The sequence below is a fragment of the Marinovum sp. PR37 genome (genome assembly GCF_028807375.1).
GTDB classification, from domain to species: domain Bacteria; phylum Pseudomonadota; class Alphaproteobacteria; order Rhodobacterales; family Rhodobacteraceae; genus Marinovum; species Marinovum algicola.
In genome coordinates, this window is the sequence record NZ_JARAML010000001.1 from 1 (window position 1) to 54,933 (window position 54,933).

Sequence of the window (54,933 nt, forward strand, 5' to 3'; positions counted from 1 at the left end):
ATTCAAAATTACCCTCAAAAAACTCGCAAAATCATGAGCCGAGCACGAGGGACCCCAACGACACGGAGATGAGACATGACAGTAAAGAACTACTTCCCGGGGAGCGAAAACCAGCTCTTCGACGCCGGTGGCGGGCTGACCCGGAAGGTCGGCGCCTATAATGACAATGCGATGGTGGTCGAGGTGCATTTCGACACCGGCACGGTGGCAGCGCGCCACCACCATCCACACGAGCAGATCACCTATGTGATCTCGGGCAAATTCGAATTCACGGTGGGCGACGAGACCTACATCGTTGCCGCCGGCGACTCGCTCTACAAGCAGCCCAATATCGAACACGGCGCCACCTGTCTCGAGGCCGGTACGCTGCTGGATATCTTCACGCCGCATCGGGAAGATTTCCTATGAAAGACAATCCTCAAGACCAACTTAACGGAGTACATGGCATGACCAAACCTGTCATCGGGTTCATCGGCCTCGGCCTCATGGGCGGCAATATGGTGGAGAACCTTCAGAAGCGGGGCTACGAGCTCATCGTGATGGATCTCAATACCGAGGCCGTGGCAAAATGCCTCGCGCGTGGCAAGGCGCGCGAGGCGGCCTCGGCCAGGGAACTGGCGGAGGCCAGCGACATCGTGATGCTCTGTCTGACCAAGTCGGACGTGGTCGAAAAGATCGTCTATGCCGAGGACGGCATCCTTGCCGGCATTCGCGAAGGCGCGGTGCTGATCGATTTCGGCACTTCGATCCCGGCCTCGACCCGCAAGATCGGCGCCGACCTGGCCAAAAAGGGCGCCGGCATGATCGACGCGCCGCTGGGCCGCACCCCGGCCCATGCCACCGACGGGCTGCTCAATATCATGGCCGCCGGCGAGAAGGCGACCTTTGACAAGGTCAAGCCGGTGCTGGAAGAGCAGGGCGAGAATGTCTTCTACCTCGGCGCGCTCGGGGCCGGTCACACCACCAAGCTGATCAACAATTTCATGGGCATGACCACGGTCTGCACCATGAGCCAGGCCTTTGCCGTGGCCGACAGGGCCGGTGTCGATCGCCAGCAGCTCTACCACATCATGTCGACCGGCCCGTCGAATTCGCCGTTCATGGGCTTCTGCAAGAACTATGCCGTGGATGGCGTCAGCGACCTGGGCTTTTCGATCAACAATGCCAACAAGGATCTGGGCTATTTCCTCGAGATGGCCAAGGATCTGGGCACGCGGGCCGAGATTGCCGAGGGCACCTCGCACAATCTTCAGGCTGCGGTCGACGCCGGCCTGGGCGAGGGCAATGTTCCGGAGATCTTCGATTATTTCATGACCCTCGAGCGATGAGGCCTCCGGCGGGAAGGCTTGCCTTTCCGCCGCTCGCCGGCGCGCGCAGGCCGGCGGCAACGGCGGCGCCCGCTGGCGCGGGCCAACCGCCACGTTTGAATTGATTCCGCCGCACAAGTCATTATTTAACGGCATGACAAGGTGAGACTGGTCTATAATGGCAGAATTCCGCGCGTTTCCGACGTGAAACGCGACATTCCGAGGCGCCGGCTTAGCAGCAGCGCTTTCGTAAGGGAATTTGACATATAGACGACGGGGAGCGACGGCATGCTGAAAACTCTGGATACGCCGGTGGCACGGACATCGACCGACATGGTCTTCAATGCGCTCTACGAAGAGATCTCGACGTTGAAGCTCCTGCCGGGGACCAAAATGTCCGAGGCCGAGGTGGCGAACCGCATGGGCGTGTCGCGGCAGCCGGTGCGCGATGCCTTCAACCGGCTGGGCAACATGGGGCTGCTGCTGATCCGGCCGCAGCGCGCCACGGTGGTACGCGGTTTCTCGATGGACGAGATCCAGAATTCGCGGTTCATCCGGCTGGCGGTCGAGCTCGAGGTCATCCGGGAGGCCTGCGCGGTCTGGGACGCCGAAAAGGCCGGGCTGCTCGAGGCCAGCCTGGCCGAGCAGCGGGCGGTGATCGACGCTGGCCAGAATGACCGATTTCACGCGATGGACTATGATTTCCACCGACTGATCTGCGAACTCGGCGGCCGGCCGCTGGCCTTCGAGACGATCGAACGCTGCAAGCAGACGGTCGATCGGCTCTGCGTGCTGAGCTTTGGCCAGGAACGGGCCCTGAGCGATGTTTTTGGCGATCATTGCGATATCGCGCAGGCGCTGGCGGCGCGCGACGAACAGGCGGTGCGCGATGTCATGCGGCGCCATCTGCGACGGTTGGACGAGACCGTCACCCAGATCCATTCGGCGCATGCGGATTACTTTGAATAACCGGCCCCGAAAGCAGGCGGGCAGGGGCCGCGCCGCCCCGGCTCACGCAATCGTGGGCGCAATGTGTTTGGTGCAGGCGGCTCCGGTTCTTGGGGGCTGCGCCCAAAGACGGTAAACTCGGTCAGGTAATTGTAACGGTTGCCGACAGCGCCCGGCTGCGGGCCTGTCCGACAGGAGAGTTTCCATGCCTCAACTTCCAATCCGACGCCGACACCTGATTGCCGCCGGTGGCGCGGCTCTGGCTCTGGGACTGATATCACCCCTGGTCGCGCAGTCGGTCACGCCGACGCGCACGATGCGGGGCGGTGCCAACAATTACCGCCCCGGCGCGCCGATCGTCGACCGCATCGGCGGCGGCGGCTTCTGGATGAGCGGCACGGTGCGCCGCGCCGGTGACGGCGCGCCGCTTGCCGGCCAGCGCATCCAGATCTGGGCGCATACCACCGAAGGCCACGAACGCGACCCGCAGAGCCACGGCGCGACGCTGACCGACGAGAACGGCATGTTCCGGCTGGAGATGCCGCAGATCGTGCCGGCCTTTGGCCAGCCGCATGGCCATTTGGCCTATGACAGCGGCGATTATGAGACGGTGTTTCTGCGCCCGGTGATGGGCAGCGCGCGCGACACCAGCCTGGAGGCGCATTTCGTCCTGCAACCGGCGTGAGGGGGCCGGGCCGGCTGCCTGCGGCGCTGATCTGGGCGGGGCTCGGGCTGGCGCTGGGCCTTCCCTTGGTCGCGGCGGCGGACAGCCCCTTGCTGGCCTATCGCCGACCGGTCTATATCGCGGCCGGCTTTGCCGGGGTGGTCGGGCTGATGCTGCTGGCGGTGCAGCCCCTGCTGGCGGCAGGCCTGCTCCCGGGGCTGTCGCCGAGGCAGAGCCGGCGGCTGCACCGGTTTGCGGGTGCGGCGTTGGTGCTGGCGGTGATCGGACATGTGGTGGGGCTCTGGATCACCAGCCCGCCGGATGTGATCGACGTGCTGCTCCTGCGGTCGCCGACGCCGTTTTCGATCTGGGGCGTGCTGGCGATGTGGGCGCTGTTTGCCAGCGCCACGCTGGCCGTGCTGCGCCGCCGCCTGGCCTCTCGGCTCTGGCGCCGGGCGCATCGCGGGCTGGCGCTGGTGATCGTTGCCGGGACGGTGGCGCATGCGCTTCTGATTCAGGGCACGATGGAGCCGGTGAGCAAGGCCGGTCTCAGCATTCTGGCCGGGCTTGCGGTGCTCTGGGCCGTGGCGGGGCGAAACTCTGCCCGGTAGCCGCCCGGACGTGCAGATCCGCCTTGCACGCTTGGGCGGGGGCGCTTAGAAGACCCCAGATTTGAAATAGGCGGGCTGGGACTCGCCCTCGAACTTATGGGGAATGGGATGCAGGTCACCGAGACTCTGAACGAAGGTCTGAAGCGCGAATACGCGATCACCGTCAGCGCCGCCGAGCTGGAAGAAAAGGTCAACGAAAAGCTGGCCGAAGCCCAGCCCGAGATCGAGATGAAGGGCTTTCGCAAGGGCAAGGTGCCGATGCCGCTGCTGAAGAAGCAGTTCGGCCAGCGTCTGCTGGGCGAAGCGATGCAGGAAACCATCGACGGCGCGATGAACCAGCATTTCGAAGCCAGCGGCGACAAGCCGGCGCTTCAGCCCGAGGTCAAGATGACCAACGAGGACTGGAAAGAGGGCGACGACGTCAATGTCGAGATGTCCTATGAAAAGCTGCCCGAAATCCCCGAGGTCGATCTGAAATCCATCTCGCTCGAGAAGATGACCGCCAAGGCCGGTGACGACGAGGTGGACGAGGCGCTGAAGAACCTCGCCGAGACCGCGCAGGACTTCAAGGCCCGCGACGAAGGTGCGGCCGCCGAAGACGGTGATCAGGTGGTCTTTGATTTCGTCGGCAAGGTCGACGGCGAAGCCTTCGAAGGTGGCTCGGCCGAGGATTACCCGCTGGTGCTGGGCTCCGGTTCGTTCATCCCGGGTTTCGAGGAACAGCTGGTCGGCGCCAAGGCCGGCGAGGAAAAGGACGTCACCGTCACTTTCCCCGAGGAATACCAGGCCGAGCATCTGGCCGGCAAGGAAGCGGTTTTCTCTTGCACCATCAAAGAGGTGAAGGAGCCGGTTGCGGCGGAGCTCGATGACGAACTGGCAAAGAAATTCGGCGCCGAGTCGCTGGATGCGCTGAAAGAGCAGATCCGGGAGCGTCTGGAAGCAGAATACGCCGGTGCCGCCCGCCAGGTGACCAAGCGGGCGCTGCTCGACAAGCTGGACGAGATGGTGAAATTCGACCTGCCGCCGACGCTGGTGGAGGCCGAGGCCAAACAGATCGCGCACCAACTGTGGCACGAGGAAAACCCGGACGTGGAAGGCCACGATCACCCCGAGATCGAGCCCACGGACGAGCACAACAAGCTGGCCGAGCGCCGCGTGCGCCTGGGGCTTCTGCTGGCCGAACTGGGCCAGAAGGCCGAAGTGCAGGTGTCGGACGCCGAGATGACCCAGGCGATCATGAACCAGGCGCGCCAGTACCCCGGTCAGGAACGTCAGTTCTTTGAGTTCGTGCAGCAGAACCAGCAGATGCAGCAGCAGATGCGCGCGCCGATCTTTGAAGACAAGGTCGTCGACTACATTCTCGAGCTGGCCGAGGTGACCGAGAAAGAGGTCTCCAAGGAAGAGCTTCAGAAGGCTGTCGAAGAGCTCGACGAAGAATAATCAGCACACCTCATGTGCTGAATTCGGGCCGTTCCCCCTCGGGGGGCGGCCTTTTTTCTTGGGTACTATCAGATCTTTTGCGCGATGGCGGTGGCAATGGCCTGATATCCGTAGAGCCGGCCATCGGCGGCGCGCTGAGCATGTTCGGCGATCAGCGCATCGGCCAGCCCCTGACCGATCAGCCCCCGGGTCACCATGTCGCGGGTGGTGATCTCTACCCAGGGCAGCATCTGGGCTTCAGTGATGATGACGCGGCTTTGCACATCGAAATGGTCGAGTCTCAGGCCGGCGTCGGCAATCAGCCCGCGCAGCCGGCCGACGAGGTGCGGGTCGGTCACATAGGTGCGGACGAATTCCTTGGCACAGCAATCAAGCGGATCATTGGCGGCGCTGGCAAGCGCGGCCTTGGAAAAATCGACATCTGCCACGACCAGCCAGCCGCCGGTGCGGAGCGCGCGCGCGGCTTCGGCCAAGAGGGTCTCCGGCGCAACGACGTGGGTCAGCACGGTGTGCAGGATGGCATTGTCGACGCTGTTGTCGGCGACAGGCAGGGTGGCGCCGTCGGCCTGTTCAAATCTCAGATTGTCGAAGTTGGGCGCGCGGGCCCTTGCCTCTTTGACAAAGCCTGCCGAGGGTTCGTAGCCGATCACCTGCGCCGGCGCGGCATGTTTGGCGATACGGCGGGTCACCGCGCCGGCCCCGGCGCCGATTTCGACGGTCAGGCTGTCCTTGGCGAAATCCAGCCGCGAGAGATAGCCGGCAACGAGCGCCTCCATTGTCGGGTCGCTTTGACGGATTTCCATGGTATCGGCAAAGATCTTGATGAATTCGGGCCCCGCGGCATCGACGTTCTGAAACGGATCGGTCATGTCAGTCGCTCCCTGTCACACGCAAGGGCAGTCTACACCGTTTCGGGATTTCTCGCGCCGCCGTGTCAGACTTGAAAAGGCCGCCTCGGGAGGGAGAGGCGACCTTTCCATAGGCCGGAGGCATCCGGGGACAAGGAATTTACCGGCCGTCGTTTCCGAACCGCGTTTTCATGCGCGCGATCGCTTCCGCCACGCGGCGGGTGGTGCTGGCCTCCGCCAGCGCGGCGTTGCGGGCAGCCAGAATGTCTGCGTGGCTGCGCTCTGCCGCGGAGAGCGGGGCGTCGATCAATCGAAGGACACGGGCCGATGCAAGCGAATAGAAGACCGCGTCGGGTGCCGGGGCGACGTTCTGGACCAGTCCTTTCTGTGCCATGGCTGCAATCTTCCGTAATCGTTACTGTATACTTTTACCGGTACTCTTTATGTCGAAGCATCGGCCCGTTTGCCTTCCTTGGTGTTGTACCTCGTCTGGGCGATACACGGCAAAGCTGCTGGCGGATACGCGGGCTATCCTTTCAGGTATGCCAAATGACAAAAGGCCGTGCGTCGGGGACGCACGGCCTTCGAAAGTATAGGGATGGACCGGGAAATCAGCCGCGGTCTTCTTCCGGTTGTTCTTCGCCGGAGTCGTCCTGGACCACTTCGGCCAGGTCGTCGTCGTCCGAAGCGGCCGAGCCGATATCGTCGAACAGTTCCGCGATCTCGAATTCGGCGGCGGCTTCTTCTTCCGCGGCCAGTTCCTGGATCGACTTGCCCGAGGCTTGCAGTTCGGCCTCTTCAGGCGAACGTGCGACGTTGAGGTTGACGGTGGCCATCACCTCGGGGTGCAGGTGCACCTCGATCTCGTGCAGGCCCAGTTCCTTGATCGGCTGACGGATCAGGATCTGCTTGCGGTCGATCGAGAAGCCCTCTTCGGTGGCCACGTTGGCCGCGTCACGGGTGGTGACCGAGCCATAGAGCGAACCGCCGTCGGAGGCCTGGCGAATCACGACGAACTGCTGGCCGTCGAGACGCGATGCCAGAGCTTCGGCTTCTTTCTTGGTTTCCAGGTTGCGCGCTTCGAGCTGGGCTTTCTGCGCCTCGAATGCCTCGATGTTGGCTTTCGACGCGGTCAGCGCCTTGCCTTGCAGCAGCAGGTAGTTGCGGGCGAAGCCGGGCTTGACGTCGACGACGTCGCCCATCTGGCCGAGCTTGGCCACGCGTTCGAGAAGGATGACTTGCATGTGCTTAACTCCTTACTTCACAGCGTAGGGCAGCAGCGCGAGGAAGCGGGCGCGTTTGATGGCGCGGGCCAGTTCACGTTGCTTCTTGGCCGAGACGGCGGTGATCCGGGACGGCACGATCTTGCCGCGCTCGGAAATGTAGCGCTGAAGAAGGCGGGTGTCCTTGTAGTCGATCTTGGGTGCATTGTCGCCCGAGAAGGGGCAGACCTTGCGGCGGCGGAAAAACGGTTTTGCGGCCATGGGTTAGCTCTCCTTCGACTTAGCGGCGTTCACGACGGCGGTCTTCGCGCTCGTCACGTTTCTGCATCTGGATCGACGGACCTTCCTGGTGCTCGTCGACCTTGATGGTCAGCACGCGCATCACGTCGTCATGCAGGCGCATCAGGCGTTCCATTTCCTGCACGGCGTCCGACGGGGCGTCGGTGCGCATGTAGGCATAGTGGCCCTTGCGGTTCTTGTTGATCTTGTAGGCCATGGTCTTGACACCCCAGTACTCGGTGTCGACGACCTTGCCGCCGTTGTCGGACAGGACAGTGCCGAAATGCTCGACGAGGCTTTCGGCCTGCGCGCCGGAGAGATCCTGGCGCGAGATAAAGACATGCTCATAAAGGGGCATGTGCACTCCATTTATATCAAGGCGCATTTCAAAGGGCGGGGCCATGTCCTTTCGCCCCCAACCCACGAGAGACTGCGCGGTTCATACGTCTTGCGAAAGGATGGCCCGATATACAGCCTCGGGCACAAATGGCAAGGGGGCTGGGGGCGGCTGCGGCCCGTTGACGGCCCGTTGACGCCCCGGGGGCGGATCGTTCCGCCTCTTTTCCCTGTTTGTGCCGCATTCCTGCCGGAATTCGCGCGGAACCTCTCCAATATGCCAATGGGAGAAGCCAGATGACCGTAGCCAGCCTCTTGATGCGCGCCGACCCCGAGAGAGAGACCGAAATGAACGCGGACATGATTGCACGGTGGTTTGTCCGACTGGTTGGCCTGTCGCTGGTGGTCGCAAGCCTGGGCATGTGGGTCGCGCCCAATGCCGCGACGCTGCCGGAACTGATGATGATAAAGCTCTGCGCCTCCTTCTTCTTTGCGTTGACTGGTGGCTATCTGCTGTATTTCGCCCGAACGCCAAAGTCTTCGCGCGGCTGAGCGGGGCGGCTGGGTCGCACCGCCGAACCGATTCGACCGGCTGTCCGCCTGACTGGCGCGGCCGGTTTTTCTTTTGAATTTCTCCGCACTGCGGCGTGGCATAGACATTGCAGTCGGGTTTCGTGGCGCGTATCCATGGCAAAACGACGCTGCAACAGAGGGATGGTATGGGCCGCGCATTTGTTTTTCCGGGACAGGGGGCACAGGCGATCGGTATGGGCAAGGCCCTCGCTGATGCCTATCCGGCGGCGAAAGCCGTTTTTGAAGAGGTCGACGAGGCGCTCGGCGAAAAGCTCTCTGACCTGATCTGGGAAGGCGATGCGGCCGATCTGACCCTGACGCAGAATGCCCAGCCGGCGCTTATGGCGACCTCGCTGGCGGCGATGCGCGCGCTCGAGGCCGAGGGCATCGATGTGACGGCGGCCAACTATGTCGCAGGGCATTCGCTGGGGGAATATTCGGCGCTGGCCGCCGCGGGTTCTTTGAGCATCGGCGATTGTGCACGTCTTCTGCGCACCCGGGGCAAGGCAATGCAGGCGGCGGTGCCGGTCGGCGAGGGCGCGATGGCGGCGCTGCTGGGGCTTGACCTCGAACGCGCGCGCAAGGTCGCGGCCGAGGCAGCACAGGGCGAGATCTGTGCGGCGGCAAATGACAATGACCCCGGTCAGGTGGTCGTCTCAGGCCACAAGGCGGCGGTGGAACGCGCGGTCGAGCTGGCCAAGGCGGCCGGCGCGCGGCGCGCGGTGCTGCTGCCGGTGAGCGCGCCGTTCCATTGCAAGCTGATGGAGCCGGCCTCGCATGTGATGGCCGACGCGTTGGACGATGTGCAGATCCACCGGCCCAAGGTGCCGCTGGTGGCCAATGTGGTGGCCGAGGCGGTGAGCGATCCGGCGACAATCCGCTCGCTTCTGGTCAATCAGATCACCGGTGCCGTGCGCTGGCGCGAGAGCGTGCAGTGGATGGCCCGTCACGGCGTCACCGATCTTTGGGAAATCGGCGCCGGCAAGGCGCTGATCGGCATGGTGCGGCGGATCGATCGGGATATCGCCACCCGCAACATCGGCACGCCCGAAGACGTGGCGGCGGCAAAGGATGCGCTGGCCTGAGCGCCGGCGCCACAAGCAAGACAAGAGGAAGAGCGGATGTTTGATCTGAGCGGGAAATCTGCGCTGGTGACCGGGGCATCGGGCGGCATCGGCGGCGCGATCGCCAAGGCGCTGCACGGGGCGGGGGCGACCGTCGGCCTGAGCGGCACGCGCGAGGCGCCTTTGCAGGAACTGGCGGCGGAACTGGGCGAGCGGGCGCATGTGCTGCCCTGCAACCTGAGCGATCTGGAAGCCGTCGAAGCGCTGCCGAAACAGGCCGCCGAGGCGATGGGCGCGGTCGATATCCTGGTGAACAATGCCGGCATCACCCGGGACAACCTGTTCATGCGGATGTCGGATGACGAATGGAATTCGGTGCTTTCCGTCAATCTCACCTCGTCAATGAAGCTCTGCAAGGGGGTGATGCGCGGAATGATGAAGGCGCGTTGGGGGCGGATCGTGAATATCTCGTCGATTGTTGGCGCCACCGGCAACCCCGGGCAGGCGAACTATGCCGCGTCGAAGGCCGGGATGATCGGCATGGGCAAATCGCTGGCCTATGAGGTGGCGAGCCGCGGCATCACGGTGAACGCCATTGCGCCCGGTTTCATTGCCACCGCGATGACCGACAAGCTGACCGACGACCAGAAGGAAAAGATCAACGTGCAGATTCCCGCCGCGCGCATGGGAACGCCCGAGGAAATCGCCGCCGCAGTCCTCTATCTGTCGAGCCCGGAAGCCGGGTATGTGACGGGTGCGACGCTGCATGTGAACGGCGGAATGGCCATGATCTGACGCCATGACCGGTTCTCCCGGAAAGCGTTTGCCAATCGCTGCTCTTATGCTATAGGCGCGTGGAAATCCGGGGGGGCTCGTGCTGGCCTGGATCGACCTGCTTATGCGGGGAACAGGCCAAAGGCCAACCGCCGCCTCGGGAGGGGCAAGTAAAGTTCGAACCCCTCGGGGCACGGGCAAAACAGGGCCAAAGGCCCAAGACGATGAGGATTAAAGATATGAGCGACGTCGCAGATCGCGTGAAGAAAATCGTTGTGGAACACCTCGGTGTCGAAGAAGGCAAAGTTGTCGAAGGCGCGTCGTTCATCGACGACCTCGGCGCAGACAGCCTTGACACCGTGGAACTGGTGATGGCGTTCGAAGAAGAATTCGGCATCGAGATCCCCGATGACGCCGCCGAGAACATCCAGACCTTCGGCGATGCGGTCAAATTCATCAACGACGCGAAAGAAGCGTAAGAACGCTTTGATCCGTCAGGATTTTGTGGGAACGGCGTGCCTTTTCGGGTGCGCCGTTTTCCGTCGTGAGGCACGGCGCGGCAAGCGGCCGTGACAGGGCTTGTCAGTTGCCGCAGAGCCGGCTTCCGGCATAGGGTTTCGATACGCGGGGGCTTGCCCATCCGGCATCGCTTTCCCTTGCCCCTCTTCCCCCTGTCGGGGTAAGAGCGTGCAACTTGTTTCAAAGGGGCAACACCATGCGCAGAGTAGTTGTGACAGGGCTTGGTCTGGTGACACCGCTGGCTTGCGGCGTCGAGGAGAGCTGGAAGGCGATTCTGGAAGGCAAATCGGGCGCAGGCACGATCACCCGGTTCGATGCCAGCCAACTGGCCACCACCTATGCGTGCGAAGTGCCGCATGGCGACGGCACCGACGGCACCTTCAACGCCGATGACTGGATGGCGCCGAAAGAACGCCGCAAGGTCGACGATTTCATCCTGTACGGCGTTGCCGCCGCCGAGCAGGCGGTGAAGGATGCCGGCTGGACGCCGGAGGACAAGGAAAGCCTCGAGACCACCGGTGTGCTGATCGGGTCGGGCATTGGCGGGCTGAACTCGATCGCCGAGACCGCCGTGCTGATCAAGGAACGCGGGCCGCGCAGGGTGTCGCCGTTCTTTATTCCAGGCGCGCTGATCAACCTGATTTCGGGCCAGGTGTCGATCCGCTATGGCTTCAAGGGGCCGAACCATTCGGTGGTGACCGCCTGTTCGACCGGTGCCCATGCGATCGGCGATGCGGCCCGGATCATCAAGGACGGCGATGCCGAGGTGATGATCGCCGGTGGTGCCGAGGCGGCGATTTCCGAGATCGGCATTGCCGGCTTCAACGCCTGCAAGGCGCTGAGTACAAAGCGCGGCGACGCGCCGGAAACCGCCAGCCGGCCGTATGATGCCGACCGCGACGGCTTTGTCATGGGCGAGGGCGCCGGTGTTGTCGTGCTGGAGGAATACGAGCACGCCAAGGCACGTGGCGCGAAAATCTACGCCGAGGTCGTGGGATACGGCATGTCGGGCGACGCCTATCACATCACCGCCCCGTCGGAGGATGGCGAAGGCGCCGAGCGTTGCATGAAGATGGCGCTGAAAAAGGCCGGCGTTGGCCCGTCGATGATCGATTACATCAATGCGCATGGCACCTCGACCATGGCCGACACCATCGAGCTTGGCGCGGTCGAGCGGCTGATGGGTGAGGCGGCGTCGAAGGTGACCATGTCCTCGACCAAATCGGCCACCGGGCACCTTCTGGGCGCCGCCGGCGCGATCGAGGCGATTTTCTCGATACTGGCGATCCGCGACCAGGTGGCGCCGCCCACCATCAACCTCGACAATCCGGCGGTAGAGACCAAGGTTGACCTGGCGCCGAATGCAAAACGCGAGCGCGAAATCAACTACGCGCTGTCGAACTCCTTTGGCTTTGGCGGCACCAACGCTTCGGTCATCTTCAAGAAGGTCTGAAATACATGTGGCGCAGTATCGCCTCGAATGCCCTGAGCTTTTTCGTCGTCGCCATCTTTCTGGCTGGCGGCGCCTTGCTCTGGGCGCAGGGGGAATATTCGGCGGAAGGGCCGCTGGAGGCGCCGATCTGCCTCGAGGTGGCGCGGGGGTCGAACTTTTCGCGTGTCTCTCGCGATCTGGCCGGTCAGGGTGCGATTTCCAGCGGCTTTCTGTTTCGCGTCGGTGCCGACTATGCCGACAAGACCGACGCGCTGAAGGCCGGGTCTTTCCTTGTGCCCGAGGGCGCGAGCATGGCCGAGATCGTCGATACCGTGACCCGGGGCGGGGCCAGCACCTGCGGCACCGAGGTTGTTTATCGGATCGGCGTCAACCGGGTTACCGCCGAAGTGCGCGAGCTTGACCCCGAGACCCAGCGCTTTGTCGAGCTGGCGAAGTTCGTGCCGGGCGAAGACGAGGTGCCGGAAGACTACAGCCGCGTCCGCGGAGCTGCCGATACCCGCTACCGGATCGCGCTGGCCGAGGGGGTGACCAGCTGGCAGGTTGTCGAGGAACTCACGGCGCTCGACGTGCTGGAAGGTGCGGTAGCGGAGCTGCCGCCGGAAGGTTCCCTGGCGCCGGACAGCTACGAGCTTCGGGTCGGCCAGACGCGGGCCTCGATTGTCGAAGAAATGCAGCGGCGGCAGACGGCCATCGTGGCCGAGGCCTGGGCCGACCGGAGCGAGGGACTTCCCTTCGACACGCCGGAAGAGATGCTGACCCTGGCCTCGATCATCGAAAAGGAAACCGGGGTGGCCGGCGAGCGCGGGATGGTGGCGAGCGTCTTTGTCAACCGTCTGAACCAGGGCATGCGGCTTCAGACCGACCCGACGGTGATCTATGGCATCACCGAGGGCAAGGGTGTGCTGGGCCGCGGGCTGCGGCAGAGCGAGCTGCGTGGCGCGACGCCTTATAACACCTATGTCATCAATGGCTTGCCGCCGACGCCGATCGCCAACCCCGGGGCGGCTGCGATTCAGGCGGCGGTGGCGCCGGAAGACACCGATTTCCTGTTCTTTGTGGCCGATGGCACCGGCGGGCACGCCTTTGCCGAGACCCTGGCAGAACACAACGCCAATGTCGCCAAGTGGCGGCAGATCGAGGCCGAGCGCAGCGGCAACTGAGTGGCGTGGCGCTGGACCGGAAGGCAGGCCCTTGTGGCCTGCCTTTTGCGTTTCAGGCGGCGAAGATTCCGGCCACCATTGAGCCGAAGGCGATGACGTGGATCAGGATCACGGCACGATCTTTCCATAGCAATCCGACAACGAACCAGCCGATCAGACCGAGCAGGAACAGGTAGATGTTCCACGGCACGAGGCCGAAGCCGGTGGCGGCATATCCCATGATCTGAAAGATCGAGGCGAGCCATTTGATCACGGTGACGGGCGCGGCCCGGGTAATGCCGCGCCGGGCGGAATGGGTGAGGTCCTGGGCGGTAAGGGATCGGCTCATTGTAGAATTCCTGTTTCCTGCGGCTTGGATGTGGTAGATATGCGGCAGGCAAGGCGTGTCGTGAAGCCAGATGATGGCCTGCGTGACTGTAGGAAAACTATTGGCATGAGAAATCTACCGCCATTGAATGCATTGCGGGCCTTTGAAGCGGCGGGCCGGGCCATGACCTTTCGCGCCGCGGCGGAGGAACTGGGCGTGACCCAGGGCGCGGTGGCGCAGCATGTGCGGGCATTGGAAGCGCGGTTGCAGGTGCAATTGTTCGAGCGCCGCCACCGCGATCTGGCCTTTACCGCGGCCGGCCGCGCCTATCACGAGGCAGTGGAACGCGCGTTTTCCAGCATCGAGACCGCAACGGCGCGGTTGCAGCCGGCGACCGCCGAGGTGACGATCAGCGTCACTCCGAGTTTTGCCGCCTGTTGGCTGATCCCCAACATGCGGTCGCTGACCGAGGCGCATCCGGATGTGGAGCTTCAGATCCGTGCGACCGAGCGGCTCGCGAGTTTTTACTCAGATCCTGTGGATCTGTCGGTCCGGCAGGGGCGCGCGCCTTTTGGCGCCGCGTTGCGGGCGGAGCTGTTGTTCGAAAACCGGCAGATTGCCGTGGCGGCGCCGGAGGTGGCCGGGCTGGCGCGTGCGGCGCCGGAGCGTGCCACTTTGCTGCATGAGCCGCATGGACGCTGGCCGGAGTTTTTCGACCAGGTGCTCGGACTGCCGGGAGAGCGCGCGCAGCGCGGCGCAAAGTTCAGTCAGACCGCGCTTGCCATCGATGCAGCGGCCATGGGCCAGGGCGTTGTGCTGGCGCCGGAGGTGCTGGTGGAACGGCACATTGCCGAGCGACGGCTGGTTCAGGTCTGGCCGGGTGACTACCTGGGCGCGCGGCATTTCTATCTGCTGGCCCGCAACGACGTGGCGCTGAGGCCGGAGGTGGAAGCGGTCTGGGACTGGTGTCTGTCGATGCGGAAAACGGTTCGGTAACAAAGCGTTAACTCACTTTGCCTTGACTTGGCGAACGGTTTCTCCTATAAGTTGTGACATGCTGGAAGACATGGGCAAACGGCCCCCGGGGAAACCCGGGCGGCCGTTTTTTTGTGTCGCTCGTGCGGGGGCAATCCCAGCATGGAAGGTGACGTATCAATGACACTCATCACCGCGAAACAGGACGTCGACCGCCTGGAAGGAAAACTTCTGGTCGTTCGGGAAAGTCTCGAAGACTTCGAGGCGGCGCTCAGAGACCTGAAGCAACAGGTGCGGAGCGGGGAGGTCACAGCACTCAAGGATGTCAGCAAGACGCTCGCGGAAATTCGCGGCTGGATGAAGCTGGCGATGGAAACGGAGGCGCAACTTGCTGAATATGCACGAAGAGAAGCCGCTATCGAAGGCGCATATGGGATCGACCTTGAAAGGGCACGATCTGAGATCGGGTGCCGTCTTGCTAAGCTGCGCAAGTGCTGCGGTGCAGGACGAGTTCCTCGATAGCCTCAGCGAGGGAGAGCTTCTGGCTCTCCCTTTCCTGTTCGAGTTCTGGGCCCATCCGCACCAATTGCCCCCCGAGGGCGATTGGCGGTCCTGGGTGGTCCTTGGCGGGCGCGGTGCGGGCAAGACCCGGGCCGGTGCGGAATGGGTGCGCGACATGGTGGAAGGGGCGCGACCGAGGGATGCGGGGCGCGCCGCGCGGGTGGCTCTGGTGGGCGAGACCTATGACCAGGTGCGCGACGTGATGATCTTTGGCGACAGCGGCATTCTTGCCTGTTCGCCGCCCGACCGGGTGCCGAAATGGGAGGCCAGCAAGCGCCGCCTGGTCTGGCCCAATGGAGCGGAGGCCAAGGCGTTTTCGGCCAATGACCCCGAGGCGCTGCGGGGCCCGCAGTTTGATGCGGCCTGGGTGGACGAACTGGCGAAATGGCCCAATGGCGAGAGCACCTGGGACATGTTGCAGTTTGCCCTGCGGCTGGGCGACGATCCGCGGGTCTGCGTGACCACGACGCCGCGCAATGCGGAGGTGTTGAAGACGCTGCTGGATTCGCCGTCGACGGTGGTGACGCGGGCGCCGACCGAGGCGAACCGGGCGCATCTGGCGGAATCCTTCCTGCGCGAAGTCCGCGACCGCTATCGCGACACACGGCTGGCGCGGCAGGAGCTCGATGGCGAGATGCTGACAGATCTCGAGGGCGCGCTCTGGACGCATGAGATGCTGGATGGCTGTCGCGGGCGCAAGGTGCCGGAGCTTGATCGCATCGTGGTGGCCGTCGATCCGCCGGTGAGCGGGCATTCCGGCTCTGACGCCTGCGGCATCGTCGTGGCGGGGGTGAGGATGTGCGGCCCGGTGCAGGAGTGGGAGGTGCATGTGCTGGAGGATGCCAGCGTCGCGGCGGCGAGCCCGAAGACCTGGGCCGAGCGCGCGGTGCGGGCCTATCGCGAGCATCGGGCCGATCGCATCGTCGCCGAGGTCAACCAGGGCGGCGCGCTGGTCGAGAGCGTGATCCGGCAGGAGGATGGCGCGGTGGCCTATACCGCAGTGCATGCCAGTCGCGGCAAGGTGGCGCGGGCGGAACCGGTGGCGGCGCTTTATGAGCAGGGCCGGGTGTTTCACGGCGCGGGGCTGGCGGCGCTGGAAGAGCAGATGTGCCTGATGGCGCTGCGCGGCTTCGAGGGCAAGGGCAGCCCGGACCGGGTGGACGCGCTTGTCTGGGCGCTGACGGAGCTGGTTGTCGCGGCGCAGGAAAGACAGCGGCCGCAGGTGCGTACGCTGTGATCAAGCGGGTTTAACCTTTTCGTAGCAGAGTGGTCTCGTCAGGCCGGGGAGCCTCCGGCGGGCGTTTGCGGGGCAAGATGAAATGGCGCGGCTGCGCTGAATTCCGAAGACGACACGGCGATGCCAGCCGGGCCGGATGTGGCCCCGGCGCAGGCCGCGCCATGCCCGAAGGGCGATGAAGGAGCACGGGACGCGATGTTTGATTTTCTGCGGCGGGACAACAAGGCGGAGAGCGCGGGCGAGACCAAGGCCAGCGCCACGGGGCGGGTTGTGGCCTGGCAGGGCGCGGGCCGGGTGGCCTGGAGCCCGCGCGATACGGTGTCGCTGACCAAGGCGGGTTTTGCCGGCAATCCGGTGGGCTTTCGCGCGGTAAAGCTGATTTCCGAGGCGGCGGCGGCCCTGCCGCTGGTATTGCAGGACGCCGACCGGCGTTATGAGGTGCATCCGCTGCTGGACCTGATCACCCGGCCCAACCCGGCGCAGGGGCGGGCGGAGTTGCTCGAGACGCTTTACGGCCATCTCTTGCTGTCGGGAAATGGCTATGTCGAGGCCGTGGCCGGTGATGACGGGCTGCCGCTGGAGCTGCATGTGCTGCGCTCTGACCGGATGTCGCTGGTGCCGGGGCGGGATGGCTGGCCGGTGGCCTATGATTATGCCGTGGGCGGGCGCAAGCATCGGTTCGACGTGAGCGGGCCGGTTTCGCCGATCTGTCATATCAAGAGCTTTCATCCGCAGGACGACCATTACGGCATGGCGCCGATGCAGGCCGCAGCGCAGGCGCTGGATGTGCATAATTCGGCTTCGCGGTGGTCGAAGGCGCTGCTGGACAACGCCGCGCGGCCCTCGGGGGCGATTGTCTATCGCGGTGCCGATGGCTCCGGCACGATGAGCGCCGAGCAGTTCGACCGGCTCAGCCATGAGATCGAGACAAACCATCAGGGCGCGCGCAATGCCGGGCGGCCGATGCTGCTGGAAGGCGGGCTGGACTGGAAGCCGATGGGGTTTTCGCCCGCAGACATGGAGTTTCACAAGACCAAGGATGCGGCGGCGCGCGATATTGCGCTGGCTTATGGTGTCCCGCCGATGCTGCTCGGCATTCCGGGGGAGGCGACCTATGCCAATTACCAGGAGGCGCACCGGGCGTTTTATCGCCTGACGGTGCTGCCGCTGGCGGCGCGGGTGACGGCGGCGATTTCGGCCTGGCTGGTGCAATTTGGCGGCGAGGCGGTGGCGCTGAAGCCCGATCTCGACCAGGTGCCGGCCCTGGCGGCGGAGCGCGAGGCGCAATGGGCGCGGGTGAGCACCGCGGAGTTCCTGAGCAATGCGGAAAAGCGGCGGCTGCTTGGGCTGCCGGCGGAGCCCGAGGATGGGTGAGCGTCCGGGGTTCGAGGCTTTCGATTGCGCGCCGGCGCTGCGTCTGGAGGCACATGAGCGGGTGGCGGAGTTGCAGTTTGCGGCGATGACCAAACGGCTCGACCGGATGGAGGCGCTGCTGGAGCGGTTGGAACGGCGGCTGTGGCTGGCGGTCTACGGGGTGGCGGCGGCGATTGTCGGGCAGGCGTTTCAGAGCCTGTTGGTGGTGCAGTGAGGTAGGCGGGGCGCCGGACGAAAGCCCGGCCACCAGAGCGCGGCTTGCGACGGCGGCACATGTGGAGACGAATATGGATCTAGAGACGAAATTTGCGCGGTTCGACACCGGGTTGAGCGTGACCGACGGGCAGGTGATCGAGGGCTATGCGAGCCTGTTCGGGGCCTGCGATCAGGGCGGAGATGTGGTGGCCGAAGGGGCTTATGCGGCCTCTTTGAAGCGGCTGACGGCGGAGCGGCGGCAGGTGCGGATGCTCTGGCAGCATGACCCGGCGCAGCCGATCGGCGTCTGGGACGAGGTGCGCGAGGATGGGCGCGGGCTTTTCGTCAAGGGGCGCATTCTAGAGGCGGTTGCGAAGGGACGCGAGGCGGCAGCGCTTTTGGCGGCGGGGGCGATCGACGGGCTGTCGATCGGCTATCGCACCCGGAAAGCGGTGACATCGGACAGGGGCCCCAACAAGGGCAAGAGGCTCTTGCAGGAACTGGAGCTTTGGGAGGTGTCGCTGGTGACCTTTCCGATGCTGCCCAGTGCGCGGGTGGCGGCCAAGGGCGAGCGCCCGGACGACACCTTGCGGGAATTGGCCGCGGTTTTCGAGGCGGCGCGCCAGGAGATCGCGCGCAACGGCTAGCGCGGGACAACAGGAGAAGCGGATGGAAATGACCGATGCAGAGGCAGCGGGCGGGGATCCTTTGTCCCCGGCGCAGGAGATGAAGACCGCGGTTGGCGGCTTTGTCACCGAGTTGAAGGCCTTTCGGGCCGAGATCGAAACCAGAGTTCAGAAGCAGGAAGAGAAAATGACCATGTTTGAACGCAAGACCCTTGCTGCGGCCCGCCCGGCGCTTGCCGCGACCGATTACGACGCACCGCATCAGAAGGCTTTTGACGCCTATCTGCGCTCGGGTGATGACGACGGGCTGCGCGGGCTGGAGCTGGACCAGAAGAGCATGTCGACCGCGGTGAATTCTGATGGCGGCTATCTGGTCGGTCCGCAAATGTCGGAGACCATCAAGTCGGTGCTGCATTCCGGCGCGTCGATCCGGGCGGTGGCCAGCGTGGTGAATGTCGAAGCGACCTCTTATGACGTGCTGGTCGATACCACCGATCTGGGCGCCGGCTGGGCCAGCGAGACCGCGGCGAGCGCCGAGACCGGTACGCCGACCATCGACCGGATCACCATTCCGCTGCATGAGCTCTCGGCACTGCCCAAGGCGTCTCAGCGGCTGTTGGACGATGCGGCCTTTGACATCGAGAGCTGGCTGGCCGGGCGCATCGCCGAGAAATTTGCCCGCGCCGAGGCGGCGGCCTTTGTCAGCGGTGACGGCATCGACAAGCCGACCGGCTTTCTGACCCATCCGGTGGTGGACAATGACATCTGGGCCTGGGGCAATATCGGCTATGTGCCGACCGGTCTCGACAGCGCGCTGGGCAATGGCGATGCGATCATCGACCTGGTTTATGCGCTGGGGGCGGAGTACCGCGCCAATGGCACCTTCGTGATGAACTCGAAAACCGCCGGCGAGGTGCGCAAGCTCAAGGATGGTGACGGGCGCTTCCTGTGGTCGGACGGTCTTGCGGCGGGCGAGCCGGCGCGGCTGCTGGGCTATCCGGTGCTGATCGCCGAGGACATGCCGGACATTGCCAGCGGCTCCGATTCCATCGCCTTTGGTGATTTTGCGGCGGGCTATACCGTGGCCGAGCGTCCCGATCTGCGGGTGCTGCGCGACCCCTTCAGCGCCAAGCCGAACGTGCTGTTCTACGCCACCAAACGCGTGGGTGGGGACGTGAGCGACTTTGCCGCGATCAAGGTGCTGCGCTTCGCCGTCTCGTAATCCGGGGCGGTGAGGCCGGGGGGCGAGGCCCTTCGGCGGGCGCGCGTCGGTTGACCGGCGTTGTCTGGCTGCTCCCCTCCGTTCGAGCAACGTGGGTGGCGCGCGCCTGAAACCGGACGGCGGGAAAGCATGGGGCCGTGGGGGCCGAAGACGGAGTTACCGAAATGATGTTGGTAGAAGAGACCAATGTGCCCCTGGCGGCGCTTCCGGTCGAGGAATTCAAGGCGCATCTGCGGCTGGGCAGCGGCTTTGCCGGGGCAGGCGTGCAGGATGCGGTGCTGGCAAGCTTTCTGCGCGCGGCTATCGCGGCGATCGAGGCGCGCACCGGCAAGGCGCTGATCCTGCGGCCGTTCACCTATACGGTGGAGCGATGGCGAGAAACGGCGGCCCAGCGCCTTCCGGTGGCGCCGGTGACGGCGGTGAGTTCGGTCACGATCACCGATGCGGCGGGCACGGCGGAGGTGGTAGACCCCGGCGATTACCGGCTGCGCCCCGATGCCCAGGCGCCGCAGCTGCGCGCCACCGGGAGCTGTCTGCCGGTGATCCCGGCAGGGGGCAGCGCGGCCGTTGCCTTCAGCGCGGGATATGCGCCGGACTGGGCCGGGCTTCCGGCCGATCTGGGGCAGGCGGTGATGCTGCTGGCGGCGCATTACTACGAATACCGCGACGAGACGGCGCTGGGGCAGGGCTGCATGCCGTTTGGAGTGACCACGCTGATCGAACGCTACCGGATGATGCGGGCCGGTTTCGTCGCAGGGGGCCTGGGATGAGCGCGCCGCGGATCAACCGGGCGCTGGTGCTCGAGGCGCCGCAGGATGTGCCGGACGGCGCCGGCGGGTTTGACCGGCTTTGGCTGCCGCAGGGCACGCTCTGGGCGGAAATCACCGCCCGCAGCGGACGGTTTGCCCGGGGTGAGGCGGGGCCCAGCTCTCTGACCGGCTATCGCATCGTGGTGCGGGCCGCGCCGGTGGGCGATCCGCAACGGCCGGTGGCAGGCCAGCGGTTTCGCGAGGGAACGCGGAGCTGGCGGATCGAGGCGGTGGCAGAGAAGGGCGCCGATGCCCGGTATCTCACGTGTTTTGCCGAAGAGGAGGTGGCGGCATGAGCTATGCGGTGGCGGCCGCCTTGCAGGCGGCGGTGTACAGCCAGCTCTCTGGCGATACGGCGCTGGGCGCGATCGTCGGGACGGCGGTCTATGATGCGGTGCCGGCGGGGACGCTGCCCGCGATCTATGTGACGCTGGGCGCCGAAACGGCGCGCGACCGGTCGGACATGACCGGCCGGGGGGCGGCGCATGATCTGCGGATTTCGGTGATCTCTGACGCCCAGGGCTTTCAGCAGGCCAAGGAGGCGGCGGCGGCGGTGAGCGATGCGCTGGACGCTGTGCCGCCGGCGTTGAGCCGCGGGCGTCTTGTCGGCCTCTGGTTCCGACAGGCCAAGGCGACGCTGGACCGAAGCGACGGCACGCGGCGGATCGACATGATCTTTCGCGCCCGGGTGGAAGACAACTGACATTCTTTATCGGAGGACGCGATATGGCGGCTCAAAACGGCAAGGACCTTTTGATCAAGGTCGATCTCAGCGGCGCTGGGCAATTCGAAACCATGGTGGGCCTGCGTGCCTCGCGGATCAGCTTCAATGCGGAACCGGTCGATGTGACCTCGCTGGAAAGCGCCGGGGGCTGGCGCGAGCTGCTGGGCGGTGCGGGGGTGAAAAGCGCGGCGATCTCGGGCGCCGGCATCTTCAAGGACGACAGCACCGACGAACGCGCGCGGCAGATCTTCTTTGACGGCGAGGTGCCGAATTTTCAGGTCATCATCCCGGATTTCGGCACCGTCGAAGGGCCCTTTCAGGTGACCAGCCTGGAATATGCCGGCAGCCATGACGGCGAGGCCACATATGAACTTTCGCTTGCCTCGGCTGGCGCGCTGACCTTCGTGGCGCTCTGAGCCATGGGCAATCCGTGGCGGGGCGAGGTCACGCTGGTGATCGATGGCGAGGCGCAGGTGCTCAAGCTGACACTGGGCGCCTTGGCCGAGCTGGAAGAGGCGCTGGAGGAAGGAGCGCTGGTCGATCTGGTGGCGCGGTTCGAGGCGGGGCGGTTTTCAAGCCGCGACGTGCTGGCGCTGATCGTGGCCGGGCTGCGGGGCGGCGGCTGGCAGGGCGGGCCGCGCGATCTGGTACGGGCCGAGATTGCCGGCGGGCCGATGGGCGCGGCGCGCGCGGCGGCCGAGCTTCTGGCGCGGGCCTTCATGCTGCCGGAGGCACAGGAGAGGTGAGCCGGATCAACTGGCCCAAACTGATGGCCGCGGGCCTGCGCGGGCTGGGGCTGACACCGGCGGCATTCTGGGCGCTAACCCCGGCCGAGTTGATGCTGATGCTGGGTGTGGGCGGCGGCGGTGGCGCGCTGACCCGGGACCGGCTGGATCAGCTGATCGCGGCCTTCCCGGACGATGAGAAAGGAACGGAGTGATGGCGGAACTGGACGGATTGGACGATCTCGATTTGCAAGTCGACGCACTGGCGCAATCGCTGGGCTCGGCGGGCGCGTTGGCGGCCGGGTTCGACAGCGAACTCAAGCGGATACACCAGACGTTTGCCGCGACTGGCAATCAGGCACGTTCGCTGGGCACGACACTTTCGGGCGGTCTGCGCAAGGCGATCGACGGCGTGATCCTCGATGGGATGAACCTGTCGGATGCGCTGGGGATCGTCGGAAAGTCGATGATCAACGCCGCCTTCAACGCGGCGGTGAAACCGGTGACCGATCACTTCGGCGCGCTTCTGGGCGGTGCGCTGACGCCTCTTGTGCCTTTCGAGAAAGGCGGTGCCTTTAGTCAGGGGCGGGTGACGCCCTTTGCCAATGGCGGGATCGTCAGCGGCCCGGTGGCCTTTCCGATGCGCGGCGGCATGGGGCTGATGGGCGAGGCGGGGCCGGAAGCGATCATGCCGCTGGCCCGGGGGGCGAACGGCAAGCTCGGGGTGCAGGCCCAGGGCGGCGCCGGCCCGATCAACGTGGTGATGAACATCCAGACGCCGGATGCGCAGGGCTTCCAGCGCAGCCAGAGCCAGATCGCGGCGCAGATGAGCCGGGTGCTCGCACGCGGCACGCGCAACAGGTAACCGGGGAGGGGAGACGATGGCATTTCACGAGGTACGGTTTCCCGCCAACCTGAGCTTTGGCTCGGTCGGCGGGCCGGAGCGGCGGACCGATATCGTCACGCTGGCGAATGGCTTCGAAGAGCGCAACACGCCCTGGGCGCAATCGCGCCGGCGGTATGACGCGGGGGTCGGGCTGCGCTCGCTTGACGATATCGAACGGCTGATCGGGTTTTTCGAGGCGCGTCAGGGCCAGATGTACGGCTTTCGCTGGAAGGACTGGTCGGATTACAAATCGGCGCCGCCGAGCAAGGAGGTCGCCTATCGCGACCAGGTGATCGCCCTGGGCGATGGCGCCTCGGTCACCTATCCGCTGTTCAAGACCTATCGATCCGGCGCTGCCGCATACGCCCGGCGGATCACCAAGCCGGTGCAGGGCACGGTGCGGATGGGGGTGCAGGGCGACGAATTGCAGGAAGGCGTGCATTACGAGGTGGACGTGTCCAGCGGCTTGGTCACCTTTGCCACGCCGCCCTTGCAGGACGTGGAGATCACCGCGGGCTTCGAATTTGACGTGCCGGTGCGCTTTGACACCGACCGGATTGCCACCTCTGTGGCCTCGTTCCAGGCGGGCGAGGTGCCCTCGGTGCCGGTGGTGGAGGTGCGGCTGTGAAGGCGCTTTCCGAGGCCCTGGCTGCGCATCTGGAAAGCGGTCTGACGACGCTGTGCCGGGCCTGGGCGATCGACCGCACCGATGGCGTGGCGTTCGGCTTTACCGATCATGACCGCACGCTGGATTTCGAGGGGCTGAGCTTTCGCGCCGATACCGGGCTGTCGGCCATGGCGTTTCAGCAGGGCACCGGGCTTTCGGTCGACAATTCCGAGGCGGTGGGGGCGCTGTCAGATGCGGCGATCACCGAGGCGGATATCCTCGCCGGGCGCTATGATGGGGCAACGGTGCGAGCCTGGCTGGTGAACTGGAAGAACGTGGCCCAGCGGCACATGCTGTTTCGCGGTACCATCGGCGAGATGCGGCGGGTGGACGGTGCCTTCGAGGCCGAGCTGCGTGGGCTGGCGGAGGCGCTGAACCGGCCGTTCGGGCGGGTCTACCAGTCGCCCTGCACCGCCGTGCTGGGGGATCGGGCCTGCGGCTTTGACCTGACGACGCCCGGCTATCACTGGCAAGGCGCGGTTCAGGAGGTCGACGAGACCTCGAGCGTGGCGGTGTTTACCGACAATGGTTTTGAACCGGAGTGGTTTCAGCGCGGGCGGATGGAGGTGCTTTCCGGCTCGGCCAAGGGGCTCTCGGGGCCGATCAAGCGCGACAGCACGGAGGGGGCCGGGCGCAGGATCGAGCTTTGGGCACCGCTTCGGGCGCAGATGGCTGCGGGCGATCTGGTGCGGCTGACGGCGGGCTGCGACAAGCGGCTCGAAACCTGTCGATTCAAGTTCAACAATCTGCTGAATTTCCGGGGGTTCCCGGATGTGCCCGAGGACGACTGGCTGATCGTCAACCCGGCGCGGGCCGGGGCGAAATCCGGCGGGAGCCGGAGATGAGCGGCGGCGAGAGGGCGGTGGCCGCGGCGCGGCGTTGGATCGGCACGCCCTATCTGCACCAGGCGTCGGTCCGGGGGGCAGGCTGCGACTGTCTCGGGCTGTTGCGCGGGGTGTGGCGCGAGGTAATCGGAGCCGAGCCCGAAGCGGCCCCGGCCTATTCGCGCGACTGGTCCGAGCCGCAGGGCGAAGAGCGGCTGTGGCAGGCCGCCCGCCGGCATCTGCGCGCCAAGTCGCGCACCGCCGAGGCGCCGGGCGACGTTCTGTTGTTTCGTATGCGCGAGGGAGCGGTGGCCAAACATCTAGGCCTTCAGGCGCGCACCGGTGCGGCGGCCAGTTTCATCCATTCCTACAGCGGTCACGGGGTGATCGAGAGCCCGTTGAGCGGCCCCTGGGCGCGGCGCATCGCGGCCCGATTTGCCTTTCCAGAGGAGACGACCTGATGGCGACAATCGTTCTTTCCGCCGCCGGTGCCGCGCTTGGCAGCGCCGTCGGCGGCACGTTCCTGGGCTTGTCGATGACCGCTGTCGGCCGGTTCGTCGGCGCCTCGATCGGGCGCGCCATCGACCAGCGGCTGATGGGGCAGGGATCGGAGGTGGTGGTCGAGGGCAACCGCATCGACCGGTTTCGGGTCAATCGCGCCGGTGAGGGCGCGCCGGTGGCGCGCAGCTATGGCCGCACGCGGATGTCGGGGCATGTGATCTGGGCCAGCGCCTTTACCGAACATGTGGATACCGAGACCAGTGGCGGCGGCGGTGGCAAGGGCGCGCCCGCGCAGCCCGAGGTGACAACAAACACCTATTCCTATTCGGTCAGCCTGGCGATTGCGATCTGCGAGGGCGAGATCAGCGGGATTGGCCGGATCTGGGCCGATGGCGAGGAAATCTCGCCCGAGGATCTGAACCTCAGGGTCTATCCCGGAGGCGCCGATCAATTGCCTGATCCCAAGATCGAGGCGATCGAAGGCAGCGGCGCGGTGCCGGCCTATCGCGGCACCGCCTATGTGGTGCTGGAAGAGCTTGACCTCTCGCCCTTTGGCAACCGGGTGCCGCAGTTCAGCTTCGAGGTGACCAAGCCGGTGCAGACCGACACGCCCGAGGGGCCGGCAGAGGTGCCGCACAACCTGCGCGGCGTGGCGCTGATTCCCGGCACCGGCGAATATGCCCTGGCCACCACGCCGGTGGCCTATCGCTATGGCGCGGGCCAGTCTCGGATGGCCAATGTCAACACGCCCTCGGGGCGCAGCGATCTCGACACCTCGCTCGACCAGCTGGTCGCGGAATGCCCCGACATGGGCGCAACCTCGCTGGTGGTGAGCTGGTTCGGCGATGACCTGCGCTGCGGAGCGTGCAGCCTGCGGCCCAAGGTCGAGCAGACCGAGTTTGACGGGCGCGGCGCCAAATGGCGGGTCAGCGGACTGGCGCGGAGCGCGGCCGAAACCGTGGTGCAGGAGAGCGATGCCACGCCGGTCTATGGTGGCACCCCGTCCGACGGCGCGGTGCTCGAGGGGATCAGGGCGCTTCAGGCGCGCGGGCAGGCGGTGATGTTCTATCCGTTCATCCTAATGGAGCAGATGTCGGCCAACGGCCTGCCCGACCCCTACGGCGCAGCGATGGATCAGCCGGTGTTGCCGTGGCGCGGGCGGATCACCACTTCGGCCGCGCCGGGGCTGCCCGGCAGCCCGGATGGCACAGCGGCGGCTGAGGCCGAGGTTGCGACCTTCTTTGGTACGGCGCAGGTCGGGGATTTTGCCATCGACGGACAAAGTGCGACCTCGGGCGGGGTGATCGCTGCGCTGGGCGGCACGGATGAGGTGATCGGCAAGACGGTCACCTATAACGGGCCCGAGGAATGGAGTTATCGCCGTTTCATCCTGCACTATGCCGCGCTTTGTGCGGCGGCTGGCGGGGTGGATGCCTTCTGCATCGGATCCGAGATGCGCGGGCTGACGCAGATCCGGGGCGCGGGTGGCAGTTTTCCGGCGGTGGCGGCGATGGTGCAGCTTGCGGCGGATGTGCGCGAGATCCTCGGGCCGGGGGTGAAGATCGGCTATGCCGCCGATTGGTCGGAGTATTTCGGCTATCACCCGCAGGACGGATCGGGCGACGCCTATTTCCATCTCGATCCGCTGTGGAGCGATGCCAATATCGATTTCGTGGGGATCGACAATTACATGCCGCTGTCGGACTGGCGCGCCGGCGATGACCACGCCGATTCCGCTTTCGGTGCGATCTACAACCTCGACTATCTGCGCGGCAATGTCGCGGGCGGCGAAGGCTATGACTGGTATTACGACACGCCCGAGGCGCGTGCGGCGCAGCGCCGCGAACCGATCAGCGATGGCGCCCATGACGAGCCTTGGGTGTTTCGCTACAAGGACATCCGCAATTGGTGGGAGCACAAGCACCATGACCGCATCGGCGGCGTGCGCCAGGCGGGTTCAACCGCCTGGGTGCCACAGAGCAAGCCGGTGTGGTTCACCGAATTCGGCTGCGCCGCCGTCGACAAGGGCAGCAACCAGCCCAACAAGTTCCTCGACCCGAAGTCCAGCGAAAGCAGCCTGCCGCGGTTTTCCAATGGCCGGCGGGACGAACTGATCCAGCGGCAATACCTGAGGGCGGTCACCGAATTCTGGGGCGATCCGGCCAACAACCCGATTTCCGAAGAATATGGCGGCACCATGATCGACATGGCCCGCGCCTTTGCCTGGGCCTGGGACGCGCGGCCCTTTCCGGCCTTTCCCGGCAATGAGACGCTCTGGAGCGACAGCGGCAATTACATGCGGGGGCATTGGCTCAACGGGCGGGTCTCGGGGCTGTCGCTGGCCCGGCTGGTGGCGGAGATCTGCGAAGAGGCCGGGGTGCTGGCGTATGACGTCTCGCACCTTCATGGCTTCGTGCGGGGCTATACCGCGGCCGACAGTGGCGACATGCGGCGGCTGTTGCAGCCGCTGATGCTGCGCTTTGGCTTTGATGCAGTGGAACGCGACGGGGTGCTGCATTTCCGGATGCGTGACGGCCAGACCGCCAAGGTGATCGATGCCGAGCGGCTCGCCGAAAGCCCCGATCTCGACGGCATACTGATGCAGAGCCGCGCCTCGGAGGCCGAGATGGCGGGGCGGGTGCGGCTCGAGTTCATCCGCTCGGACGGCGATTACGAGACCATTGCAGAAGAGGCGGTGCTGCCGGACGACGCGACCCATGCGGTCTCGCGCAGCGAGATGCCGCTGGTAATGACCCGCGCCGAGGGGCGGCAGACGGTCGAGCGTTGGCTGGCCGAGGCGCGGGTGGCGCGCGAACAGGCGCGTTTTGCGCTACCGCCCTCGCGGCTCGATATCGGGCCGGGCGATATTGTCTCGTTGCCCGAGGAGGCGGGCCGTGCGCTCTATCGCGTCGACCGGATGGAGACCGGTCGCGAACAGATCATCGAGGCGGTGCGGATCGAGCCCGAGGTTTACGACCCGGTGGATGTGCCGGAGGATCCGGGAACGGTCACGCCCTTTGTGGCCCCGGTGCCGGTGCTGCCGCTGTTCATGGACCTGCCGCTGATGTCCGGCGACGAGGTGCCGCATGCGCCGCATCTGGCGCTGGTGGCCAAGCCCTGGCCGGGCACCGTGGCGCTCTATGCTTCGGCGCAGGATGCCGATTACGTGCTGTCCGACACCTTTGCCGCCCGGGCCACCTTTGGCGTGACCGAGACCGCGATGACCGCGGCGGCGGCGGGGCTGATCGACCGCGGGGCGGGGCTTCAGGTGCGACTGACCAGCGGGATGTTCTCTTCCGTCACCGAGGCGCAGCTTCTCTCCGGCGCCAATCTCTGCGCCATTGGCGATGGCACGCCCGACGGCTGGGAGCTGTTCCAGTTTCGCGATGCCCAGCTCATCGACACCGACACCTGGGTGCTGAGCCACCGGCTGCGCGGGCAGCTCGGCACCGATGCGCTGATGCCGCAGACCTGGCCCACGGGGTCATATGTAGTGCTGCTTGACGGCGCGCCGCAACAGATCAGCCTGGCCTCGTCGCAACGCCGGGTGACGCGGCACTACCGGGTCGGGCCGGCGCGGCGCCCGGTGGGCGATCCGTCTTACACCCATGAGGAACACGCTTTTGACGGCAATGGCCTTCGGCCCTACAGCCCGGCACATCTGCGGGGACGCTGGGCCGGCGGCGATCTTGAACTGAGCTGGATCCGTCGCACACGGGTGGATGGCGACAGCTGGGACCTGGCCGATGTGCCCCTGGCCGAAGCGCGCGAGAGCTATCTGGTGCGGGTGCTGGACCAGAGCGGTGTGTTGCGCGAGGCGATGGTGGACACGCCGGGCTTTACCTATGGTGCGGCGATGCAGGCGCAAGACGGGGCCGGCACGGGGCTGGCGGTCGAGGTGGCGCAGGTGTCGGATATCTTCGGCCCGGGCCTTTTCGCGCGCTGGGCGGGCTGAGGCGATGCGGCCGGTTCTGCATGGCGATGTGACGGCGGCGGCGCGGGCGCTGCTGATGGTGCCGGCAGAGGCGCGGGACGGGCTCTGCCGCCGGATGATCGAAGAGGCGGATTTCGCCGACCGCTATGCCAAGCGCCTCGGGCGGCCGCATCGGCTCTGGGGCAACGGCACGTTGATGGCCGCCGCCCGAGCGCGGCCGTTGGCGGCCGAGCCTGCGCTGGGCGAAGAGCGCTATTGCCGCTGCCTCGAGACGGTGTTTCGCATGCTGCTGGAGTGGCGGGCGGTACGGCGTCCCGCTGCGCGGACATAACGCAGGTCGCGCTACGCGATCGGGGTATCGCCTTGGCGGCGCTGGCTTTCTTGCCGGCGTTCACCGGCTGGAATACACCTTATCACAGGTTTGCGTTTGGCCTCGGCCGCAGGCGTGTTATATCACAGGGCACGGACACCGGAGACGAGGATGCCATGGCCCGGACACAGACGCATATTGCAGAGGTCGACCCGATCTGGGCGCGGATCCTCGACGAGGCAGAGGCCGCGGTGGGCGATGAGCCGCTGCTCGGCGGGTTGATCCACCAAAGCGTGCTGCACCATCCTTCGCTCGAACGGGCTCTGAGCTATCGGATTTCGCTCAAACTGGCCTCCGGCGAGATGTCAGAGCAAATCCTGCGCGAGATCTGCGACGAGGCCTATGCCGCCGATCCTGCGATCGGGCAGTCGGCGCGGGCCGATATCTCCGCCGTTTATGACCGCGATCCCGCCTGCCACAGGTTCTTGCAGCCTCTGCTGTTCTTCAAGGGATTTCAGGCGATCCAATCCTACCGCATCGGTCACTGGCTCTGGCATCAGGGCCGCCGCGACATGTCTTATTTCATCCAGATGCGGGTGTCGGAGGTCTTTGGCATCGACATCCATCCGGCCGCGCGCATCGGCAAGGGCATCATGATCGACCACGCCCATTCGATTGTCATCGGCGAGACGGCGGTGGTGGGCGACAATGTCTCGATGCTGCATTCGGTGACCCTTGGCGGTACCGGCAAGGAAGAGCAGGACCGCCATCCCAAGATCGGCGATGGCGTGCTGATCGGTGCCGGGGCCAAGGTGCTGGGGAATATCCGCATCGGCAATTGCTCGCGCATCGCCGCCGGGTCGGTGGTGCTCTCGGAAGTGCCGCCCTGCAAGACCGTTGCCGGCGTGCCGGCCCGGATCGTGGGTGAGGCGGGCTGTGATCAGCCGTCGATGTCGATGGATCAGATCCTCAAGTCCGGGGCGTGAAGGCCGCCCCGGAAACTCTTGATTACACACGTGTTACCGAGATCGGCGGCAGAGTCTGCCCGGCCACTTCTGCGGCGCTTTCGCTGTAGTTGAACCAGAAGCATTCCGCTCCGGTCTCGCGCCGGCGCACGCCTTCGGGCATCTCGCAGGTCTCCAGCCCGGCTTTGTCGCAGGCCCAGTTCAGCACCCGGGCCAGCGCCGCCGCATCCAGCCAGCCGCTGACATAGGCCAGCGGGCCCTGGGCGATCAGCACCGGCGCGCCATCGACGCTTTCCTCGATGACCTCGGCCGAGCCTTCGACAAATTCGCGATACAGTGTCACCGCGCCGGCGGTCTTCAGCGCCACCGGCATGTCGGGCCGCAGGCTTTCGACCCGTGACACCAGCGCATCGAGCCCCGGCATCGCCGGCGGCAGCGGCACCGGGATGGCCATGTTCTCGGTGCGGGCGCCGCTGCGCGGGCCGAGCAGCACCACGGCGCCGCTCTCGGCCAGGGCGGTCTTCACCGTCTCGGGCAGGTACATTGCCCCCGGCGCCACGATCAGGCGATAGCCCGAGAGATCGCCACCGGGTCGCAGGATGTCGACCGACAGGCCGAGCTTGCGCAGCCCGCGATAGGTCTCGAACACCAGATCGAAATAGCTCAGCCCCCGGCCATGCGGCTGGATCTGCCAGGCCCAATCGGCCTCGTAGTCAAACAGCAGCGCCACGGGCGCCTGCGCCCTGGCAACATCGGGCGCATCGGCCAGCTCTGCCGCCACTTCGCGCGCCTCGACGATCGCCGGAGCGTCGGCGCTGTCGGGCCGCAACATGCCGGCGTGCATCAGTTCCTGCGCCATAGGCGCCTGCCGCCAGCGGAAATAACAGACCGCCTCGGCGCCATGGGCAAAGGCCTCCCAGGTCCAGAGCCGGACCATGCCGGGCAGGGGGGCGGGGTTGTAGGGCGCCCAGTTCACCGGGCCGGGCTGTTGCTCCATCACCCACATCCGGCCACGTCCCACGGCGCGGTAGAGATCGTGGTGAAAGGCCTGGAAATCCGGGTCGCCCTGGCGCGCATATGTCCGGCGGTGGGCCTCGGTGGCGGTCAGCCGATCTTCGAGAAAGCCCAGAGGATAGCTGTCCCAGGCAGCGATATCGAGATCGTCGCCGACCTTGTAGTGATCGAAATCCGTAATCTTTCCCATGTAGTTATGGGAAATCGGCGCGTCGGAATGGCGGCGGATGATTTCGACCTGGAGGCGGTTGAAGCTGACCACCTCATCCGAGGCGAAGCGGCGGAAATCGAGCACATGGCTCGGGTTCGGCTCGGTCACCGTGAGGTTGGGCAGGTCGATCTGATCGAAGCTGTCATATTCCATCGACCAGAAGACATTGCCCCAGGCCCGGTTCAGCGCGTCGATATCGCCGTCGTTGCCCTTTCCGGGATATTGCGCCCGGAGCCAGCCGCGAAAGCCCTGCCGCGCGGCTTCGGAATAGGAGAGCACGGTATCGTGGCAGGCGTATTCGTTGTCGGTCTGCCAGGCGGCGACATGGGGATTGCGGCCATAACGTTCGGCCAGCTTGCCGGTGATCACCGCGCATTCCTCGCGGTAACCCCGGTGGGAAAAGCAATAATGCCGCCGCGAGCCGAACTTGCGGGGCCGGCCCTCGGCATCCACGGCCAGCATGTCGGGGTGACGGTCGACCATCCAGCGCGGCGGGGTGGCGGTGGGGGTGCCCAGCACGACCTTCAGCCCGGCGGTTCCCAGCACGTCGATGGCGTCATCGAGCCAGTCAAAGTCATACTGCCCCGGCTGCGGCTCGAGCCGCGACCAGGCAAATTCGCCGATCCGAACCCAGGTCAGCCCGGCCTCGGCCATGCGCCGCGCGTCCTCTTCCCAGATCGCGCGCGGCCAGTGTTCGGGGTAATAGCAGGTGCCGAGGGTGCGTTTCATGCCGGTTGGCCGGCGTCATAAGCGGCGACGATGGCCCGCGCCTTTTCACCGACCTCACCCGCCGTCATGCCGGGCTTGTAAAGCGCCGAGCCGATGCCGAAACCGGTCACCCCGGCGTCGAACCATTCGGTGAAATTCTCGGGCCCGGCGCCGCCGACCGCATATGTCTTGGTGCCTTTCGGCAGCACTGCCGAGATCGCGGCGAGGCCCTTGGCGCCCACCAGGAAGCCAGGGAAGAACTTCAGCCCGTCGGCGCCGTGGCGCAGGGCGGTGAAACATTCGGTCGGGCTGGCCACGCCGGGAAAGGACAGCATGCCCAGCTCCTTCGAGCGGTCGATGACGGCCGGGTTGCAGTCGGGCGAGACCACCAGCGTGCCGCCGACGGATTTGAGCTCGTCCACCTGCTCGGGGGTCAGCACGGTGCCGGCGCCGATGGTGGCGCGGCCTTTCAACCCCTCGGCGAGGATGCCGATCGACTTGAACGGCTCGGGCGAATTCAGCGGCACCTCGATCCGGTCGATACCGGCGGCAACCAGTGTCTCGCCGATCTCTAGAACTTCATCGGGCGTCACGCCTCGCAGAATGGCAATGATTTCGCGGCTCATGTCATGCTCTCCTCATGGGCAGCCCTGAGGCCCGCCAATACGATTTCGGCCCCGTCTGTTTCACTGACGGAGGCCCCCTGCGGCGCCAGCGCCGCCTTGTACAATGCGTTGAGTTTCGGCGCGCCGATCAGCACGATCTCGCGGCCGAGCCAGTATTCCTTGGCCCCGGCGATCTCGAGCCCCATCAACAACCCCGAGAGCCGCGCCCGCGAGGTTGCAGCCTCGGTGCCGTCAAGCAGCGATCCGGCGCGCAGCGAAAACAGCCGCGCGGTGAATTTCTGTGGCGCGCTCATGGCGTCGGTGACCGCTTCGTCGAAAGCCGCCTGATCCCAGCCGTCGCCTGCTACGGAATGGCGCAGCACCGATTGGCCCGAAAGCAGGGCGAAAATCTCGCCGGTCATGAAAGTGCGGAAGCTGACGATCTCGCGCGCGCTGATATGCACCCATTTGGTATGGGTGCCGGGCAGGCAGAGCACGCCGTCGAACTCCGGGTGCGCGGCCAGAAAGCCGGCGATCTGGGTTTCCTCGCCGCGCATCACGTCCGCCGGGCTGGCCTGCGACACGCCGGGCAGGATACGGACCTTGAGCCGCGGGTCGCGGACCTCCGGCGTCACGGCCTGACCCACGCCGGGCGCGGCGCAGGGGGTGGTGACATAAGGCGCCTCGTGCCAGCCCTGACGCGCGCCCACCATGCCGCAGGCGATCACCTGCACCGTGCCGCTCTCGGGCAGGTAATCGCCCACCAGCCGCAGCAGTTCCGGCTCGAAGCCGTCCCGTTCCAGAGCGCCCATGCCCTTGTCAGAGGTGACCATGCCGATCACCCCGTCCTTGCCCATCAGCCAAGCCCTCAGGTTCGACGTGCCCCAGTCGACCGCGATCCAATCCGCAATTTCATTCATAATATCAGCCTGTTACAACAACTCCGCCATCCACGACCATGGCCTGGCCGGTCATCATCCGGCTGGTCTCCGACGCCAGGAAAAGCACCGCATCGACGATGTCCTGGGGCGCCAGATGATCCTTGAGGCACTGCCGCGAGAGATGTTCGGCCAGCGCCTCCGGCGTGGCCCACATGTCGAGCTGTTTTTCGGTCAGAACCCAGCCGGGGGCAAGGGCGTTTACCCGAATTTTATCTGGCCCGAACTCGCGCGCGAGCGACCGGGTCATGCCATTGATGCCGGAATTGGCGGTGGTGTAGCTGACGTAACCGGCATTGCCCATCATGTAGCTGATCGAGGTGAAATTGATGATCGAGCCGCCGCCAGCCGCGCGCATTCCCGCCATCACTGCCTGACAGGCAAAGAAATAGGCCTTGAGGTTGACCGCCTGCGACCAGTCCCAGAATTCCTCGTCCACCTCTTCCGCGCTGTGGCGCTTGTCATTGGCGGCATTGTTGATCAGCGCGGTGATCGGGCCATGTGCCTCGGCCGCCTCGGCGATACAGGATTTCAGCCGGTCGATGTCGGTGATGTCGCATTGCAGGAACAGCGGCCGGCGGCCGTGCTTGGCCTCCATCTCGTCGCAAAAGCCGCTGGCGTCGGAGCGCTGGACAAAGGCCACCTGTGCGCCCTGCGTCATGAAGCCATCGGTGATCGAGGCACCGATGCCGGCGCCGCCGCCGGTGATGAAAACGCTTTTGCCCTCAAGGTCGTGAAATGTTGCAGTCTTGGTCATTCAATGGCTCTCTCGTGTCACGGGGCGGGTGTCCTTGCCCACCAGAAAATCCAGATCGGCGCCCTGATCGGCCTGAAGTACATGGTCGACGTACATCTTGGCATAGCCGCGGGTGTAGCGCGGCGCGTCGGGCTGCCAGGTGGCGCGGCGCTCGGCCAGCTCGGCGTCAGAGACCAGCAACTCGAGCGCGCCGGAGCTGGCCGAGACGCGGATGCGGTCGCCGGTTTTCACCAGGGCCAGGGTGCCGCCCTCGTTGGCCTCGGGCGAGACATGCAGGATGACGGTGCCAAAGGCGGTGCCCGACATCCGCGCATCCGAGATCCGCACCATGTCGCGCACCCCCTGTTTCACCAGCTTGGACGGGATCGGCATGTTGCCGACCTCGGCCATGCCCGGATAGCCCTTGGGGCCGCAGCCCTTGAGTACCAGAATGCTGTCCTTGGTCACCGGCAGGTCGTCGGAGTTGATCGTGGCCTTCAGCTCTTCGATGTTCTCGAAGACATAGGCCTCGCCCTCGTGTTCCAGCAGCGCATCGGTCGCGGCCGAGGGCTTCACGATGGCGCCGCGCGGCGCAAGGTTGCCCTTGAGCACCCGCAGGCCGGCGGCGGGTTTCAGCGGCTCGTCGAAGCTGCGGATCACGTCGCGGTTCCAGCATTCGGCGCCTTCGGCATAGGTGCTGATATCGCAGTCGAGCACGGTCTTGGCGGGCCGCAGCAGGTGCTGCAATTCCTTCAGGATCACCGGCATGCCGCCGGCGTAACAGAAATCCTCCATCAGGTACTTGCCCGAGGGCATGCAATTGACGAGCAGGGGGATTTCGCTGCCGATCTCGAAATCGTCCAGCGTCAGGTCGACGCCGACACGGCCGGCCATGGCCAGCAGATGCACCACCGCATTGGTCGAGCCGCCGACAGCAGCATTGGCGAGGATCGCGTTTTCAAAGGCCTCGCGGGTCATGATGTCAGACAGCTTCAAGCCTTCTTCCACCATGCCGACAATGCGTTTGCCGGTCATATGCGCCAGCGCCATGCGGCGGGCGTCGACGGCGGGCAGGGCGGCGTTGGTGGGCAGGCTCATGCCCATCGCCTCGACCACGCTGGCCATGGTCGACGCGGTGCCCATGGTCATGCAGACGCCTTTCGACCGGCTCATGCCCGACTCGGCGGCCATGAAATCGGCCAGCGTCATGTCGCCGGCGCGCACCGCCTCGGAGAACTTCCAGACGTCGGTGCCGGAGCCGATGTCCTTGCCCTGCCACTTGCCGTTCAGCATCGGCCCCGAGCTGACCACGATGGTCGGCAGATCGACCGAGGCCGCGCCCATCAGCTGGCCCGGAGTGGTCTTGTCGCAGCCGCCCAAGAGCACGACACCATCGATGCCATAGGCGCGGATCGATTCCTCGACATCCATCGCCAGCAGGTTGCGAAACAGCATGGCGGTGGGTTTCATCTGGGTCTCGCCCAGCGACATCACCGGGAATTCCACCGGAAAGCCGCCGGCCTCCCAGACACCGCGCTTGACCCCTTCGGCCAGCTCGCGCAGGCCCGAGTTGCAGGGCGTGAGTTCCGACCAGGTGTTGCAGATGCCGATCACCGGCCGGCCGTCGAAGGCGTGATCCGGGAACCCCTGGTTCTTCATCCAGGAGCGGTGAATGAACCCGTCCTTGTCCAATTTGCCATACCAGGCGCGGTTGCGGCGTTCGTCGCTCATACCAGCGTTCCTTTCACGACCCACATGGTTTCGGGAAAGCTCCAGGGCAGGGTCAGCCCGTGGCTCATCAGATAGGCGCCGCTCAGGGTGAGCGGCTCGGACTTGATCGCCTGATCGCCGCGCGACAGGGCGGGCGCATCACCCCGGTTGAGCAGCTCGATTCGGTAATACCGGTCGGGCGACAGCCGGGTCAGGCGCAGCGGCCGGGGGGCGATCTGCGCCGAGGTCTCGGCCTTGCCGGCAAAGACCACGAATTGCCTGCCGCCCTGTTCCAGCTGCTGCTCGGCGATCACCGCCGGGTCGGAGCTGTCGAGCCGCAGGATATCGGCGCCGGCCATCCAGTGGCGGTTGTCCTTCCACCAGGCGGTGACCTCGGTCAGCACCTTCACCTCGTCCTCGGTCAGCTCGCGAGGGTCCATCTCGAAGCCCATGTGCCGCTGTGCCGCGACCCAGGCCCGCATCCGGATGTCGATGGTGCGCCCCGAGGTGTGGCAGGTGCGCGGCCCGACATGGCTGCCGGTCACCACCATCGGCAGGAAAAGCGCGGCGTTGTGCTGCATCCTCAGCCGCTCGATGGCGTCGTTGCTGTCGGACAGCCAGACCCGGTGGGTGCGCTTGAGGATGCCGAAATCGATCCGCCCGCCGCCAGAGGCGCAGCTCTCGATCTCGACCTTGGGAAAGGCCGCGCGCAGCCGGTCGATCAGCGCATAGGATCCGCGGGTCTGGGCCGCATCGGGCATCGGCAGGACGCGGTTGTGATCCCACTTGATGTAGTCGATGTCATTGTCGCCCAGCACCTTGCCGATGCGGTCGAACAGAAAATCGCGCACCTCGGGCAGCGCCATGTTCAGCGCCATCTGCTGGCGGCCGAGGATCTGGTCTTCGCCGCCAAGCGCCCAGTCCGGGTGGGCGCGGAAGACGTTGGAATCCTCGTTGATCATCTCGGGCTCGAACCAGATACCGAAGGACATGCCCAGCCCGTGCACATGGTCGATCAGCGGCGTCAGCCCCTCGGGGTACTTGCGCGGATCGACCTCCCAGTCCGAGAGCGAGGTGGTGTCGTCGTCGCGGTCGCCGAACCAGCCGTCATCCAGCACGAAGCGCTCGGCGCCGAGGTCTGCGGCGCGGTCGGCGATCTCTTTCAGCTCGGGCAGGTTGTGATCGAAATAGACTGCTTCCCAGCAATTGTAATGCACCGGACGGGCGCGGGCGGGATCGGGGAAGGTGACGATCCGGTCGCGCAGATGCCGCTGAAAGGCCACTGCGCAGCCGTTCAGGCCATCATCGGAGAACATCGCGTAAAGCGGCGCGGTGGCAAAGCGGGTGGCCGCCTCGGTCTCGATCCGGGAGGCGTGGCCGAACTGCACCTGACGGCGGCCGTCGGGCAGCTCTTCGGCAATCATCCGGTGGCCGCCGGACCAGCCGTAGTGAAACCCGTAGGCATGGCCGGTGGCATTGGTGGCGCCCCGGCAGGGCACGATCAGCCCGGGGAAATGTTCGTGGCCAGTGCGGCCGGTGCGGTTCTCGCGGTAGCGGATGCCGGCAGACCAGGCGGTGCGGTTCATCTGGAACTCGCCGCACCAGCGGCCGGCGAAATCGATCATCTCGTCGCTGGCCTGGGGCGCCGGAAAGACCGGGGCCGAGAGCCAGTGCAGGTGCATCGGCGCGGTCGCCTCGATCTCGGCCCTTGCCTCGATCACATGGGTCTGCGGATCGATCGAGAACAGCGCGCGATAGCGCAGCACACCGGATTGATCGCGAAAGCTCAGGGTCAGCCGCGTATCGTCTTCCTCGGCGCTGTCGAAACAGAACTTGGGCAGGAAGGGCTGGCCGGAGGCATCGCGGATCACCAGCCCGGGTTGGCCGGGAAAGCTGCGCGTCGCCTCGGGGCAGAGCGACAGCTCCGGGTTGGCATCGAGCATGCCGCCGGTCACGTCGATGGCATGGGCCCGGGCCAGGGTCTCCAGGTCTTCGTCGTCGGGCAGGCGCGGCCCCCAGTAGACCACCTCGGCGAGGTGGTCTTTCCGGGAGGCCAGCACCAGCGTTTGACGGGAGTCATCCAAACGCCAGCTTTGGATCATTTTACGGCTCCGAGGGTGAGACCAGCAATGAAGTGGCGCTGCATCAGGAAGAACATCAGCACCGGCGGCAGGGCGGCCACGATCGACCCGGCCGAGACCAGGTGCCAGGCGGCGACCCATTGGCCGTTGAGCGAATAGAGCCCGGCGGTGATCGGTTGTTGATCGGCGCCCTGGGTCAGCACGGTGGCCCAGAAATAGTCGTTCCAGATGAAGGTGAAGATCAGCACCGAGAGCGCCGCCAGCGCCGGTTTCATCAGCGGCATGACCACATACCAGAAGATGCGGATTTCGCTGATGCCCTCGACGCGCGCGGCCTCGATCAGCTCGTAGGGCAGGGCCTTGATGAAGTTGCGCATGAAAAGCGTGCAGAACCCGGCCTGAAAGGCGATGTGGAAAAGCGCAAGGCCATACCAGGTGTTGTACATTCCGAGATCGAGCGTCAGATCGCGCACCGGCACCATCAGGATCTGGAACGGCACGAAGTTGCCGGCGACGAACATGAAGAACAACAGCAGGTTGCCCTTGAATTTGTAGACCGCCAGCGCAAAGCCGGTCATGCAGGAGATCGCCACCGCGCCGATCACCGTCGGGATCGTCACCTTGAACGAGTTCAGGATGTATTTGCCGATCGGCGTCTGCTCGAAGATCGCGGTGTAGTTCTCGATCAGGTTGAAGCTGGTGGGCCAGCCCCAGTAGTTGCCGGCGGTTATGTCACCGGCCGAGCGCACCGAGGTCAGCGCCACGGCGATCAGCGGCAGCAGCCAGACGATGAGCGCGACGGGCAGGGCGATCTTGTAGGCGATCTGCGCGCCGGATGAGGTCTTTTCGATAGGGGTCGGAAACATCTTAGCGCCCTCTCTCGTCGCGGTACATTTTGTAAAGGAAGCCGGTGATATAGATCATCATGATCAGAAAGAGCACGACGGCGATGGCCGCGCCGTAGCCCATGCGGAAGCCGTATTCGCTGAACGCCTGTTCATACATGTAGAAGGCCAGCACCCGCGAGCTGCCCCAGGGCCCGCCATCGGTCATGATCGAGATCAGGTCGAAGGAGCGCAGCGCGCCGATCACGGTGACCACCACGGCGATGAAGGTGGCCGGGCGCAGCTGCGGCAGGATCACGTACCAGAGCATCTTGACGCCCTTGGCATTGTCCAGCCGTGCGGCCTCGATCTGCTCGGGGTCGACGGCGTTCAACCCGGTGAGATAGAGGATCATGCAATAGGCGGTCTGTGGCCAGAGGCCGGCGGCGATGATGCCGTAGGTGACGTAATCCTCGTTGGCCAGCACCGCGATGGGCTCGATCCCGAACCAGCCCAGGGCGATGTTCATCAACCCGAAGTTGGGATCGTAGAACCAGGCAAAGACCAGGCCGACCACGACCTGCGAGATCACGAAGGGGAAGAAGAACAGCGATTTGTAGATGCGGATGCCGCGCACCGTCTGGTTGAGGAACAGCGCCACCAGCAGCCCGCCGGGAATGGCCAGCATGTAGAGCACCAGCCAGATCACGTTGTTCTTGAGCGAGGTATAGAAGGCCTCGTCGTCCATCAGTTCGATGTAGTTGTCGGCCCCGACCCAGGTGGCCTCGCCCAGACCATCCCATTCGTAGAAGGAAATGTTCACCGATTGGAAAATCGGGATGATCACGTACATCATGAACATGAAAATCCCCGGTGCCAGGAACAGCCATGGCGCAAGCCGCTGCTGGTTCTGCTGCCACCACGTCTTTTGTGCGGGCGGGTGGGTATCGGGAAGGGCGGGGGCGGTCATGGCAATACCTCCGGACAACAGGAAGCCTGTCCCGGGCCTGGCCCGGGACCTCATGGTCGGATTTGGGGGTGGATGAAGGGCGAGGCCCCGGGGCAGGCCCGGGGCGCCGCGGTGTCACCCGGCGGGGGTGTTACTTGTAGACCCGGGCGCGGACCTTTTCGAGCCGCTCGAGGATCGCGTCCATGCGCTCGGGCTTGACCATGAACTCCTGGAAGCCTTCCATGCCCGCCTTGGCCATCTCGGCCGGGTAGTCGCGGTCAAAGAACTGCGCGATGCCGCCGTCGGTGGTCGAGAGCATCTCGTAGCCGGCTTGCAGGAACTTGTCCTCGCCCACTTCCGAGTTCTTGTTGATCGGAAGCTGTCCGAGCGTCTTGTTGATCTCGGTCTGCACCTCGGGCCGGGCCAGGTAGGCCAGGAATTTCTTGGCGTCTTCCTTGTTCTTGGCATTGGCCGGGATGTGGATCGTGTCGGTCGGCGCCTCTTCGGCCAGCGGCACATCGGGGTTGATCACCGGGAACTGGAAAAAGCCCAGCTGATCGTCCGACAGGCCGGCCTCGCGCAGCGGCGCCACCGCGAAGTTGCCCATCACATACATTGCCGCATCGCCCTGGACCATCGGCGCCAGCGCCTCCTGCCAGGAATAGGCGGCGTGGTTTTCCAGGAAGAAGCCGGCGTCGATCAGCTCTTTCCAGTTGTTCATCGTGGCTTTCACCCGGTCGTCGGTCCAGGACACCTCGCCCTTGCCCAGCGCCATGTGGAAATCATAGCCGTTGGTGCGCAGGTTGATGTAGTCAAAGACCCCGCCGGCGGTCCAGAGGTACTTGGTGCCGATGGTGATCGGGGTGATGCCGGCTTCGCTCAGCTTGGCGCCGGCCGCCTTGAACTCGTCCCAGTTGGTGGGAACGGCGATGCCCTGCTCTTCGAAGATGTCTTTCCGGTAGTACACGCCCCATTGGTAATAGGTGTAGGGCACGCCCCAGATCTTGCCGTCGATGGTCATCGATCCGACCGAGGAGGCGAGCGAGTCCTTCAGGCCGTTTTCTTCCCAGACATCATCGACCGGCTCGAACAGCCCGGCGTTGACATAGGGCAGCATGCGGTTGCCGGCGTACCAATTGGCCAGATCCGGCGAATCTGCGGTCAGAAAGTTGCGGATCGAGGTCTTGTAACCTTCGTGGTCGAACAGGTTCCAGGTGACGGTGACATCGGGGTTTTCCGCCTCGAAGCCTTTGATCAACGCCTCGAAGGCGGCTTTCGGCGCCGGGTCGGACGTATCTGTGTTGATCACCAGTTCGCCAGCCAAGGCCGCCGAAGAAATCAACGTGGACGCGGCCAGTGCCGCCGTCAGTTTCAACGATGTGTAGAGCATCTCTCTCCCTTTCTCCTCCACAGCTGCAAAGTCCCGAATAGTGGAACAAATGTTTTGCATGTTGATCTTTTAGTCCCATACTGCTAGAAGAGTCAAGAATTACTTCCCCGGGCTCTTCCGGGGCTCAGGAGAGCAGGCATTGGGATGAACAAGCAAGTCACATCGGACGGAACTGTCGGCAAGGCCTTGGAACTGCTGGATATGGTTGTGGCGTTCGGCCGGTCGGTGCGGTTTTCCGAGGTGCTGGAGGTCAGCCCTTACCCCAAGGCGACCACCCATCGCCTGTTACAGACCCTGACGAATCAAGGCATGCTGGCTTTCGATGACGAACGGCATGTCTATGTGCCGGGCATGCGTCTGGTGCGGATCGCGCGACACGCCTGGAACCAGTCGTCGCTGGGGCCGCTGGCCTTGCCGTTCCTTCAGACCCTGGCCGCCGACGTGAAAGAGACGGTGCATCTGGCGCAGATGGAACATGGCCGGGTGGTCTTTGTCGAAAAGACCACACCCGACGAGGGGTTCAAGACCATGGCCACCCCCGGCCGCCGCTCGCCGGCGCATTGCACCGGGGTGGGCAAGGTCATGCTGGCCTTCATGGACGACACCCGCCGCGCCGCGGCGCTGGAATGCCAGACCTACGAGGCCTTCACGCCCAACACCCACAAGAGCGAGAAGACGCTGCTGCCGGAACTGGCGCAGATCCGGGCCGAGGGCGTGGCCTTTGACCGCGAAGAACACGAAGAGGGCATCATCTCGATTGCCGCCCCGATCCTCGGCGGATCGAACCGGGTGATTGGGTCGCTCTCCGTGGTCACGTCGACCTTTCGCATGTCACTCAAGGATATCGAGAAATTCCGGCCCGCCTTGCAGCGGACGGCGGCGCAGATCGGGGGAGAGGCGGCCGTCTGGCCGTATCCGATCGCGCAATGATCACCACCTAATTCCCGAGGGAGAGGAAAGAGAATGTCAGGTGTCGCACTCAACAGTGCCGTGAAACGTTATGGCGATGTTCAGGTCATCCACGGAGTGGATCTTCAGATCGAGGACGGCGAGTTCTGCGTCTTTGTCGGCCCCTCGGGCTGCGGCAAGTCCACGCTCCTGCGGATGATCGCCGGGCTGGAGGAGACTTCGGACGGCAATATCTCGATTGGCGGTCGCGATGTGACCCGCGCCGATCCGGCCGAACGCGGGGTGGCGATGGTGTTTCAGACCTATGCGCTCTATCCCCATATGACGGTCGAGGAAAACATGGGCTTCGGGCTCAAGATGAACGGCCATCCGAAACAGGAGATCAAGTCCAAGGTCGCCGAGGCCAGCCGCATCCTGAAACTCGACGATTACCTTGCCCGCAAGCCCAAGGCATTGTCCGGTGGCCAGCGCCAGCGCGTGGCCATCGGCCGCGCCATCGTGCGCGGCCCCGAGGTCTTTCTGTTTGACGAACCGCTGTCGAACCTCGACGCCGAGCTGCGTGTCGACATGCGGGTCGAGATCGCGCGCCTGCACAAAGAGATCGGCGCGACGATGATCTATGTCACTCACGATCAGGTCGAGGCGATGACCCTGGCCGACAAGATCGTGGTGCTGCGCGCCGGTCATATCGAGCAGGTGGGCAGCCCGATGGAGCTGTATCAGAACCCCGACAACAAATTCGTGGCGGGCTTCATCGGGTCGCCCAGCATGAACTTTCTCGTGGCGCGGGTGAACGGGCAGGGCGTGATCGTGCCGGGGCTCGACAACATGCAGGTGCCGACCGATGTCGCCCTGCCGGCCGAGGGCAGCGAGGTGATCATCGGCATCCGGCCGCAGAACCTCACCGTGCGCGAGGCCGAGAGCCCGGTGCGCATCGACATTCGCGAACGGCTGGGCGGGGTGGCCTATGACTATCTGATCTCGGCCAATGGCGAGCGCATCATCGTCGAGACCCGCGGCGACGAGGCGATTCCCGAAGGCACCGGGGTGGCGGTCGAATTCGATCCGGCCACCGCCATGTTCTTTGACGCCAAGACCGAGGCGCGCCTGCGCTGATCACAGCATGGGCCCGGGCTGAAAAAAACGGCGCGCTCCGCGAGGGGCGCGCCGAATTGCGCTGGCCTGACGCGCCGGAATGTGCTGAAACGAAAGCGGGGGCTGGCGAAAGCGAAGGCCGAATGTCGGCAATACGAAAGAAACCGCGCGCAAGAACCCAGGGAAACGAACGCACGACGCGCGGGAACGCGCCGAAAAGGGAGGCCACCGAATGACCCATATCCTTGCCATCGATCAGGGCACCACCTCGACCCGCGCCATGGTGTTTGATGACGCCCTGGCGCTCGTGGCCTCGGCGCAGGAGGAGTTCACCCAGCATTTTCCGCAGAGCGGCTGGGTCGAACACGATCCGAAGGACCTCTGGGACACCACGCTGGCGACCTGCCGCAAGGCGATCGAGACCGCCGGCGAGATCGCCGCCATCGGCATCACTAACCAGCGCGAGACCACCGTCGTCTGGGACCGTGAGACCGGCGAACCGGTCTATAACGCCGTCGTCTGGCAGGACCGGCGCACCGCCGAAGTCTGTGCCGATCTCAGAGCGGAAGGTTTCGAGGAGGTGGTGACCGCGCGCACCGGGCTGTTGCTCGATCCCTATTTCTCCGGCACCAAGCTGGCCTGGATTCTCGACAATGTCGAAGGCGCGCGGGCGCGGGCCGAGGCGGGCGAACTGATCTTTGGCACCGTCGACAGCTGGCTGGTGTGGAACCTGACCGGCGGGCGCGCGCATGTGACTGATGCCACCAATGCGGCGCGCACCATGCTTTATGACATCCACAAGGGCCGCTGGTCGCAGACCATCTGCGACAAGCTGGGCATCCCGCGCGAGATGCTGCCCGAGGTCAAGGATTGCGCCGCCGATTTCGGCGAAACCGATCTTCTGGGCGGCACGATCCCGATCCTCGGCATCGCCGGCGACCAGCAGGCGGCCACCGTCGGGCAGGCCTGTTTCCAGCCGGGCATGATGAAATCCACCTATGGCACCGGCTGTTTTGCGCTGTTGAACACCGGCGACACCCCGGTGACCTCGCAGAACCGTCTGCTGACCACCATTGCCTATCAGCTGGACGGCAAGCCCACCTATGCGCTCGAAGGCTCGATCTTTATTGCCGGCGCGGTGGTGCAATGGCTGCGCGACGGGCTGAAGGTGATCGAGAGCGCCGGCGAGACGCAAACGCTGGCCGAGGCCGCCGATGCCGGCCAGGAACTGATCCTGGTGCCGGCCTTCACCGGGCTGGGCGCACCTTACTGGAAACCGGAGTGCCGGGGCGCGATCTTTGGTCTGACGCGCGGGTCGGGCCCGGCGGAATTTGCCCGGGCGGCGCTTGAAAGCGTGGGCTTTCAGACCCGCGACCTGCTCGAGGCGATGTGCGCCGACTGGGACGGCGCCGGCGACACCGCGCTGCGCGTCGATGGCGGGATGAGCGCCTCGGGGTTTGCGATGCAGTTCCTTGCCGACATCATCGGCGCGCCGGTGGAACGGCCCCGGGTGCTGGAAACCACCGCCATGGGTGCGGCCTGGCTGGCCGGGCACAGGGCGGGCCTCCTGCCGGACATGGCGGAATTTGCCGCGAGCTGGGAATGCGAGGCGCGGTTCGACCCGGCGATGGCCGAAGACATCCGCGACAAACGGTATGCGGGCTGGCGCAAGGCGGTCAGCGCCACCATCGACGTGGCCAGCTGACCGCTGCGACGTCGGCTCAGGCCAGCAGCGCCAGCGGGCTTTCCAGCCCGTCCTTGATCGCCGCCAGCAGCTGCGCCCCGAGGGCGCCGTCGATCACCCGGTGATCGACCGAGAGGGTGACCGACATGACGGTGGCCACGCCCAGCGTGCCATCCGCCTGAACCACCGGTTTCTGCACCCCGGCGCCAACCGCGAGAATGGCGCCATGCGGCGGGTTGATGACGGCGTCGAAGTTCTCGATGCCGAACATGCCGAGATTGGAAATCGCGAAACTGCCGCCCTGATATTCCTGCGGGCTGAGCTTGCGGTCGCGGGCGCGGGCGGCGAGATCCTTCATTTCGGTGGAGAGCGCCGAAAGCGATTTCTGATGCGCGTCGCGTAGCACCGGAGTGAACAGCCCGCCCTCGATCGCCACCGCGACCGCCACGTCAGAGGGCGTGAGCCTGAGGATGCGGTCGCCGGCCCAGACCGCATTGGCCTCGGGCACCCGTTGCAGCGCGGCCGCGCAGGCCTTGATGACGAAATCATTGACCGAGAGCTTGATCTCGCGCGGGGCGAGCTGGCGGTTGATCTCGGCGCGCAGCGACAGCAGCGCATCAAGGTGGATGTCGCGGCGCAGGTAGAAATGCGGGATCTGCTGCTTGGCCTCGGTGAGCCGGGCGGCGATGGTCTTGCGCATGCCGTCGAGGGTGATCTCCTGATGGTCGCGGTCGGCATAGAGCGCGGCGATCTGGCCTGCGTCGGGGCCCGGGGCCGGCGCGGGGCGCGCGGCCTGCGCCGGGGCTTCGGCTGCGGCGGGTTTCGGGGCGCCGGCGGCTTCGACATCGGCCTTGACGATGCGGCAGCGCGGGCCCGAGCCGGTGATCTGCGCAAGATCGATGCCCCTGTCGGCGGCGATGCGCCGGGCCAGCGGCGAGGCGAAGATGCGGGCGCCGTCGCCGCGCTCTCCGGCCGGGGGGGCGGCTGTCTCGGAGCGCCCTGCGGGCGCCGCCTCGGCATCCGCGTCGGACGGCCGGGCCGCCTCCGGCGCGGGGCGCGCGGCGGGCTCGGCAATGTCGTCTTCGCTTTCGTCCTCACCCAAAAGCACCGCGATCGGGGTGTTGACCTTGACCCCGGCGCTGCCCTCGGCGACCAGCAGCTTGCCGATCACGCCCTCGTCGACCGCTTCGAATTCCATCGTCGCCTTGTCGGTCTCGATCTCGGCCAGCAGGTCGCCGGAGGCCACGCTGTCGCCTTCCTTGACCAGCCATTTCGCCAGCGTGCCTTCTTCCATCGTCGGGCTGAGGGCGGGCATCAGGATTTCGGTGGGCATGGTGTCGTCTCCGGACATGGCACTGGGGGCGCTGGGGGCCAGGGGCGGAGCGAGGGGCCAGCCCCCTCACGCTCCCCACGGTATTTTCAAACAGAAGAAGGGATCAGGGTGATGGTGTCAAAGGGCGGTTTCGGTCGTTGGCCGCGGGCGAGCCTGGTGATGGCGGTCTCGATCTCTTGTTTGTGGCCGGCCATCCAGACATAGGCGTCCTGATGCGAGGGCCGCCCGGCCAGCCGCAGATCGGCGGCGAGCCGCTCGGGCACCAGGGCCATGACCTTCTGCCCGTCCACCTCATGGGTGACACGGTAACATTCGGTCTCGATATCGCGGCCGTGCACCTCCATCAGCGATAGGTGACCTTTCTCACCGCCTCGATCACCTCGGCGGTCGAGGTCAGCGCATGTTTTTCCAGATTGGCAGCATAGGGCATGGGCACGTCCTTGCCGGTGCAGTTGATCACCGGAGCGTCGAGCCAGTCGAAAGCCTGTTCCATCAGGAGGGCGGTGATCTGATTGCCGATCGAGCCGCGCGGGAAACCCTCTTCGACCGTGACGCAGCGGTTGGTCTTTTTCACGCTTTCGAGGATCGCCGCGCTGTCCATCGGCCGCAGGGTGCGCAGGTCGATCACTTCGGCGTCGATGCCGTCCTCTGCCAGCTTCTCGGCCGCTTCGAGGGCATAGGTCATGCCGATGCCGAAGCTGACGAGGGTGACGTCGGCGCCGGTCCGCCAGATCCGGGCCTTGCCGAAGGGCAGGGTGAAATCCTCGAGCACCGGCACGTCGAAGCTCTTGCCGTAGAGGATCTCGTTTTCGAGGAAGATCACCGGGTTGGGATCGCGGATCGCGGTCTTCAGCAGCCCCTTGGCGTCCGAGGCGGAATAGGGCATCGCCACCTTGAGCCCCGGGATATGGCTGAACCAGGCGGCAAAATCCTGGCTGTGCTGCGCGGCGACCCGGGCGGCGGCGCCATTGGGACCGCGAAACACCATGGGCGCGCCCATCTGGCCGCCGGACATGTAAAGCGTCTTGGCGGCGGAATTGACGATCTGGTCCATCGCCTGCATGGCGAAGTTGAAGGTCATGAATTCGACGATAGGTTTCAGCCCGCCAAAGGCCGCGCCGACGGCGAGACCGGTAAAGCCGTGTTCGGTGATCGGGGTGTCGATGACACGCTTGGGGCCGAACTCGTCGAGCAGGCCCTGGGAGATCTTGTAGGCGCCCTGGTATTCGCCGACCTCCTCGCCCATCAGAAAGACGTCGTCGTCACCGCGCATTTCCTCGGCCATGGCGTCGCGCAGCGCGTCGCGCACGGTCTGCTGCCGCATTTCGGTGCCTTCGGGCCAGTCGGGTTCGGCCTGGGATGGTCCCGAACCTGATCCTGCCTGCCCCGGACCTGATCCGGGGGGGGCGGCTTCCTGGTCTGCGTCTGCGTCGCGCGGCTGGGCCGGAGGCCCCGGCTCGGGGGCCGGGGCGGTGGTCGTTGCGGCCTCGGTCTTGATATCCTCGGCGCTTTCGCCCTCTTCCACCAGCACGGCGATGGGGGTGTTGACCTTGACGCCCTGGGTGCCTTCGGAGATCAGGATCCGGCCCAGCGTGCCTTCGTCCACCGCTTCGAACTCCATCGTCGCCTTGTCGGTCTCGATCTCGGCGATGATGTCGCCCGAGCTGACGCTGTCGCCTTCCTTGACCAGCCATTTGGCCAGCGTGCCTTCTTCCATCGTCGGCGAGAGGGCGGGCATGAGAATTTCGGTGGCCATGGCTCACGGCTCTCCTTTTTCGGGCGCGAGGAAGCCCACGATGTTGCCTTCGCCGTCCTCGACATAGGCGGCACGGCCGATGCCGGGGTAATCGGTGGGCGGCAGCGCCTCGGCGCCGCCATTGGCCAGCGCCCATGAATAGCGGTCGTCGCAATCGGCAACCTCGAAGGTCAGCGTGCAGCCGCGCACCGGGGTGCCGGAGGCCGGGGCCTCGCCCATGCGCTGCATCATGCCGCCGGTGAGGCCGGCGTCGAGCCCGGGGCCGGAAATCAGGTGATAGGCCACCTCTTCACCGCCGGGCATCGGCTCGAAGGACCAGCCGAAGAGGCCGCTGTAGAAGGTCCGGGCGCGCACCGGATCGGCAACGTGAATTTCGAAATGTGCGGGCATCAGCGGGCCTCCGCGTAGATGTCTGTCCAGAGTTCGTCGAGCACCGGTTCCGGACTCTCGCGGGCAAATTCGGCGGAGTCGTTGACCACCTTCTTGATCTCCTTGTCGATCGCCTTAAGATCCTCTTCGCTGGCATGTTTGCCCTCGAGCAACATGGCGCGGACATGTTCGATCGGGTCGCGTTCCTCGCGCATTTTCTGCACCTCTTCGCGGGTGCGGTATTTCGCCGGGTCCGACATCGAATGGCCGCGGTAGCGGTAGGTTTTCACCTCGAGGATATAGGGGCCCTTGCCGGCACGGCAGTGGCCCACCGCCTTTTCGCCCGCCGTCTTGACCGCCAGCACATCCATGCCGTCGACCACCTCGCCGGGGATGCCGAAGGCCTCGCCGCGGGTGTGCAGATCGGGGGTCGAGGTCGAGCGCTGTTGGGCGGTGCCCATGGCGTATTGGTTATTTTCAATGACAAAAACCACCGGCAGGGCCCAGAGCGCGGCCATGTTGAATGTCTCGTAGACCTGGCCCTGGTTGGCGGCGCCATCGCCGAAATAGGTGAAGGTGACGCGGCCGTTTTCCTTGTAGCGGTCGGCAAAGGCCAGGCCTGCGCCAATCGGAACCTGGGCGCCGACGATGCCATGGCCGCCGTAGAAATGCTTCTCTTTCGAGAACATGTGCATCGAGCCGCCCTTGCCCTTGGAATAGCCGCCCTCGCGGCCGGTCAGCTCGGCCATCACGCCGCCCGGGTCCATGCCGCAGGCCAGCATATGGCCATGGTCGCGATACGAGGTGACGCGCTTGTCGCCCTCTTCGGCGGCGGCCTCGAGGCCGACGACAACCGCCTCCTGACCGATGTAGAGGTGGCAGAAGCCGCCGATCAGCCCCATGCCGTAAAGCTGGCCGGCCTTTTCCTCGAACCGCCGGATCAACAGCATGTCGCGGTAATATTGCGTCAGCTCGTCCTTGGAAATGTTGGGTTTTTTCGTCGCTCTGCGCGCGGCCATTGCGGCGCCCTCCCGGAGGCGAATTGTTTAGTGTTAAACTATAGCCTAGCCCAAGCGGCCCCCGGGTGGAAAGGGGGCTTTCCCGCTGCACCTGCGAAGGGCGGGTCAGCGAATGACGATCTCGTCGCTGCGGATCAGGCCCAGCACCTCGCGCGCCTGCTGGTCGAGCAGGTCGAGATCGAGATATTCGTCGGACAGACGTCGGGTGAGATTTTCCATTTCCGCCAGTTCGGCGCGCAGCACGTCGCGCTCGGCCTCGAGGCGGGCGGCATTGTCGAGGATTTCCGCCCGCCGGAACAAGCCGTAATCCCCCTGCACGGCGGCAAAGGTGAAATAGGCCCCCAGAGTGAACGCGATGGCGAACACGCTTAACGGGACGATGTTCCGGCGGGTCGGATGTGTGCTCATGGTCTGCCTCAATGCACCTCTGACGGATGCTGTACGGCCACTATGACACAGGTGATTCGCCATGTGAATCCCTATTGCGAATCCTTGCGTGAATTATGTGCGATTCTCGCCCGTTGCCGTCAGAAATCTTGGCCAGCCGCCGGCATCGGGGTATCACTTGGGCATGAGGGTTCTGGTGCTTCTTTTCGTGGCGATGCTTGCGCTTGCCGCCTGTGCGCCGCGCGGCGTGCTGCATCTGGTTCGGGGCGCCGACGAAGGCGATGTGCGGCAGATTTTCGTCGCCTCGAACCGGGTGCTGAAACATGACAACGGGGTGCAGTTTTCCGGGCGGCGTGGCACGCGGCTGTATTTCTCGCGGCTCGACGTGTCGGTGCCGCCGGTGCATCGCGATGGTCGGATCGAGCGCCCGGCGCCGGAGGCCGCACCCGATCCGGCCCGGCATTTCGTGCTCTCGGGGGCCTATGCTTTTCCCACGTTGGCGGATTTCCTGGCCGGGGTGGCCAAGGCGCCGGGCGGGGCGGAGGAGGTCTTTGTCTATGTGCACGGCTACAACACCAACAATGCCGAGGCGACCTATCGGCTGGCCCAAATGGCGCATGACTTCGATGCCGAGGTTCCGGTCGTGTCGTTTTCCTGGCCGTCCGGCGGCGATCCGCGCGGCTATGTCTATGACCGTGACAGCGTGATCCACTCCCGCGACGCGCTGGAAGAGCTGCTCGTGGCGCTGACGCGGCACCGCAAGGTCTATCTGGTGGCGCATTCCATGGGGTCGCAACTGGTGATGGAGACGCTGCGGCAGATCTCGATCGCCCGGAACACCGCCGTTCTGCACAAGATCAGCGGCGTGACGCTGATCTCGCCCGATATCGACCCGGAAGTCTTTGTCGTGCAGGCGGGCCGGATCACGCCGTTTCCGCAGCCCTTCATCCTGATGACATCGACCCGCGATTCGATCCTCGATCTGGCGGCCTGGATCGCCGGCCGACCGCGGCGGCTGGGCGAGATCACGACGGCGGACGAGCTGGGCGGGCTGCCGGTGACCGTGATCGACCTGAGCGATTTTGCCGATCCCGGCCAGAACGGACATGACACGGCCTTTGCGGCGCCCCGGGCCATCGAATATTTCCGGAACTTCCATGGCCTGAAATGAGCCGCGACGCGGCGGCTCAGGCGGCCCTGTTCTGCGCCGCGTCGCGGGTCAGCGCGGCCATGCGATAGAAGCCATGCGCCATCTTGGAATAGGGCGTAAGCAGAAAGAAGGTCAGCACCGCGCCGAGATGCAACGGCAGCAGCCAGGCCACGGCGGAGGTGCCGGTCGCGGCGTAAAGCGCGAGGCCCGAGACCGCGACGGCAAAGAGCAGCAGGACAAAGGCCATCTCGCCGCCCCAGGCGGCGGGGGCCCCCAGCTCGGGATCGGCCTTGAGCTTGAGCCAGGCGAGCCCGGCACACCCCACGCTGAGCAGCAGGCCGCCGGGAACCCCGAGCAGCTTGGGCAGGCTGAAGAATCCATAAGGCGCCTCTAGTCCGAAGGCGTAGTGCAGCACGGTGCCGCTCGCGGTCGAGGCAAAGCTCAGCAGGAAGCCGTAAAGCACAGCCTGATGAAAATGCCGCCGCGCCTGGCTGAAACGGTCCTCGTCCTCGAAGTTGCAGCCGTCGCCATGGCCGCCGTCGAGGTTCTTCATCCGGCCGGCCGAACGCAGCGCGCCCCAGATATCGCCGGGCCGGACCGGGCCGCCGCCGACGGTGCGCCAATAGCCGCGCAGCGACACCGCGATGGCGAGCAGGGGCAGCAGGAACGCCGGGGTAAAGATCGTCACCATCAGCCCGTGGGACATATAGGCGTAGAAACCGGCGCCGCTGTCGGGGCGCAGCGCCTGCGCCAGGGCGAAGATCAGTGCAAAGCCCAGCACCAGCCCGCCGGCCATCAGCACGCCCGACCGGTCGAACAGATGCGCAAAGCCGCGCGGCCAGGCGTGATCCTTCCAGCTTGCCTGCCGCACCTCGGCCAGCGCCCGGGGCAGGTTGAGGTCGAACTCGTGCGGTGCGGTGTATTGGCAGGCGTAGTAGCAGCCGCGGCAGTTGTGGCAGAGATTGGCGAGCTGGGTGATGTCGCCGTCGCTGAAAGCACGTTCGCGGTGCAGGGCAGGGAAAACCGAGCAATAGCCTTCGCAATAGCGGCAGGCGTTGCAGATCTCGGCCTGGCGGCGGGCTTCCTGGATCAGGTCAGTTTGCATGGGCTGCGGCCTCCTTGCCTGCGATACGTCCAAAGACGGTGCCGATGGTCATGCCGAACCCGGCGAGATAACCTTGGCCGAGGATCGACCCGGCCATCGTCTCGCCTGCGGCCCAGAGATTGGTGACGGGGCGGTCGCCGATGCGGCATTGCGCGTTTTCGTCCACTTTGAGCCCCAGATAGGTGAAGGTGACACCGGTTCTCAGCGAATAGCCGTAAAACGGTGGCTCGGTGATCGGGCGGGCCCAGTTGGTCTTGGGCGGGGTGAGGCCGTTGGTGGAGACGCCGTCAAGCTCGGTCGGGTGAAATCCCGAAAGATCGCCGCAGGCGGCGTTGAACTCGTCGACCGTGGCGCAGAGCTTGTCTGGCGGCAGGCCCATCTTTTCCGCCAGCTCCGGGAGCGTCGCGGCCTCGATCGGTGGAAACACCGAGGGCATGAAGAGCTTGAGCGATTTCGCGTCGATGATGACATAGCCCACCTGATCGGGCTGCGCCGCCACCAGCCGGCCCCAGATGGCATAGCGCTTGGGCCAGACATCCTCGCCCTCGTCGTAAAAGCGCTGCGCCTCCTTGTTGACCACGATGGAAAACGGCACGCAATCCAGCCGGGTGACGATGCCGCCATCGAATTTCGGCGCACGGCCGTCGATGGCGACGGCGTGGCACTGCGTCGGGTCGCCCACCTGTTCGACGCCCTGGTCCAGCAGGTCGGACAGCACGACGCCACGATTGTAGGGGGTGCCGCGGATCAGGAAATTCCGGGCCGCCGGTCCCCAGGCGCGGGCGAGCCAATCGGTATCGGCCTGAAACCCGCCCGAGGCGACGACGACAGATTTGGGTGTCACGGTCTTCTCTTCGCCGGCGTGGGTAAAGGTCACCTGGGCGATCCGGTCATCCGCGAGGTCCAGATGTGTCACCGCCGCCTCGTAGAGCACCTCGACCCCCAGCGCCTCGGCGGTGCGGTAATAGGCGTTCACCAGGCCCTTGCCGCCGCCGAGGAAAAAGGCATTCGTCCGCGCCAGTGACAGTGTGCCCGACAGCGAGGGTTGAAACCGCACGCCATGTGCTTCCATCCAGGGCAGGCAGTCCTCGGAGGTGCGGATGGCGAGGCGCGCCAGGTGTTCGTCGGTCTTGCCGCCGGTCACCTTCATCAGATCGGAAAAATATTCCTCTTCGGAATAGCTCTCGACCAGCGGGCCCAGGGGGCCGCTGTGCATGCAGCGAAAATTGCGGGTGTGGCGCGAATTGCCGCCGCGATAGGGCTTGGGCGCGGTCTCCAGGATGAGAACCCGTGCGCCCGCTTCGGCGGCGGTGATCGCGGCGCAAAGCGCGGCATTGCCACCGCCGATCACGGCGATGTCGTAGCTGTCGGGAATGGCTGTCATGGCTGTCCTCTAGGTGTCGTCGTGGCCCCGGTCGCGCTCGCGCAGGGCGCGGATGCGCATGCGCTGCGCGGCTTCGATATGGGCGCGCATCTGCGCCTCGGCGGCGGCGCCGTCGCGGGCCTGAAGTGCCGCCATGATGTCGCGATGCTCGCTCACCGCCTCGTCGGCGCGCTGGCCGTCCAGGAGCTGCGACGGCCCGAGGATCAGCAGCGCCTTTTGCAGCGACAGCATCGACCGGGCAAGAAAGCGGTTCTTGGCCGCATCGAGAAGCGTGGCGTGGAAAATGCGGTTGATCCGCGTCGCCTCGGGGCCGGTTCCGGCTTCGGCCAGCTGGTCGTTCAGCGCGCCGAGTTCGTCCAGTTCCACATCCGAGGCGGCCCGCGCCGCCAGCCGCGCGGCGGTGCCCTCAAGCACGGCGCGCATCTCGTAAAGCTCCATCACCTCGGCATAATCGAGGCTGCGCACGGTCGCGCCCTGGCGCGGCACATGGGCGACCAGCCCGTCGGCCTCGAGCTGTCGGATCGCTTCGCGCACCGGCGTGCGCGAGACGTTCAGACGCTCGGCCAGCTCGGTCTCGCGCAGGCGATCACCGGGGAGCAATTGCCCCTCGCGGATCTCGTCCAACAGGCGGGTGTAGGTCGAACTGCCTTGCGGTCCGGGCTGTGACGCGTCGTCCTGGTCGCTCATCTCATTTCCTCGGTGTTGGTATCCGGATGTATACAGTTGGATACATAGATAGTCAACCTTTGTTTCCGCCGCCCATCCGGCAAAAGCGCGGCTGCACAAAGAAAAAGACGGCGCGCAGGACTGCGGCCGTCTTTGGCAAGGCTCCGGGGCGGGGGGAGGGTCAGATTCGGACCTCGGGGTTGATCATGTGGATCGGCCGGCCTTCGGCAAAGGCGTTCACCTGCGCGAAGATATCGCTGAACTGAAGATCGAATTCGTCCTCGGTGACAAAGCCGATATGCGGCGTGCAGATCAGCCGGGGGTGCGACAACAGCGGATCGTCGGGATCGGTCAGCGGCTCGGTCTCGAATACATCGACCGCCGCCATGCCGGGGCGCCCGGCGTTCAGCGCGTCAAGCAGCGCGCCCGGTGCCACCAACCCCGCGCGTGAGGTGTTCACAAAGAGCGCCCCATCCTGCATTTCGGCGAAATCCGCTGCGGTGACGATACCGCGGGTGTCGGGCTTCAGCCGGACATGGATCGAGACCACGTCGCTTTCGGCGAAAAACGCCGCGCGACTTTCGGCCACGGTTTCGCCCGCTGCCCGGGCGCGGGCCCGGCCGGCCTCGGAGCTCCACCAGACGACCTTCATTCCGAAGGCGCGGGCGTAGTCCGCCACGGCGCCGGCGATCCGGCCATAGCCGTAAAGACCCAGCGTGCGGCCGCGCAGCGTCTTGCCGACGCCCATCTGCCAATGCCCGGCCCGGGCCGAGGCCATCTGTTGCGGGATCTGCCGCATCGCCGCGAGGATCAGGCCAAAGGTCAGCTCCGCCGCGGCATAAGACGGCGTGCCGGAATGCATGTTGGAA

61 protein-coding genes (1 of these 61 only partly in view) are annotated in these 54,933 nt (G+C 65.4%); 36 read left to right on the forward strand and 25 right to left on the reverse strand.

What is annotated here, in order from left to right:
- The first annotated feature begins 75 nt into the window (after positions 1–75).
- The 6 genes from PVW49_RS00005 (at position 76) to tig (ending at position 4,970) form a co-directional block, all read left to right on the forward strand.
- On the forward strand, positions 76–408 hold the full coding sequence (locus PVW49_RS00005) for a cupin domain-containing protein (RefSeq protein ID WP_074836624.1): 333 nt from the start codon (positions 76–78) through the stop codon (positions 406–408).
- 38 nt (positions 409–446) lie between these two features.
- Positions 447–1,328 carry an NAD(P)-dependent oxidoreductase gene (locus PVW49_RS00010; protein WP_274589604.1) on the forward strand — a complete coding sequence of 294 codons (882 nt, stop codon included), beginning with the start codon at positions 447–449 and terminating at the stop codon, positions 1,326–1,328.
- Positions 1,329–1,595: 267 nt separating this feature from the next.
- Positions 1,596–2,276 carry a GntR family transcriptional regulator gene (locus PVW49_RS00015; protein WP_048532119.1) on the forward strand — a complete coding sequence of 227 codons (681 nt, stop codon included), beginning with the start codon at positions 1,596–1,598 and terminating at the stop codon, positions 2,274–2,276.
- Positions 2,277–2,460: 184 nt separating this feature from the next.
- A complete protein-coding gene (locus tag PVW49_RS00020) occupies positions 2,461–2,940 on the forward strand; it encodes a twin-arginine translocation pathway signal (RefSeq protein ID WP_274589605.1) in 480 nt (159 codons plus the stop codon).
- The gene (locus tag PVW49_RS00025; RefSeq protein ID WP_274589606.1) at positions 2,937–3,530 is read left to right on the forward strand and encodes a ferric reductase-like transmembrane domain-containing protein; all 594 of its coding nucleotides are present in this window, start codon (positions 2,937–2,939) and stop codon (positions 3,528–3,530) included. The genes PVW49_RS00020 and PVW49_RS00025 overlap by 4 nt, the downstream gene beginning before the upstream one ends.
- 108 nt (positions 3,531–3,638) lie before the next feature.
- On the forward strand, positions 3,639–4,970 hold the full coding sequence (tig, locus tag PVW49_RS00030; protein WP_274589607.1) for a trigger factor: 1,332 nt from the start codon (positions 3,639–3,641) through the stop codon (positions 4,968–4,970).
- Between the two features lie 68 nt (positions 4,971–5,038).
- Here tig and PVW49_RS00035 read toward each other — a convergent pair whose 3' ends face one another.
- The 5 genes from PVW49_RS00035 to rpsF form a co-directional block, all read right to left on the reverse strand.
- Positions 5,039–5,839 carry a methyltransferase domain-containing protein gene (locus PVW49_RS00035; RefSeq protein WP_074836628.1) on the reverse strand — a complete coding sequence of 267 codons (801 nt, stop codon included), beginning with the start codon at positions 5,837–5,839 and terminating at the stop codon, positions 5,039–5,041.
- Between the two features lie 139 nt (positions 5,840–5,978).
- Entirely contained in the window at positions 5,979–6,212 is a 234-nt protein-coding gene (locus tag PVW49_RS00040; RefSeq protein WP_274589608.1) for a hypothetical protein, read from the reverse strand.
- 217 nt (positions 6,213–6,429) lie between these two features.
- On the reverse strand, positions 6,430–7,062 hold the full coding sequence (gene rplI, locus PVW49_RS00045) for a 50S ribosomal protein L9 (protein ID WP_048532115.1): 633 nt from the start codon (positions 7,060–7,062) through the stop codon (positions 6,430–6,432).
- A gap of 12 nt (positions 7,063–7,074) precedes the next feature.
- On the reverse strand, positions 7,075–7,302 hold the full coding sequence (rpsR, locus tag PVW49_RS00050) for a 30S ribosomal protein S18 (RefSeq protein ID WP_005982441.1): 228 nt from the start codon (positions 7,300–7,302) through the stop codon (positions 7,075–7,077).
- Positions 7,303–7,321: 19 nt separating this feature from the next.
- Entirely contained in the window at positions 7,322–7,678 is a 357-nt protein-coding gene (gene rpsF, locus PVW49_RS00055) for a 30S ribosomal protein S6 (RefSeq protein ID WP_048532114.1), read from the reverse strand.
- A gap of 275 nt (positions 7,679–7,953) precedes the next feature.
- Here rpsF and PVW49_RS00060 point away from each other — a divergent pair, with 275 nt between their 5' ends.
- The 6 genes from PVW49_RS00060 (at position 7,954) to mltG (ending at position 13,199) form a co-directional block, all read left to right on the forward strand.
- Positions 7,954–8,208 carry a hypothetical protein gene (locus tag PVW49_RS00060; RefSeq protein ID WP_139211339.1) on the forward strand — a complete coding sequence of 85 codons (255 nt, stop codon included), beginning with the start codon at positions 7,954–7,956 and terminating at the stop codon, positions 8,206–8,208.
- 167 nt (positions 8,209–8,375) lie between these two features.
- Positions 8,376–9,314 (forward strand): ACP S-malonyltransferase, encoded by a 939-nt coding sequence (fabD, locus tag PVW49_RS00065; RefSeq protein WP_274565130.1) that lies wholly within the window; start codon positions 8,376–8,378, stop codon positions 9,312–9,314.
- A gap of 36 nt (positions 9,315–9,350) precedes the next feature.
- Positions 9,351–10,088, forward strand: a complete 738-nt coding sequence (gene fabG / locus PVW49_RS00070) for a 3-oxoacyl-[acyl-carrier-protein] reductase (protein WP_274565128.1) — start codon at positions 9,351–9,353, stop codon at positions 10,086–10,088.
- Between the two features lie 218 nt (positions 10,089–10,306).
- A complete protein-coding gene (locus PVW49_RS00075; RefSeq protein WP_048532110.1) occupies positions 10,307–10,546 on the forward strand; it encodes an acyl carrier protein in 240 nt (79 codons plus the stop codon).
- Positions 10,547–10,782: 236 nt separating this feature from the next.
- Positions 10,783–12,039, forward strand: coding sequence for a beta-ketoacyl-ACP synthase II (fabF, locus tag PVW49_RS00080; RefSeq protein WP_048532109.1), 1,257 nt, complete (start codon positions 10,783–10,785; stop codon positions 12,037–12,039).
- A gap of 5 nt (positions 12,040–12,044) precedes the next feature.
- Positions 12,045–13,199 carry an endolytic transglycosylase MltG gene (gene mltG / locus PVW49_RS00085; protein WP_274565124.1) on the forward strand — a complete coding sequence of 385 codons (1,155 nt, stop codon included), beginning with the start codon at positions 12,045–12,047 and terminating at the stop codon, positions 13,197–13,199.
- Between the two features lie 52 nt (positions 13,200–13,251).
- Here mltG and PVW49_RS00090 read toward each other — a convergent pair whose 3' ends face one another.
- Positions 13,252–13,527 carry a DUF6552 family protein gene (locus PVW49_RS00090; RefSeq protein ID WP_274565122.1) on the reverse strand — a complete coding sequence of 92 codons (276 nt, stop codon included), beginning with the start codon at positions 13,525–13,527 and terminating at the stop codon, positions 13,252–13,254.
- Between the two features lie 105 nt (positions 13,528–13,632).
- Here PVW49_RS00090 and PVW49_RS00095 point away from each other — a divergent pair, with 105 nt between their 5' ends.
- From PVW49_RS00095 to cysE, 20 genes are all read left to right on the forward strand, one after another.
- Complete coding sequence (locus PVW49_RS00095; RefSeq protein WP_274589609.1) at positions 13,633–14,502, forward strand: LysR substrate-binding domain-containing protein; 870 nt, start codon at positions 13,633–13,635, stop codon at positions 14,500–14,502.
- Positions 14,503–14,661: 159 nt separating this feature from the next.
- The gene (locus PVW49_RS00100) at positions 14,662–15,003 is read left to right on the forward strand and encodes a hypothetical protein (protein ID WP_274589610.1); all 342 of its coding nucleotides are present in this window, start codon (positions 14,662–14,664) and stop codon (positions 15,001–15,003) included.
- A complete protein-coding gene (locus PVW49_RS00105) occupies positions 14,912–16,279 on the forward strand; it encodes a DNA-packaging protein (protein ID WP_274565115.1) in 1,368 nt (455 codons plus the stop codon). Before PVW49_RS00100 ends, PVW49_RS00105 begins: the two co-directional genes overlap by 92 nt.
- A gap of 195 nt (positions 16,280–16,474) precedes the next feature.
- A complete protein-coding gene (locus PVW49_RS00110) occupies positions 16,475–17,653 on the forward strand; it encodes a phage portal protein (RefSeq protein ID WP_074836636.1) in 1,179 nt (392 codons plus the stop codon).
- Positions 17,646–17,867 carry a GTA head formation protein, RCAP_rcc01685 family gene (locus PVW49_RS00115; protein WP_048532105.1) on the forward strand — a complete coding sequence of 74 codons (222 nt, stop codon included), beginning with the start codon at positions 17,646–17,648 and terminating at the stop codon, positions 17,865–17,867. Before PVW49_RS00110 ends, PVW49_RS00115 begins: the two co-directional genes overlap by 8 nt.
- A 73-nt stretch (positions 17,868–17,940) precedes the next feature.
- Positions 17,941–18,495, forward strand: coding sequence for an HK97 family phage prohead protease (locus PVW49_RS00120; protein WP_170850542.1), 555 nt, complete (start codon positions 17,941–17,943; stop codon positions 18,493–18,495).
- Between the two features lie 22 nt (positions 18,496–18,517).
- On the forward strand, positions 18,518–19,696 hold the full coding sequence (locus tag PVW49_RS00125; protein ID WP_274589611.1) for a phage major capsid protein: 1,179 nt from the start codon (positions 18,518–18,520) through the stop codon (positions 19,694–19,696).
- A 164-nt stretch (positions 19,697–19,860) separates the two neighbouring features.
- On the forward strand, positions 19,861–20,466 hold the full coding sequence (locus PVW49_RS00130; RefSeq protein WP_274589612.1) for a head-tail connector protein: 606 nt from the start codon (positions 19,861–19,863) through the stop codon (positions 20,464–20,466).
- The gene (locus PVW49_RS00135) at positions 20,463–20,801 is read left to right on the forward strand and encodes a head-tail adaptor protein (RefSeq protein ID WP_074836640.1); all 339 of its coding nucleotides are present in this window, start codon (positions 20,463–20,465) and stop codon (positions 20,799–20,801) included. The genes PVW49_RS00130 and PVW49_RS00135 overlap by 4 nt, the downstream gene beginning before the upstream one ends.
- The gene (locus PVW49_RS00140) at positions 20,798–21,208 is read left to right on the forward strand and encodes a DUF3168 domain-containing protein (RefSeq protein ID WP_074836641.1); all 411 of its coding nucleotides are present in this window, start codon (positions 20,798–20,800) and stop codon (positions 21,206–21,208) included. Before PVW49_RS00135 ends, PVW49_RS00140 begins: the two co-directional genes overlap by 4 nt.
- Before the next feature lie 23 nt (positions 21,209–21,231).
- Positions 21,232–21,645, forward strand: a complete 414-nt coding sequence (locus PVW49_RS00145; protein WP_048532100.1) for a phage major tail protein, TP901-1 family — start codon at positions 21,232–21,234, stop codon at positions 21,643–21,645.
- 3 nt (positions 21,646–21,648) lie between these two features.
- Complete coding sequence (locus tag PVW49_RS00150) at positions 21,649–21,975, forward strand: GTA-gp10 family protein (protein WP_048532099.1); 327 nt, start codon at positions 21,649–21,651, stop codon at positions 21,973–21,975.
- Positions 21,972–22,169: a rcc01693 family protein gene (locus tag PVW49_RS00155; protein WP_048532098.1), complete on the forward strand. Its 198-nt coding sequence runs from the start codon at positions 21,972–21,974 to the stop codon at positions 22,167–22,169. Before PVW49_RS00150 ends, PVW49_RS00155 begins: the two co-directional genes overlap by 4 nt.
- Entirely contained in the window at positions 22,169–22,819 is a 651-nt protein-coding gene (locus PVW49_RS00160; RefSeq protein ID WP_274589613.1) for a phage tail tape measure protein, read from the forward strand. Before PVW49_RS00155 ends, PVW49_RS00160 begins: the two co-directional genes overlap by 1 nt.
- A 16-nt stretch (positions 22,820–22,835) precedes the next feature.
- Positions 22,836–23,468 carry a DUF2460 domain-containing protein gene (locus PVW49_RS00165; protein WP_074836644.1) on the forward strand — a complete coding sequence of 211 codons (633 nt, stop codon included), beginning with the start codon at positions 22,836–22,838 and terminating at the stop codon, positions 23,466–23,468.
- Positions 23,465–24,352 carry a DUF2163 domain-containing protein gene (locus PVW49_RS00170; RefSeq protein ID WP_274589614.1) on the forward strand — a complete coding sequence of 296 codons (888 nt, stop codon included), beginning with the start codon at positions 23,465–23,467 and terminating at the stop codon, positions 24,350–24,352. The genes PVW49_RS00165 and PVW49_RS00170 overlap by 4 nt, the downstream gene beginning before the upstream one ends.
- Complete coding sequence (locus PVW49_RS00175; protein WP_074836646.1) at positions 24,349–24,792, forward strand: NlpC/P60 family protein; 444 nt, start codon at positions 24,349–24,351, stop codon at positions 24,790–24,792. The genes PVW49_RS00170 and PVW49_RS00175 overlap by 4 nt, the downstream gene beginning before the upstream one ends.
- Positions 24,792–28,787: a baseplate multidomain protein megatron gene (locus tag PVW49_RS00180; RefSeq protein ID WP_274589615.1), complete on the forward strand. Its 3,996-nt coding sequence runs from the start codon at positions 24,792–24,794 to the stop codon at positions 28,785–28,787. The genes PVW49_RS00175 and PVW49_RS00180 overlap by 1 nt, the downstream gene beginning before the upstream one ends.
- 4 nt (positions 28,788–28,791) lie before the next feature.
- Positions 28,792–29,097 (forward strand): DUF7742 family protein, encoded by a 306-nt coding sequence (locus PVW49_RS00185; protein ID WP_048532092.1) that lies wholly within the window; start codon positions 28,792–28,794, stop codon positions 29,095–29,097.
- A 155-nt stretch (positions 29,098–29,252) separates the two neighbouring features.
- A complete protein-coding gene (gene cysE / locus PVW49_RS00190; protein ID WP_048532091.1) occupies positions 29,253–30,062 on the forward strand; it encodes a serine O-acetyltransferase in 810 nt (269 codons plus the stop codon).
- 22 nt (positions 30,063–30,084) lie between these two features.
- Here the strand turns inward: cysE and PVW49_RS00195 are convergent, their stop codons facing one another.
- The 9 genes from PVW49_RS00195 to PVW49_RS00235 form a co-directional block, all read right to left on the reverse strand.
- A complete protein-coding gene (locus PVW49_RS00195) occupies positions 30,085–31,995 on the reverse strand; it encodes a beta-galactosidase (RefSeq protein ID WP_274589616.1) in 1,911 nt (636 codons plus the stop codon).
- The gene (locus PVW49_RS00200) at positions 31,992–32,600 is read right to left on the reverse strand and encodes a 2-dehydro-3-deoxy-6-phosphogalactonate aldolase (protein WP_274589617.1); all 609 of its coding nucleotides are present in this window, start codon (positions 32,598–32,600) and stop codon (positions 31,992–31,994) included. The genes PVW49_RS00195 and PVW49_RS00200 overlap by 4 nt, the downstream gene beginning before the upstream one ends.
- Complete coding sequence (locus PVW49_RS00205; protein ID WP_274589618.1) at positions 32,597–33,499, reverse strand: 2-dehydro-3-deoxygalactonokinase; 903 nt, start codon at positions 33,497–33,499, stop codon at positions 32,597–32,599. The genes PVW49_RS00200 and PVW49_RS00205 overlap by 4 nt, the downstream gene beginning before the upstream one ends.
- 4 nt (positions 33,500–33,503) lie before the next feature.
- A complete protein-coding gene (locus PVW49_RS00210; protein ID WP_274565085.1) occupies positions 33,504–34,274 on the reverse strand; it encodes an SDR family NAD(P)-dependent oxidoreductase in 771 nt (256 codons plus the stop codon).
- Positions 34,275–35,984 (reverse strand): IlvD/Edd family dehydratase, encoded by a 1,710-nt coding sequence (locus PVW49_RS00215; protein WP_074836652.1) that lies wholly within the window; start codon positions 35,982–35,984, stop codon positions 34,275–34,277. It abuts the gene before it with no gap.
- A complete protein-coding gene (locus PVW49_RS00220) occupies positions 35,981–38,065 on the reverse strand; it encodes an alpha-galactosidase (RefSeq protein WP_274589619.1) in 2,085 nt (694 codons plus the stop codon). Before PVW49_RS00220 ends, PVW49_RS00215 begins: the two co-directional genes overlap by 4 nt.
- Entirely contained in the window at positions 38,062–38,910 is an 849-nt protein-coding gene (locus tag PVW49_RS00225; RefSeq protein WP_048532084.1) for a carbohydrate ABC transporter permease, read from the reverse strand. The genes PVW49_RS00220 and PVW49_RS00225 overlap by 4 nt, the downstream gene beginning before the upstream one ends.
- 1 nt (position 38,911) lies before the next feature.
- Entirely contained in the window at positions 38,912–39,838 is a 927-nt protein-coding gene (locus tag PVW49_RS00230; RefSeq protein WP_048532083.1) for a carbohydrate ABC transporter permease, read from the reverse strand.
- Positions 39,839–39,968: 130 nt separating this feature from the next.
- Positions 39,969–41,207, reverse strand: coding sequence for an ABC transporter substrate-binding protein (locus PVW49_RS00235; protein ID WP_048532082.1), 1,239 nt, complete (start codon positions 41,205–41,207; stop codon positions 39,969–39,971).
- Between the two features lie 144 nt (positions 41,208–41,351).
- Here PVW49_RS00235 and PVW49_RS00240 point away from each other — a divergent pair, with 144 nt between their 5' ends.
- From PVW49_RS00240 to glpK, 3 genes are all read left to right on the forward strand, one after another.
- Complete coding sequence (locus PVW49_RS00240) at positions 41,352–42,137, forward strand: IclR family transcriptional regulator (protein WP_074836654.1); 786 nt, start codon at positions 41,352–41,354, stop codon at positions 42,135–42,137.
- A gap of 33 nt (positions 42,138–42,170) precedes the next feature.
- Positions 42,171–43,232, forward strand: a complete 1,062-nt coding sequence (locus PVW49_RS00245) for an ABC transporter ATP-binding protein (RefSeq protein ID WP_274589620.1) — start codon at positions 42,171–42,173, stop codon at positions 43,230–43,232.
- A 211-nt stretch (positions 43,233–43,443) separates the two neighbouring features.
- Entirely contained in the window at positions 43,444–44,916 is a 1,473-nt protein-coding gene (gene glpK / locus PVW49_RS00250; RefSeq protein WP_074836656.1) for a glycerol kinase GlpK, read from the forward strand.
- Positions 44,917–44,932: 16 nt separating this feature from the next.
- On the opposite strand, the gene PVW49_RS00255 is transcribed toward glpK, so the two are convergent.
- The 6 genes from PVW49_RS00255 to PVW49_RS00280 all read right to left on the reverse strand — a co-directional run bounded on the left by PVW49_RS00255 (position 44,933) and on the right by PVW49_RS00280 (position 49,780).
- Positions 44,933–46,228, reverse strand: a complete 1,296-nt coding sequence (locus PVW49_RS00255) for a pyruvate dehydrogenase complex dihydrolipoamide acetyltransferase (protein ID WP_074836657.1) — start codon at positions 46,226–46,228, stop codon at positions 44,933–44,935.
- An 86-nt stretch (positions 46,229–46,314) separates the two neighbouring features.
- The gene (locus PVW49_RS00260; RefSeq protein WP_074836658.1) at positions 46,315–46,572 is read right to left on the reverse strand and encodes a hypothetical protein; all 258 of its coding nucleotides are present in this window, start codon (positions 46,570–46,572) and stop codon (positions 46,315–46,317) included.
- Complete coding sequence (locus PVW49_RS00265; protein ID WP_274589621.1) at positions 46,572–47,984, reverse strand: pyruvate dehydrogenase complex E1 component subunit beta; 1,413 nt, start codon at positions 47,982–47,984, stop codon at positions 46,572–46,574. Before PVW49_RS00265 ends, PVW49_RS00260 begins: the two co-directional genes overlap by 1 nt.
- Before the next feature lie 3 nt (positions 47,985–47,987).
- Positions 47,988–48,374, reverse strand: a complete 387-nt coding sequence (locus PVW49_RS00270; RefSeq protein ID WP_274589622.1) for a VOC family protein — start codon at positions 48,372–48,374, stop codon at positions 47,988–47,990.
- Entirely contained in the window at positions 48,374–49,372 is a 999-nt protein-coding gene (gene pdhA / locus PVW49_RS00275; protein ID WP_274589623.1) for a pyruvate dehydrogenase (acetyl-transferring) E1 component subunit alpha, read from the reverse strand. The genes PVW49_RS00270 and pdhA overlap by 1 nt, the downstream gene beginning before the upstream one ends.
- Before the next feature lie 105 nt (positions 49,373–49,477).
- Positions 49,478–49,780: an FtsB family cell division protein gene (locus tag PVW49_RS00280; protein WP_048532073.1), complete on the reverse strand. Its 303-nt coding sequence runs from the start codon at positions 49,778–49,780 to the stop codon at positions 49,478–49,480.
- 175 nt (positions 49,781–49,955) lie between these two features.
- On the opposite strand from PVW49_RS00280, the gene PVW49_RS00285 reads away from it, so the two are divergent.
- Positions 49,956–50,930 (forward strand): alpha/beta hydrolase, encoded by a 975-nt coding sequence (locus tag PVW49_RS00285; protein ID WP_274565064.1) that lies wholly within the window; start codon positions 49,956–49,958, stop codon positions 50,928–50,930.
- A 16-nt stretch (positions 50,931–50,946) separates the two neighbouring features.
- On the opposite strand, the gene tcuB is transcribed toward PVW49_RS00285, so the two are convergent.
- The 4 genes from tcuB to PVW49_RS00305 form a co-directional block, all read right to left on the reverse strand.
- Positions 50,947–52,014 carry a tricarballylate utilization 4Fe-4S protein TcuB gene (gene tcuB, locus PVW49_RS00290; protein ID WP_274589624.1) on the reverse strand — a complete coding sequence of 356 codons (1,068 nt, stop codon included), beginning with the start codon at positions 52,012–52,014 and terminating at the stop codon, positions 50,947–50,949.
- Positions 52,004–53,389: an FAD-dependent tricarballylate dehydrogenase TcuA gene (tcuA, locus tag PVW49_RS00295; protein WP_274589720.1), complete on the reverse strand. Its 1,386-nt coding sequence runs from the start codon at positions 53,387–53,389 to the stop codon at positions 52,004–52,006. The genes tcuB and tcuA overlap by 11 nt, the downstream gene beginning before the upstream one ends.
- A gap of 18 nt (positions 53,390–53,407) precedes the next feature.
- Entirely contained in the window at positions 53,408–54,085 is a 678-nt protein-coding gene (locus tag PVW49_RS00300) for a GntR family transcriptional regulator (RefSeq protein ID WP_048532070.1), read from the reverse strand.
- 160 nt (positions 54,086–54,245) lie between these two features.
- Positions 54,246–54,933, reverse strand: the 3' portion of a protein-coding gene (locus tag PVW49_RS00305) for a D-2-hydroxyacid dehydrogenase family protein (RefSeq protein ID WP_274589625.1). Its footprint extends 284 nt past the window's final position; 688 of the gene's 972 nt are visible here — the last part of the coding sequence; its start codon lies beyond the right edge, outside the window; its stop codon occupies positions 54,246–54,248.

Coding starts and splice junctions, on each gene's coding strand:
- PVW49_RS00005 (WP_074836624.1), top strand. CDS start 76: ATGACAGTAAAGAACTACTTCCCGGGGAGCGAAAACCAGCTCTTCGAC.
- PVW49_RS00010 (WP_274589604.1), top strand. CDS start 447: ATGACCAAACCTGTCATCGGGTTCATCGGCCTCGGCCTCATGGGCGGC.
- PVW49_RS00015 (WP_048532119.1), top strand. CDS start 1,596: ATGCTGAAAACTCTGGATACGCCGGTGGCACGGACATCGACCGACATG.
- PVW49_RS00020 (WP_274589605.1), top strand. CDS start 2,461: ATGCCTCAACTTCCAATCCGACGCCGACACCTGATTGCCGCCGGTGGC.
- tig (WP_274589607.1), top strand. CDS start 3,639: ATGCAGGTCACCGAGACTCTGAACGAAGGTCTGAAGCGCGAATACGCG.
- PVW49_RS00035 (WP_074836628.1), bottom strand. CDS start 5,839: ATGACCGATCCGTTTCAGAACGTCGATGCCGCGGGGCCCGAATTCATC.
- PVW49_RS00040 (WP_274589608.1), bottom strand. CDS start 6,212: ATGGCACAGAAAGGACTGGTCCAGAACGTCGCCCCGGCACCCGACGCG.
- rplI (WP_048532115.1), bottom strand. CDS start 7,062: ATGCAAGTCATCCTTCTCGAACGCGTGGCCAAGCTCGGCCAGATGGGC.
- rpsR (WP_005982441.1), bottom strand. CDS start 7,302: ATGGCCGCAAAACCGTTTTTCCGCCGCCGCAAGGTCTGCCCCTTCTCG.
- rpsF (WP_048532114.1), bottom strand. CDS start 7,678: ATGCCCCTTTATGAGCATGTCTTTATCTCGCGCCAGGATCTCTCCGGC.
- PVW49_RS00060 (WP_139211339.1), top strand. CDS start 7,954: ATGACCGTAGCCAGCCTCTTGATGCGCGCCGACCCCGAGAGAGAGACC.
- fabD (WP_274565130.1), top strand. CDS start 8,376: ATGGGCCGCGCATTTGTTTTTCCGGGACAGGGGGCACAGGCGATCGGT.
- fabG (WP_274565128.1), top strand. CDS start 9,351: ATGTTTGATCTGAGCGGGAAATCTGCGCTGGTGACCGGGGCATCGGGC.
- PVW49_RS00075 (WP_048532110.1), top strand. CDS start 10,307: ATGAGCGACGTCGCAGATCGCGTGAAGAAAATCGTTGTGGAACACCTC.
- fabF (WP_048532109.1), top strand. CDS start 10,783: ATGCGCAGAGTAGTTGTGACAGGGCTTGGTCTGGTGACACCGCTGGCT.
- mltG (WP_274565124.1), top strand. CDS start 12,045: ATGTGGCGCAGTATCGCCTCGAATGCCCTGAGCTTTTTCGTCGTCGCC.
- PVW49_RS00090 (WP_274565122.1), bottom strand. CDS start 13,527: ATGAGCCGATCCCTTACCGCCCAGGACCTCACCCATTCCGCCCGGCGC.
- PVW49_RS00095 (WP_274589609.1), top strand. CDS start 13,633: ATGAGAAATCTACCGCCATTGAATGCATTGCGGGCCTTTGAAGCGGCG.
- PVW49_RS00100 (WP_274589610.1), top strand. CDS start 14,662: ATGACACTCATCACCGCGAAACAGGACGTCGACCGCCTGGAAGGAAAA.
- PVW49_RS00105 (WP_274565115.1), top strand. CDS start 14,912: ATGGGATCGACCTTGAAAGGGCACGATCTGAGATCGGGTGCCGTCTTG.
- PVW49_RS00110 (WP_074836636.1), top strand. CDS start 16,475: ATGTTTGATTTTCTGCGGCGGGACAACAAGGCGGAGAGCGCGGGCGAG.
- PVW49_RS00115 (WP_048532105.1), top strand. CDS start 17,646: ATGGGTGAGCGTCCGGGGTTCGAGGCTTTCGATTGCGCGCCGGCGCTG.
- PVW49_RS00120 (WP_170850542.1), top strand. CDS start 17,941: ATGGATCTAGAGACGAAATTTGCGCGGTTCGACACCGGGTTGAGCGTG.
- PVW49_RS00125 (WP_274589611.1), top strand. CDS start 18,518: ATGGAAATGACCGATGCAGAGGCAGCGGGCGGGGATCCTTTGTCCCCG.
- PVW49_RS00130 (WP_274589612.1), top strand. CDS start 19,861: ATGATGTTGGTAGAAGAGACCAATGTGCCCCTGGCGGCGCTTCCGGTC.
- PVW49_RS00135 (WP_074836640.1), top strand. CDS start 20,463: ATGAGCGCGCCGCGGATCAACCGGGCGCTGGTGCTCGAGGCGCCGCAG.
- PVW49_RS00140 (WP_074836641.1), top strand. CDS start 20,798: ATGAGCTATGCGGTGGCGGCCGCCTTGCAGGCGGCGGTGTACAGCCAG.
- PVW49_RS00145 (WP_048532100.1), top strand. CDS start 21,232: ATGGCGGCTCAAAACGGCAAGGACCTTTTGATCAAGGTCGATCTCAGC.
- PVW49_RS00150 (WP_048532099.1), top strand. CDS start 21,649: ATGGGCAATCCGTGGCGGGGCGAGGTCACGCTGGTGATCGATGGCGAG.
- PVW49_RS00160 (WP_274589613.1), top strand. CDS start 22,169: ATGGCGGAACTGGACGGATTGGACGATCTCGATTTGCAAGTCGACGCA.
- PVW49_RS00165 (WP_074836644.1), top strand. CDS start 22,836: ATGGCATTTCACGAGGTACGGTTTCCCGCCAACCTGAGCTTTGGCTCG.
- PVW49_RS00175 (WP_074836646.1), top strand. CDS start 24,349: ATGAGCGGCGGCGAGAGGGCGGTGGCCGCGGCGCGGCGTTGGATCGGC.
- PVW49_RS00180 (WP_274589615.1), top strand. CDS start 24,792: ATGGCGACAATCGTTCTTTCCGCCGCCGGTGCCGCGCTTGGCAGCGCC.
- PVW49_RS00185 (WP_048532092.1), top strand. CDS start 28,792: ATGCGGCCGGTTCTGCATGGCGATGTGACGGCGGCGGCGCGGGCGCTG.
- cysE (WP_048532091.1), top strand. CDS start 29,253: ATGGCCCGGACACAGACGCATATTGCAGAGGTCGACCCGATCTGGGCG.
- PVW49_RS00195 (WP_274589616.1), bottom strand. CDS start 31,995: ATGAAACGCACCCTCGGCACCTGCTATTACCCCGAACACTGGCCGCGC.
- PVW49_RS00200 (WP_274589617.1), bottom strand. CDS start 32,600: ATGAGCCGCGAAATCATTGCCATTCTGCGAGGCGTGACGCCCGATGAA.
- PVW49_RS00205 (WP_274589618.1), bottom strand. CDS start 33,499: ATGAATGAAATTGCGGATTGGATCGCGGTCGACTGGGGCACGTCGAAC.
- PVW49_RS00210 (WP_274565085.1), bottom strand. CDS start 34,274: ATGACCAAGACTGCAACATTTCACGACCTTGAGGGCAAAAGCGTTTTC.
- PVW49_RS00215 (WP_074836652.1), bottom strand. CDS start 35,984: ATGAGCGACGAACGCCGCAACCGCGCCTGGTATGGCAAATTGGACAAG.
- PVW49_RS00220 (WP_274589619.1), bottom strand. CDS start 38,065: ATGATCCAAAGCTGGCGTTTGGATGACTCCCGTCAAACGCTGGTGCTG.
- PVW49_RS00225 (WP_048532084.1), bottom strand. CDS start 38,910: ATGTTTCCGACCCCTATCGAAAAGACCTCATCCGGCGCGCAGATCGCC.
- PVW49_RS00230 (WP_048532083.1), bottom strand. CDS start 39,838: ATGACCGCCCCCGCCCTTCCCGATACCCACCCGCCCGCACAAAAGACG.
- PVW49_RS00235 (WP_048532082.1), bottom strand. CDS start 41,207: ATGCTCTACACATCGTTGAAACTGACGGCGGCACTGGCCGCGTCCACG.
- PVW49_RS00240 (WP_074836654.1), top strand. CDS start 41,352: ATGAACAAGCAAGTCACATCGGACGGAACTGTCGGCAAGGCCTTGGAA.
- PVW49_RS00245 (WP_274589620.1), top strand. CDS start 42,171: ATGTCAGGTGTCGCACTCAACAGTGCCGTGAAACGTTATGGCGATGTT.
- glpK (WP_074836656.1), top strand. CDS start 43,444: ATGACCCATATCCTTGCCATCGATCAGGGCACCACCTCGACCCGCGCC.
- PVW49_RS00255 (WP_074836657.1), bottom strand. CDS start 46,228: ATGCCCACCGAAATCCTGATGCCCGCCCTCAGCCCGACGATGGAAGAA.
- PVW49_RS00260 (WP_074836658.1), bottom strand. CDS start 46,572: ATGGAGGTGCACGGCCGCGATATCGAGACCGAATGTTACCGTGTCACC.
- PVW49_RS00265 (WP_274589621.1), bottom strand. CDS start 47,984: ATGGCCACCGAAATTCTCATGCCCGCCCTCTCGCCGACGATGGAAGAA.
- PVW49_RS00270 (WP_274589622.1), bottom strand. CDS start 48,374: ATGCCCGCACATTTCGAAATTCACGTTGCCGATCCGGTGCGCGCCCGG.
- pdhA (WP_274589623.1), bottom strand. CDS start 49,372: ATGGCCGCGCGCAGAGCGACGAAAAAACCCAACATTTCCAAGGACGAG.
- PVW49_RS00280 (WP_048532073.1), bottom strand. CDS start 49,780: ATGAGCACACATCCGACCCGCCGGAACATCGTCCCGTTAAGCGTGTTC.
- tcuB (WP_274589624.1), bottom strand. CDS start 52,014: ATGCAAACTGACCTGATCCAGGAAGCCCGCCGCCAGGCCGAGATCTGC.
- PVW49_RS00300 (WP_048532070.1), bottom strand. CDS start 54,085: ATGAGCGACCAGGACGACGCGTCACAGCCCGGACCGCAAGGCAGTTCG.